The sequence below is a fragment of the Paraburkholderia sp. BR10141 genome, from assembly GCF_056155635.1.
This window is the reverse complement of record NZ_JBMIQH010000001.1, coordinates 221020-276603: the sequence shown is the minus strand read 5'-3', so window position 1 is coordinate 276603 and position 55584 is coordinate 221020. Positions and strand designations below refer to the sequence as shown.

General features: G+C 64.4%; 54 protein-coding genes and 1 pseudogene (2 of these 55 cut by a window edge). 24 read left to right on the top strand and 31 right to left on the bottom strand.

Annotated features, from left to right (window positions below; translation table 11 throughout):
* From ACOJB8_RS01325 to ACOJB8_RS01275, 11 genes are all read right to left on the bottom strand, one after another.
* Window positions 1–555: the 5' portion of an NAD(P)/FAD-dependent oxidoreductase gene (locus tag ACOJB8_RS01325; protein WP_342946820.1), read on the bottom strand. Its footprint begins 750 nt before the window's first position; the window shows 555 of its 1305 coding nt (coding positions 1–555); the start codon lies at window positions 553–555; its stop codon lies beyond the left edge, outside the window.
* Window positions 555–1847, bottom strand: a complete 1293-nt coding sequence (locus ACOJB8_RS01320) for an NAD(P)/FAD-dependent oxidoreductase (RefSeq protein ID WP_342946819.1) — start codon at window positions 1845–1847, stop codon at window positions 555–557. Before ACOJB8_RS01320 ends, ACOJB8_RS01325 begins: the two co-directional genes overlap by 1 nt.
* 62 nt (window positions 1848–1909) lie before the next feature.
* A complete protein-coding gene (locus ACOJB8_RS01315; RefSeq protein WP_342946818.1) occupies window positions 1910–3490 on the bottom strand; it encodes a DUF3138 family protein in 1581 nt (526 codons plus the stop codon).
* A gap of 113 nt (window positions 3491–3603) precedes the next feature.
* The gene (locus ACOJB8_RS01310; RefSeq protein ID WP_342946817.1) at window positions 3604–4518 is read right to left on the bottom strand and encodes an ABC transporter permease subunit; all 915 of its coding nucleotides are present in this window, start codon (window positions 4516–4518) and stop codon (window positions 3604–3606) included.
* Window positions 4515–5486 carry an ABC transporter permease subunit gene (locus ACOJB8_RS01305; RefSeq protein ID WP_342946816.1) on the bottom strand — a complete coding sequence of 324 codons (972 nt, stop codon included), beginning with the start codon at window positions 5484–5486 and terminating at the stop codon, window positions 4515–4517. Before ACOJB8_RS01305 ends, ACOJB8_RS01310 begins: the two co-directional genes overlap by 4 nt.
* A gap of 13 nt (window positions 5487–5499) precedes the next feature.
* Window positions 5500–6651, bottom strand: coding sequence for an ABC transporter ATP-binding protein (locus tag ACOJB8_RS01300; protein WP_428995941.1), 1152 nt, complete (start codon window positions 6649–6651; stop codon window positions 5500–5502).
* A 250-nt stretch (window positions 6652–6901) separates the two neighbouring features.
* Window positions 6902–8023 (bottom strand): polyamine ABC transporter substrate-binding protein, encoded by a 1122-nt coding sequence (locus ACOJB8_RS01295; RefSeq protein ID WP_069261590.1) that lies wholly within the window; start codon window positions 8021–8023, stop codon window positions 6902–6904.
* 75 nt (window positions 8024–8098) lie between these two features.
* The gene (locus tag ACOJB8_RS01290) at window positions 8099–9541 is read right to left on the bottom strand and encodes an aspartate aminotransferase family protein (RefSeq protein ID WP_342946815.1); all 1443 of its coding nucleotides are present in this window, start codon (window positions 9539–9541) and stop codon (window positions 8099–8101) included.
* A gap of 20 nt (window positions 9542–9561) precedes the next feature.
* Window positions 9562–10896 (bottom strand): glutamine synthetase family protein, encoded by a 1335-nt coding sequence (locus ACOJB8_RS01285; RefSeq protein ID WP_069261872.1) that lies wholly within the window; start codon window positions 10894–10896, stop codon window positions 9562–9564.
* Between the two features lie 31 nt (window positions 10897–10927).
* A complete protein-coding gene (locus ACOJB8_RS01280) occupies window positions 10928–11737 on the bottom strand; it encodes a gamma-glutamyl-gamma-aminobutyrate hydrolase family protein (protein ID WP_475010677.1) in 810 nt (269 codons plus the stop codon).
* Window positions 11738–12015: 278 nt separating this feature from the next.
* Window positions 12016–12240 (bottom strand): hypothetical protein, encoded by a 225-nt coding sequence (locus tag ACOJB8_RS01275; protein ID WP_236596917.1) that lies wholly within the window; start codon window positions 12238–12240, stop codon window positions 12016–12018.
* 427 nt (window positions 12241–12667) lie between these two features.
* Here ACOJB8_RS01275 and ACOJB8_RS01270 point away from each other — a divergent pair, with 427 nt between their 5' ends.
* Both ACOJB8_RS01270 and ACOJB8_RS01265 read left to right on the top strand, forming a co-directional pair.
* The gene (locus tag ACOJB8_RS01270) at window positions 12668–13237 is read left to right on the top strand and encodes a cupin domain-containing protein (protein WP_475010673.1); all 570 of its coding nucleotides are present in this window, start codon (window positions 12668–12670) and stop codon (window positions 13235–13237) included.
* Between the two features lie 80 nt (window positions 13238–13317).
* A complete protein-coding gene (locus tag ACOJB8_RS01265; RefSeq protein WP_069261594.1) occupies window positions 13318–14808 on the top strand; it encodes an aldehyde dehydrogenase in 1491 nt (496 codons plus the stop codon).
* Between the two features lie 19 nt (window positions 14809–14827).
* Here the strand turns inward: ACOJB8_RS01265 and ACOJB8_RS01260 are convergent, their stop codons facing one another.
* Complete coding sequence (locus tag ACOJB8_RS01260) at window positions 14828–15271, bottom strand: MarR family winged helix-turn-helix transcriptional regulator (protein WP_069261595.1); 444 nt, start codon at window positions 15269–15271, stop codon at window positions 14828–14830.
* A 229-nt stretch (window positions 15272–15500) separates the two neighbouring features.
* Here ACOJB8_RS01260 and ACOJB8_RS01255 point away from each other — a divergent pair, with 229 nt between their 5' ends.
* The 3 genes from ACOJB8_RS01255 to ACOJB8_RS01245 all read left to right on the top strand — a co-directional run bounded on the left by ACOJB8_RS01255 (window position 15501) and on the right by ACOJB8_RS01245 (window position 18266).
* Entirely contained in the window at window positions 15501–16988 is a 1488-nt protein-coding gene (locus ACOJB8_RS01255; RefSeq protein WP_342947165.1) for a DHA2 family efflux MFS transporter permease subunit, read from the top strand.
* A 69-nt stretch (window positions 16989–17057) separates the two neighbouring features.
* Window positions 17058–17999, top strand: coding sequence for an AEC family transporter (locus ACOJB8_RS01250; protein WP_342946813.1), 942 nt, complete (start codon window positions 17058–17060; stop codon window positions 17997–17999).
* Window positions 18000–18062: 63 nt separating this feature from the next.
* The gene (locus ACOJB8_RS01245) at window positions 18063–18266 is read left to right on the top strand and encodes a glycine zipper 2TM domain-containing protein (protein ID WP_069261598.1); all 204 of its coding nucleotides are present in this window, start codon (window positions 18063–18065) and stop codon (window positions 18264–18266) included.
* A 15-nt stretch (window positions 18267–18281) separates the two neighbouring features.
* On the opposite strand, the gene ACOJB8_RS01240 is transcribed toward ACOJB8_RS01245, so the two are convergent.
* From ACOJB8_RS01240 to ACOJB8_RS01230, 3 genes are all read right to left on the bottom strand, one after another.
* Window positions 18282–19127 (bottom strand): carbohydrate ABC transporter permease, encoded by an 846-nt coding sequence (locus ACOJB8_RS01240; RefSeq protein WP_069261599.1) that lies wholly within the window; start codon window positions 19125–19127, stop codon window positions 18282–18284.
* Window positions 19124–20029, bottom strand: a complete 906-nt coding sequence (locus ACOJB8_RS01235; protein WP_342946812.1) for a carbohydrate ABC transporter permease — start codon at window positions 20027–20029, stop codon at window positions 19124–19126. Before ACOJB8_RS01235 ends, ACOJB8_RS01240 begins: the two co-directional genes overlap by 4 nt.
* Window positions 20030–20213: 184 nt before the next feature.
* On the bottom strand, window positions 20214–21446 hold the full coding sequence (locus ACOJB8_RS01230; protein ID WP_342946811.1) for an ABC transporter substrate-binding protein: 1233 nt from the start codon (window positions 21444–21446) through the stop codon (window positions 20214–20216).
* Between the two features lie 289 nt (window positions 21447–21735).
* On the opposite strand from ACOJB8_RS01230, the gene ACOJB8_RS01225 reads away from it, so the two are divergent.
* The 3 genes from ACOJB8_RS01225 (at window position 21736) to ACOJB8_RS01215 (ending at window position 24629) form a co-directional block, all read left to right on the top strand.
* Window positions 21736–22518 carry an SDR family oxidoreductase gene (locus ACOJB8_RS01225; RefSeq protein ID WP_342946810.1) on the top strand — a complete coding sequence of 261 codons (783 nt, stop codon included), beginning with the start codon at window positions 21736–21738 and terminating at the stop codon, window positions 22516–22518.
* A 61-nt stretch (window positions 22519–22579) separates the two neighbouring features.
* Window positions 22580–23641, top strand: coding sequence for an ABC transporter ATP-binding protein (locus ACOJB8_RS01220; RefSeq protein ID WP_069261603.1), 1062 nt, complete (start codon window positions 22580–22582; stop codon window positions 23639–23641).
* 76 nt (window positions 23642–23717) lie between these two features.
* On the top strand, window positions 23718–24629 hold the full coding sequence (locus ACOJB8_RS01215; protein ID WP_069261604.1) for a MurR/RpiR family transcriptional regulator: 912 nt from the start codon (window positions 23718–23720) through the stop codon (window positions 24627–24629).
* Window positions 24630–24640: 11 nt separating this feature from the next.
* Here the strand turns inward: ACOJB8_RS01215 and ACOJB8_RS01210 are convergent, their stop codons facing one another.
* The 3 genes from ACOJB8_RS01210 to ACOJB8_RS01200 are packed head-to-tail and all read right to left on the bottom strand — an operon-like array spanning window position 24641 to window position 27880.
* On the bottom strand, window positions 24641–26092 hold the full coding sequence (locus ACOJB8_RS01210) for a cytochrome P450 (RefSeq protein ID WP_475010656.1): 1452 nt from the start codon (window positions 26090–26092) through the stop codon (window positions 24641–24643).
* A 49-nt stretch (window positions 26093–26141) separates the two neighbouring features.
* A complete protein-coding gene (locus ACOJB8_RS01205) occupies window positions 26142–26948 on the bottom strand; it encodes an IclR family transcriptional regulator (protein WP_475010944.1) in 807 nt (268 codons plus the stop codon).
* 59 nt (window positions 26949–27007) lie between these two features.
* The gene (locus ACOJB8_RS01200) at window positions 27008–27880 is read right to left on the bottom strand and encodes an IclR family transcriptional regulator (RefSeq protein WP_368606051.1); all 873 of its coding nucleotides are present in this window, start codon (window positions 27878–27880) and stop codon (window positions 27008–27010) included.
* A gap of 274 nt (window positions 27881–28154) precedes the next feature.
* Here ACOJB8_RS01200 and ACOJB8_RS01195 point away from each other — a divergent pair, with 274 nt between their 5' ends.
* The 6 genes from ACOJB8_RS01195 to ACOJB8_RS01170 all read left to right on the top strand — a co-directional run bounded on the left by ACOJB8_RS01195 (window position 28155) and on the right by ACOJB8_RS01170 (window position 34144).
* Window positions 28155–29114, top strand: a complete 960-nt coding sequence (locus tag ACOJB8_RS01195; protein ID WP_475010653.1) for an MBL fold metallo-hydrolase — start codon at window positions 28155–28157, stop codon at window positions 29112–29114.
* A 37-nt stretch (window positions 29115–29151) separates the two neighbouring features.
* A complete protein-coding gene (locus ACOJB8_RS01190; protein ID WP_475010650.1) occupies window positions 29152–30864 on the top strand; it encodes an FAD-dependent oxidoreductase in 1713 nt (570 codons plus the stop codon).
* A gap of 18 nt (window positions 30865–30882) precedes the next feature.
* Entirely contained in the window at window positions 30883–31113 is a 231-nt protein-coding gene (locus ACOJB8_RS01185) for a DUF2783 domain-containing protein (RefSeq protein ID WP_069261610.1), read from the top strand.
* Between the two features lie 317 nt (window positions 31114–31430).
* Window positions 31431–32657, top strand: a complete 1227-nt coding sequence (locus ACOJB8_RS01180) for a Crp/Fnr family transcriptional regulator (protein ID WP_475010647.1) — start codon at window positions 31431–31433, stop codon at window positions 32655–32657.
* Between the two features lie 14 nt (window positions 32658–32671).
* Complete coding sequence (locus tag ACOJB8_RS01175) at window positions 32672–33475, top strand: flagellar motor protein (protein WP_368682480.1); 804 nt, start codon at window positions 32672–32674, stop codon at window positions 33473–33475.
* A gap of 6 nt (window positions 33476–33481) precedes the next feature.
* Window positions 33482–34144 carry an OmpA/MotB family protein gene (locus tag ACOJB8_RS01170; protein ID WP_475010643.1) on the top strand — a complete coding sequence of 221 codons (663 nt, stop codon included), beginning with the start codon at window positions 33482–33484 and terminating at the stop codon, window positions 34142–34144.
* Window positions 34145–34183: 39 nt separating this feature from the next.
* Here the strand turns inward: ACOJB8_RS01170 and ACOJB8_RS01165 are convergent, their stop codons facing one another.
* On the bottom strand, window positions 34184–34666 hold the full coding sequence (locus ACOJB8_RS01165; RefSeq protein ID WP_028202732.1) for an Lrp/AsnC family transcriptional regulator: 483 nt from the start codon (window positions 34664–34666) through the stop codon (window positions 34184–34186).
* A gap of 403 nt (window positions 34667–35069) precedes the next feature.
* Here ACOJB8_RS01165 and ACOJB8_RS01160 point away from each other — a divergent pair, with 403 nt between their 5' ends.
* On the top strand, window positions 35070–35696 hold the full coding sequence (locus ACOJB8_RS01160; protein ID WP_475010640.1) for a LysE family translocator: 627 nt from the start codon (window positions 35070–35072) through the stop codon (window positions 35694–35696).
* A gap of 73 nt (window positions 35697–35769) precedes the next feature.
* Here the strand turns inward: ACOJB8_RS01160 and ACOJB8_RS01155 are convergent, their stop codons facing one another.
* Both ACOJB8_RS01155 and ACOJB8_RS01150 read right to left on the bottom strand, forming a co-directional pair.
* Entirely contained in the window at window positions 35770–36852 is a 1083-nt protein-coding gene (locus tag ACOJB8_RS01155; RefSeq protein ID WP_475010638.1) for a DUF2242 domain-containing protein, read from the bottom strand.
* 385 nt (window positions 36853–37237) lie between these two features.
* Window positions 37238–37381, bottom strand: a pseudogene (locus tag ACOJB8_RS01150) (branched-chain amino acid ABC transporter substrate-binding protein); the annotation flags it as partial.
* Between the two features lie 11 nt (window positions 37382–37392).
* Between ACOJB8_RS01150 and ACOJB8_RS01145 the strand changes: the two are divergent.
* Entirely contained in the window at window positions 37393–37728 is a 336-nt protein-coding gene (locus ACOJB8_RS01145) for an FCD domain-containing protein (RefSeq protein WP_475010943.1), read from the top strand.
* A gap of 96 nt (window positions 37729–37824) precedes the next feature.
* Here the strand turns inward: ACOJB8_RS01145 and ACOJB8_RS01140 are convergent, their stop codons facing one another.
* Entirely contained in the window at window positions 37825–39180 is a 1356-nt protein-coding gene (locus ACOJB8_RS01140) for an APC family permease (protein WP_342946802.1), read from the bottom strand.
* Window positions 39181–39303: 123 nt separating this feature from the next.
* Window positions 39304–40134: a carbon-nitrogen hydrolase family protein gene (locus ACOJB8_RS01135; protein WP_069261617.1), complete on the bottom strand. Its 831-nt coding sequence runs from the start codon at window positions 40132–40134 to the stop codon at window positions 39304–39306.
* Window positions 40135–40264: 130 nt separating this feature from the next.
* Between ACOJB8_RS01135 and ACOJB8_RS01130 the strand changes: the two genes are divergently transcribed.
* Window positions 40265–41119 (top strand): helix-turn-helix transcriptional regulator, encoded by an 855-nt coding sequence (locus ACOJB8_RS01130; RefSeq protein ID WP_069261618.1) that lies wholly within the window; start codon window positions 40265–40267, stop codon window positions 41117–41119.
* A gap of 26 nt (window positions 41120–41145) precedes the next feature.
* On the opposite strand, the gene ACOJB8_RS01125 is transcribed toward ACOJB8_RS01130, so the two are convergent.
* The 5 genes from ACOJB8_RS01125 to ACOJB8_RS01105 all read right to left on the bottom strand — a co-directional run bounded on the left by ACOJB8_RS01125 (window position 41146) and on the right by ACOJB8_RS01105 (window position 44022).
* Window positions 41146–41562, bottom strand: coding sequence for a rubredoxin (locus tag ACOJB8_RS01125; protein ID WP_475010631.1), 417 nt, complete (start codon window positions 41560–41562; stop codon window positions 41146–41148).
* A gap of 40 nt (window positions 41563–41602) precedes the next feature.
* Window positions 41603–41731 carry a hypothetical protein gene (locus ACOJB8_RS01120; protein ID WP_342946800.1) on the bottom strand — a complete coding sequence of 43 codons (129 nt, stop codon included), beginning with the start codon at window positions 41729–41731 and terminating at the stop codon, window positions 41603–41605.
* A gap of 266 nt (window positions 41732–41997) precedes the next feature.
* Window positions 41998–42555 (bottom strand): FUSC family protein, encoded by a 558-nt coding sequence (locus tag ACOJB8_RS01115; protein WP_069261619.1) that lies wholly within the window; start codon window positions 42553–42555, stop codon window positions 41998–42000.
* Between the two features lie 195 nt (window positions 42556–42750).
* Complete coding sequence (locus tag ACOJB8_RS01110; protein ID WP_042268447.1) at window positions 42751–43164, bottom strand: DoxX family protein; 414 nt, start codon at window positions 43162–43164, stop codon at window positions 42751–42753.
* A 132-nt stretch (window positions 43165–43296) separates the two neighbouring features.
* Window positions 43297–44022, bottom strand: a complete 726-nt coding sequence (locus ACOJB8_RS01105) for a pirin family protein (protein WP_342946799.1) — start codon at window positions 44020–44022, stop codon at window positions 43297–43299.
* Between the two features lie 167 nt (window positions 44023–44189).
* Between ACOJB8_RS01105 and ACOJB8_RS01100 the strand changes: the two genes are divergently transcribed.
* From ACOJB8_RS01100 to ACOJB8_RS01085, 4 genes are all read left to right on the top strand, one after another.
* Window positions 44190–45098, top strand: a complete 909-nt coding sequence (locus tag ACOJB8_RS01100) for a LysR family transcriptional regulator (RefSeq protein ID WP_069261875.1) — start codon at window positions 44190–44192, stop codon at window positions 45096–45098.
* A 312-nt stretch (window positions 45099–45410) separates the two neighbouring features.
* Window positions 45411–45974, top strand: a complete 564-nt coding sequence (ahpC, locus tag ACOJB8_RS01095; protein ID WP_475010622.1) for an alkyl hydroperoxide reductase subunit C — start codon at window positions 45411–45413, stop codon at window positions 45972–45974.
* A gap of 187 nt (window positions 45975–46161) precedes the next feature.
* Window positions 46162–47763: an alkyl hydroperoxide reductase subunit F gene (ahpF, locus tag ACOJB8_RS01090; protein ID WP_368682486.1), complete on the top strand. Its 1602-nt coding sequence runs from the start codon at window positions 46162–46164 to the stop codon at window positions 47761–47763.
* Window positions 47764–47953: 190 nt separating this feature from the next.
* Window positions 47954–48217, top strand: coding sequence for a cupin domain-containing protein (locus tag ACOJB8_RS01085; protein WP_069261623.1), 264 nt, complete (start codon window positions 47954–47956; stop codon window positions 48215–48217).
* Between the two features lie 181 nt (window positions 48218–48398).
* Here ACOJB8_RS01085 and ACOJB8_RS01080 read toward each other — a convergent pair whose 3' ends face one another.
* Complete coding sequence (locus tag ACOJB8_RS01080; RefSeq protein WP_475010616.1) at window positions 48399–49772, bottom strand: virulence factor family protein; 1374 nt, start codon at window positions 49770–49772, stop codon at window positions 48399–48401.
* The gene (gene mprF, locus ACOJB8_RS01075; protein WP_342946796.1) at window positions 49769–52378 is read right to left on the bottom strand and encodes a bifunctional lysylphosphatidylglycerol flippase/synthetase MprF; all 2610 of its coding nucleotides are present in this window, start codon (window positions 52376–52378) and stop codon (window positions 49769–49771) included. The genes ACOJB8_RS01080 and mprF overlap by 4 nt, the downstream gene beginning before the upstream one ends.
* Before the next feature lie 616 nt (window positions 52379–52994).
* Here mprF and ACOJB8_RS01070 point away from each other — a divergent pair.
* Window positions 52995–54158, top strand: a complete 1164-nt coding sequence (locus ACOJB8_RS01070) for a porin (RefSeq protein WP_342946795.1) — start codon at window positions 52995–52997, stop codon at window positions 54156–54158.
* Between the two features lie 114 nt (window positions 54159–54272).
* On the opposite strand, the gene ACOJB8_RS01065 is transcribed toward ACOJB8_RS01070, so the two are convergent.
* Window positions 54273–54710, bottom strand: a complete 438-nt coding sequence (locus ACOJB8_RS01065; protein ID WP_342946794.1) for a DUF2917 domain-containing protein — start codon at window positions 54708–54710, stop codon at window positions 54273–54275.
* Window positions 54711–55268: 558 nt separating this feature from the next.
* Between ACOJB8_RS01065 and ACOJB8_RS01060 the strand changes: the two genes are divergently transcribed.
* On the top strand, window positions 55269–55505 hold the full coding sequence (locus tag ACOJB8_RS01060) for a hypothetical protein (RefSeq protein ID WP_081771534.1): 237 nt from the start codon (window positions 55269–55271) through the stop codon (window positions 55503–55505).
* Window positions 55486–55584, top strand: the start of a protein-coding gene (locus ACOJB8_RS01055) for a GntR family transcriptional regulator (RefSeq protein ID WP_069261627.1). The gene runs 630 nt beyond the window's last position; only the first 99 of its 729 coding nucleotides appear in the window; its start codon is at window positions 55486–55488; its stop codon lies beyond the right edge, outside the window. Before ACOJB8_RS01060 ends, ACOJB8_RS01055 begins: the two co-directional genes overlap by 20 nt.

Here is a 55584-nt window from a genome sequence, read left to right as displayed (position 1 = left end):
ATCGTAGACCCCCGCGATATAACGCTGCGACGCCACCCGTGCGCGCGTGGCGTCGGTGTCGAGCCATTCGAGTCGATCGTAGCCCCAGCGCGTGCGAGCGGCGTCCATCCATGCGCGTAGATCGGGCACGCGCTTCGTTTTCGTCGCAACGGTCAGATAGCCCGGCGTGAAGTCGCAATCGATGCCATAGCGGGCGATGCGCTCGCGCACGAGGTTCACGCCCTCGATGGAGAGCGCCCACGCCGCGCGTATGCCTTGCGCGCCAAGCTGCTTTTCGAGCACTTCGTCTTTCGCGAAGCCCACGAGCGTCTGCCCGCCGTTGCGGCCCGAGGCGCCCCAGCCGGGACGATGGGCGTCGAGCACCACGACCGAAAGGCCGCGTGCGCGGCACTCCAGCGCGACCGAGAGTCCGGCGAAGCCCGCGCCGATCACACAGACGTCGGCGTCGAGCGTGCCTTCGAGCACGGGGTCGTCGTCGGCCGGGCGCGTGGCGGTGGCTTCGTAGTACGAGTGGCGGGCGAGGGCGTCCGCCTGGGCGTCGAGGTCGAGTGTCATCAAAGCAGGTCCTTCATCCGATACCACGCCATCGCGAGCACGAGGGCAGGGGTTCGCAGTGTAGCGCCGCCGGGGAAATCGCGGTGACGGATCTTGCCGAACAGGTCGAAGCGCGCGGCCTGGCCGTGGATCGCCTCGGCGATCAGCGTGCCTGCCAGTCCCGTGACGTTCACGCCGTGACCCGAGAAGCCCTGCGCGAAGTACACGGTGGACGAGAGGCGGCCGAAGTGCGGCGCGCGGTTCATTGTGATGTCCACGTAGCCGCCCCACGCGTAATCCACCTTTACGTCGGCGAGTTGCGGAAACGTCTTCAGCATGTCGCGACGCATGGCTTCGCCCAGATTGGGCGGTGCGAAGGTGGAATAGCTCACCTTGCCGCCCCAGAGCAGGCGCGTGTCCGCAGCGGGACGGAAGTAGTCGAGCACGAAGCGGCTGTCGCACACGGCAGCCTGGGCGGGCATCAGCGCATTCATGCGTTCGGCGCCGAGTTTTTCGGTGGCGATCACATAAGTGCCCACGGGCATGATCTTGCGCGCGAGCGCGGGAGCGAGATCGCCCAGATACGTATTGCATGCGAGCACGACGAACTTCGCGCGCACGCTGCCACGCGCGGTTTCGACCACATGCGCACCGTTTTCTTCGCGCAGTCGCGTGACAGGGCTGTTTTCGTACACGCGTACGCCCGCTTCGATCGCCGCACGCGCGAGCCCGAGTGTGTAGTTGAGCGGATGCAGATGCCCGCTATCGGGATCGTAGAGGCCGCCCGGATAGCGCGACGACGCGACGTAGCGTCCCACACCGTCGCCGTCTACATACTGGAACCGGTCGTAGCCGAAGCGCTGCGCCGCCTCGTCACGCCAGCGCTTGAGCGCATCCACGTCGCGCGCCTTGTTTGCGGCGGTGAAATAGCCCTCCGTGAGCGCGCAGTCGATGTTGTGCTGCTTGACGCGCCGCTTCACGATGTCGAGCGTCTCCAGGCCCATGTCCCAGATCTGCCGGACCTCCGCTTCGGGCATGAACTGCGCGAACGTGTCGATATCGCAGGCAAAACCGCCAATCAACTGCCCGCCGTTTCGCCCGCTTGCGGCCCACCCCACTCGCGAGGCTTCCACGAGCGCGACGCGGTGGCCGCGTTCGGCGAGATTCAGCGCGGCGGAAACACCTGTGAGGCCGGCGCCGACCACGCAGACATCGGCATCGAGCGCCTCTTCGAGCACCGGGTGCGCGGTGGTGTCGTTTGCGGTGGCCGCGTACCAGGACGGGGCATGAGGCTGATTGGCGAATTTGAGCATAGCGGAAAGCGAATCAGGAAACAGCGGGCGACAGCACGAGGCCGCCGCCCGCCGCGACTTCATCAGAACGAGTAGATGAACTGCGCGCCCAACAGGTCGTTGCTCTTGCTGTACGAGCCGTCGCTGTTCAGGAACACGCGCTGCGTGGCCCAGTCGTGGCGATATTCCACCTTCACCTGGATCTGCTGCGTCGGGAAGAACAGCAGGTCGAGCGCGACGTCCTGACGTGTTGCACCCTTGCACTCGAAGCCGAAGCCGCCGCCGGCCTTCGAGTTTGCCAGGCAGTCCGCACCAATGCCGAAGCCGTTGGCCGTATCCATGCCGTTCGAGTTGAGCACGATGCCGCCGCCACCACCGCCGTTCTTGCCGTTCGCGAGCAGGTCGTAGCGCGCCGTCACGCCCATGCGGCCCACCACCGGTGCGAAGAACTTGCGGTGCGCGAGCAGTGAGAAGCCGTACCACTGCGCGTTGCCGCCGTTGAATGCCGCGCGCTGCTGCTGGCCGTAATCGACTTCGGCGTTGTACTGGATGTCCGCGAGCGTGTAGCTTGCGTCCACTTCGCCGAAGAAGAAGTAGCCGCCCGAGCTCGATGCCTGGCCACCCACGCCGTACACGGCCTGACCCGTCGTCGAATCGAACGCGCTCGGCAGCGTCTGGCGGCCGATGTTGAACGAGCCGCCGATGTCGAGTGCGCTAGACCACGTGTAGTCGGCTCGCGCCGTGAACGTCGGGATCCTGTTGCTCGTGGTGATCGGGTCGCCCAGCGCGTTCTGGCCCGTCTGCACGACCGCGCCATTGGTGCGGTACTGCTCGTTGCCGATCATGAACTTGAACGCCCACTGGCTGCCGCTCGGTGTGTAGTTCCAGCCGATACCCACATAGCTGCCCGGATCGGAGAAGTCGTAGAGCAGGTTATGCGTGAGCGTGAGCATCTGGTTGGACTGCTGCACCTCGTAGCCGCCAAAACTCGGCATGAGACCGGCGACGAACGTGCCCGTGGCAGTCACCGGCACGGTAACGACTGCCGTGTTCAGGATGTTGTTGCCAATTTCGCCGTGCTCGTTCTGCAGCAGCGTGATGCCGTTGCCGCGGTTGGGCATGAGCGTGATTTCGGCCGAAGGCGCCATCGGGCCCACGCCGAAGGTCTTCTTGATGTCGAGATAGACATCGCCGAACGTGCTGTTGAAGTAGTTATACGAACCCGTGTGGTTCGCGAACAGGAACGACGAGGTGCCCGGTGCACGGTTGTAAATGTACGTCGGGTCGATGTAGCCGGTGATCGACAGGCCCGCGAGCGGACCGGTGTTGGCGGCGTCGGTGAGCGAATCGACCTTGAGCTGCTGGTTCGCGATCTGCTGCTTCATCGCATCGACCTGGTCGTTGGTCAGGTTCGCCTGCGCCTTGCCGTAGTCGGGCGAGCTGATGTCGACCGGCGCTGCTGCGGCTACGGGTGTCACCGGTGCTGCGGCTACCAGCTTGCCGCTGCTCTTCGACTGTGCCAGCTCGGTCTTCAGGGACTTGACCTCTTTTTGCAGGGCGTTGAGCTGCTCCTGCAGGGCCTTGATCTGTTCGCTGGTCGAGTCGGCAAAAGCGAGCCCTGGCAACGCCCCGGCCACCAGCAGACAGATTAACTTCTTCTTCATTGGAATTCTCCTTGTTGGTCGTTAATACAGATACTTCGGCGTGTGGCTGGGGCGCGGCGGGCGGCGCGCACCGCCACCCGCACGGGTCGCATAGGCTTCTTATGGATTGCTCGTCACGCCGCGCGCCGTCCGATCGGCGCACCCATCGCGCCGGCAGGGGCGGCGGCTGGCGTGCTGGCTTCGGCGGCATCAGGCTGGACGAAGGCGAGCTGCATGTCGCGCATGCGCTTCTTCTCGCGTGCGCTCATCAGCTGGTTCACGGCGATCACGCCGATCGTCACCGCGCTGATGAAGAGCGTGGCGAGCGCGTTCATCTCCGGGTTCAGGCCGAGACGTACGCGCGAGAACACGACGAGCGGCAGCGTGGTCGAGCCCGGTCCGGAAAGGAACGCGGACAGCACGAGGTCGTCGATCGAAAGCGTGAACGAGAGCAGCCAGCCCGAGAGCAGCGCCTGCGAGATGAGCGGCAGCGTGATGACGAAGAACACCTTGAGCGGCGTGGCGCCGAGATCGAGCGCGGCTTCCTCGAGCGACTTGTTCATCTCCTTCACGCGCGACTGCACGATGATCGCGACATACGACACGCACAGCATCACGTGGCCGATCCACATGGTCAGTACGCCACGTCCCTTTGGCCAGCCGAGCAACTGCTCCATTGCAACGAAGAGGAGCAGCAGCGAGATGCCTTGAATGACCTCGGGAATTACGAGCGGCGCGTTGATCATGCCCGCGAAGAACGCGAAGCCCCTGAAGCGGCCCATGCGGGCGAGCACGTAGCCGGCCCATGTGCCGATCGCGACAGAGGCGAACGCCGTCATCAGACCGATTTTCAGCGACAGCCACGCGGCGCTGAGCAGTTCGTCGTCCTGCAGCAGGGCGGCGTACCACTTCAGCGAGAAGCCCGACCAGACGGTGACAAGCTTGGACTCATTGAACGAATAAACGACGAGGCTGACGATCGGGATATACAGGAACAGCATGCCGAGCGTGAGCACCCCTGCGGAGAGTGCGCGATTGGGCTTGATCATTTGCGGTCCTCCAGTTCCTTGACCTGGTTGTGCTGGAAGAGAGCCATCGGCACGAGCAGCAGCAGCACCATCGCGACGGTGACGGCGGACGCCATAGGCCAGTCCATGTTGTTGAAGAACTCGTCCCACATCACGCGGCCGATCATGAGCGTGTCGGCGCCGCCGAGCAGTTCGGGAATCACGTACTCGCCCACGGCGGGAATGAACACGAGCAGGCTGCCCGCGATGATTCCGTTCTTCGAGAGCGGCAGCGTGATCCGCGTGAAGGCCACCCAGGGCTTCGCGCCCAGGTCGTAGGCGGCTTCGAGCAGCGTGAGGTCCATCTTCACGAGGTGCGCGTAGAGTGGCATCACCATGAAGGGCAGGTACGAATAGACCATGCCGATGTAGACGCCCGCGTCGCTGTGATAGAGACGCAGCGGAGAGTGGATCAGGCCGATGGCCATGAGCGCGTGGTTGAGCAGGCCGTCGTCCTTGAGAATGCCGATCCACGCGTACACGCGGATCAGGAACGAAGTCCAGAACGGCAGCATCACGGCCATCATGAGCAGGTTGCGTGTGGCCGGGTTCGAGCGCGCGATGTAGTAGGCGATGGGGTAGCCGATCAACAGGCAGAAGATCGTCGAGACTGCCGCCATCTTCAGCGAGCTGATGTACGTGGCGACGTACAGGCTGTCCTGCAGCAGGAACGCGTAGTGGCCCAGTTGCAGCGCGAAGTGCACCACGCCGTCCTTCATCTCGACGAGATTCGAGTAGGGCGGTACGGCCATCACCTGGTCGGCGAAGCTGATCTTCAGCACGAGCACGAACGGCAGCGCGAAGAACAGCGTGAGCCAGATGAACGGCACGCCGATCACGGCGGTGCGGCCCGAGGGCACGAAGCGCGAGAAGAAGCGCGCGAGCACGCCACGGCGAGCGTCTGCGGCGGCGCGGCCTGAGCCGGGCGTGGCGGGAATGGTGGTACTCATGATGGAGGTCTCCTTACTGCGTGAGCACGACGCCGCTGGCCGGCGACCAGGACACGTAGACATCGTCGTTCCAGGCGGGCGCGCCATCGTTCATGAGGTGCGAGCTGGAGAGGTTCGAGACGACCACCTTGCCGCCCGGCAGACGCACGTGATAAAGCGAATAGCTGCCCATGTAGGCGACATCCGTGACCACGCCGCGCGCCCAGTTGTGCGGCGTGCCGGGCTTCTCGCGCGTTACGCGCACGCGCTCCGGCCGCACCGAAATACCCACGGGCATGCCGAGCGGGCCGGTCACGCCGTGGCTCACGTACATGCGGGTTTCGAGGTCTTCGCTTTCCACGAAGATGTGATCGGGCTCGTCCTCGACGACCTTGCCTTCGAACAGGTTGGTCGAGCCGATGAACTCGGCCGAGAAGCGGCTGTTGGGGAATTCGTAGACTTCGCCGGGCGAGCCGATCTGGACGATGCGGCCTTCGCTCATCACGGCGAGGCGGTTGGCCATGGTCATCGCCTCTTCCTGATCGTGCGTGACCATCACACAGGTGACATCGACTTTCTCGATGATGTTCACGAGTTCGAGCTGGGTCTTCTGGCGGATCTTCTTGTCGAGCGCCGACATCGGTTCGTCGAGCAGCAGGAGCTTGGGGCGCTTCACGAGCGAGCGCGCAAGCGCCACGCGCTGCTGCTGGCCGCCCGAAAGCTGATGCGGTTTGCGCTTGGCGTAGCGGCCCATCTGCACTAGGTTGAGCGCGTCGGCCACGCGCTCGCGAATTTCGTTCTTCGGCACGCCTTCCTGCTTGAGGCCGAACGCGACGTTCGACTCCACGCTCATGTGCGGGAAGAGCGCATACGACTGGAACATCATGTTGACGGGGCGGCGGTACGGCGGCAGCGACGCGAGATCTTCGCCATCGACGAAGATGCGGCCCGACGTGGCCGTTTCGAGGCCCGCGAGCATGCGCAGCAGGGTGGACTTGCCGCAGCCCGAGCTGCCGAGCAGCGCAAAAAGCTCGTTCTTGGCGATGTTCAGGTTCACGTTGTCCACGGCAGTGCTATCGCCGAACTTCTTGACGACGTTTTCGATGCGCACGAACGCATCGTTCGTTGCCGGGGTCGCGTTGGCGCGCGAAGCTTCTGGGGCGTTGACTTTGGACGTCGAATTCATGATCTGACCTTGGTTCCTTTCTGATCGCAGTACACGTTTTTCAGGCGCGAGCCGGCCTGCACGGGGCGCTGACGCGACTCGCGATTAGTACTGCGAACGGAGCTCGGAAAAGGCTCGCGCGCGTCGTCAAAGCAGGGGGGCGGCGCTGCGCGGCCTGACTTCGGAATTGCGTACTTCAGGCGGAGAGGGGTCGAGCGATCCCTCTTCCGCGTCGTCTCCTTCTTGTTTCCTTCAGGGGGGAATCAACGCGTCAGTGGCCGGTCTTCAACTGGGCCCACAGACGGTTTTCAAGGCGCAGGATGTCGGCCGGCATCGGCTTCATCAGCGTCATCTTCTTGAGCACGTCTTCCGACGGGTACACCGTCGCGTCCTGCGCGACTGCCGGCGTGACGAACTGGCGTGCGGCCTTGTTCGCCGTCGGGTAGAACACTTCGTTGGTGATCTGCGCGTTGACCTTCGGATCCGAGATGTAGTTGATCCACTTCATCGCGTTTTCGGGGTGCGGTGCGTCCTTGGGTATGACCATCACGTCGAACCACAGCAGACCGCCTTCCTTCACGTTCGAGAATTTGACGTCGTACGAGCGCTTGGCTTCTTCGGCGCGGCGGTGCGCGATGCCGACGTCGCCCGACCATGCCACGGCAACGCAGATATCGTTGTTCACGAGGTCGTTGATATAGCCCGACGAATTGAACTGGGTGATATACGGGCGGACTTTCTTCAGCACTTCGAATGCGGCTTGATAGTCCGCGGGGTTCGTGCTGTTGGGGTCCTTGTGCATGTATTGCAGCGTCGCGGCGAACACGTCCACGGCCTGGTCGAGGAACGACACGCCGCAGCCCTTGAGCTTCGAGAGATTTTGCGGATCGAACACGAGCGCCCAGCTATCGACCGGCGCGTTCGGCCCGAGCGCCTTTTCCACGGCCTGCTTGTTGTAGCCGATGCCATCGGTGCCGAACGCCCAGGGCACGCCGTACTGGTTGCCCGGGTCCGCGTCTGAGATCATGTGCATGAGCACGGGATCGAGGTTCGCGAGGTTGGGGATCTTCGATTTGTCGAGCTTCTGGTAGACACCCGCCTGAATCTGCTTGGCCATGTAATTCGAGGTGGGCACGACGATGTCATAGCCCGAGCTGCCGGCCAGCAGCTTGGCCTGGAGCGTGTCGTCGCTGTCGTAGTTGTCGTATTTGACCTTGATGCCCGCTTCTTTTTCGAAGTTCGGGATCGTGTCTTTCGCAATGTAGTCGGACCAGTTGTAGACGTTCAGATCGCCGTCTGCCGCGTGCGCTGGCGCGCTGGGAATGGCCGTGAGGCCTGCACACGCTGCGAGGGCCGCGATCGCGACCGCATGACGAAGATGACTAACACTCATGTTGCTTTCCCCTGAAGATGAAGATCGGCGGGAGGCCCAGCACCCCGTTGCGCCGCCCGCCGTGGACAAGTCGCGTTAAGAAAGACCCAGTTGTTGCGCGGTTTGGTCGATGGCCTTCTTCGCCTTCGACACGATTTCATCGATTTCGCCGCGCGTGACGACGAGCGGCGGCGAGAGCAGCATGCGGTCGCCCGTGGCACGCATGATGAGGTTGCCGTTGAAGCAGAAGTCGCGGCACAGCGTGCCCACGTCGCCGCCATTCGCGAAGCGCTTGCGCGCCTTCGGATCTTCGGCGAGCTGCAGGCCCGCCACGAGACCCGCGCCCGAGATGTCGCCGATGATCGGATGATTGGCGAACGTCTCGCGCAGGCGTTGCTGGAAGTACGGGCCGGTGTCGTTCTTCACGCGCGTGACGATGCCTTCGTCGCGCAGCAGCTTGAGGTTCGCCACGGCCACGGCGGCGGCGACCGGATGCCCCGAGTACGTGAGGCCATGATTGAACTCGCCGTTCTCGATGAGCGCCTTCGCAATGCGGTCGTGAATGCCCACGGCGCCCATCGGCACGTAGCCGCTCGTGAGGCCCTTGGCCATCGTGATGAGGTCGGGCTCGAAGCCGAAGTGCTGATGCGCGAACCACTCGCCGGTGCGGCCGAAGCCACCGATGACTTCGTCGGCGCACAGCAGGATGTCGTACTTGCGGCAAATGCGCTGTATTTCCGGCCAGTAGGTCGAGGGCGGGAAGATTACCCCGCCCGCGCCCTGGAACGGCTCGCCGATGAAGGCGGCCACGTTCTCCGCGCCCACTTCGAGAATCTTCGCTTCGAGCTGCTGCGCACGCGCGAGGCCGAATTCCTCGGGCGACATGTTGCCTTGCGCTTCGCCATAGAAGTACGGCTGGTCGATGTGCACGATGTTCTCGACCTTCGAGGGCATCTGCTCGTGCATGTAACCCATGCCGCCCAGCGTGCCGCCCGCGATGGTCGAGCCGTGGTACGCATTCCGGCGCGAGATGACGACCTTCTTCGAGGACTTGCCTTGCGTGAGCCAGTACTGATGCACGATGCGCAGTACCGTGTCGTTGCCTTCGGAGCCGCTGTTGCAATAGAAGAAGTGGTTGAACGGCTCAGGCGAAAGCTGCGCGAGCAGCGCCGACAATTCGATGACCGGCGGGTGCGTGGTCTTGAAGAAGGTGTTGTAGAAGGGCAGTTCCAGCATTTGCTCGTAGGCGGCGTCGGCCAGTTCCTTGCGGCCATAGCCCACGTTCACGCACCAGAGCCCGGCCATGCCGTCGATGATCTGGTTGCCTTCCGAGTCCCACAGGTACACGCCTTTCGCCTTCACGATCACGCGGCTGCCCGTCTGGTTGAGCGAGCCCATATCCGAAAACGGGTGAATGTGATGCGCGGCGTCCAGCGCGCGGTACTCGCTCGTCGAGCGCGCCGTTCGGCTGGATTGCGCGCGTAGCGTCGTCGGCACTTCCTGCAGCGCGCTGGCCGGGGCGTCGATTCGATAGCTCATTGCTGTATCTCCTTTCGTTTTTACACGTGCAGCAGCAGGTGCTTGCGTTCCCACGAACTGATCACGCGGAAATAGGCTTCGTATTCGGTTTCCTTGAGCGCGAGGTAGGCGCGCACGAACTTCTCGCCGAGGATGTCCTTGAGCGGCTCGCACGAGCCCATCAGCGTGAGGCCTTCCTCGAGATTGCGCGGCAACTGGTAGGGCAGCGAGTAGCCGTCGCTCACGAGCGGTTCGGTGGGCTTGAGATGCTGCGTCATCCCCAGATAGCCCGCGGCCAGCGTGCCGGCGATCGCGAGGTACGGGTTGGTGTCGACGCCGGGAATGCGGTTTTCCACGCGGCGCGCAGCCGGCGACGAGTACGGCACGCGGAAGCCCACGGTACGGTTGTCGTAGCCCCATGCCACGTTGATCGGCGCGGCCATGAAACGCGAAAGGCGGCGATACGAGTTGATGTACGGCGCGAAGATCGGCATGAGCGCTGGCGTGTACTTCTGCATGCCAGCGATATACGCGTAGAACATGTCCGTGGGCTTGCCGTCCGAACCCGTGAAGAGGTTCTGACCGCTTTCCTCCGAAACGAGGCTCTGATGCACGTGCATAGCCGAGCCCGGTTCGTTCTCCATGGGCTTGGCCATGAACGTGGCGTACATGTGATGGCGCAGCGCGGCTTCACGCACCGTGCGCTTGAAAAGGAACACGCGGTCGGCAAGATTGAGCGGATCCCCGTGCAGGAAGTTGATCTCCATCTGCGCCGCGCCCACTTCGTGAATCAGCGTATCGACTTCGAGATCCTGAATATCGCAGTACTCGTAGATGTCTTCGAACAGCGGATCGAACTCGTTCACCGCTTCGATCGAATACGCCTGGCGGCCCGTTTCCGGACGGCCTGTACGGCCGATGGGCGGCGCGAGCGGAATATCCGGATCCTTGTTCATATCGACGAGATAGAACTCGAGTTCCGGCGCGATCACCGGCTTCCAGCCCTTCGCGGCATACAGGTCGAGCACGCGGCGCAGCACGCGGCGCGGCGAGATCTCGACAGGCGTGCCGTCGAAATGCACGCAGTCGTGAATCACTTGCGCGGTGGGATCGACAGCCCATGGAATGATGCGGATCGTCGAAGGGTCGGGCACACACACCATGTCGGGGTCGGTGACGCCGGTGAGGCTTCCGTCCTCGGGGTAGTCGCCCGTTACGGTCTGGATCATCACGGCTTGCGGCAGGCGCATCGCCTCGCCCGATTCGAACTTGCTGCGCGGGATGATCTTGCCGCGCGCAATCCCCGCCATGTCGGGGATGATGGCTTCGATTTCGGTGATGTGGTGCTTCTTCAGGAATTCGTCGATTTCATGCATGATCTTTCTCTCTGTTCTGTATGGGCCGGCATCAGGCGTGGGCGGCGCGCGGCGCATGCGCCACGTCGTGTCCGGCCCCGCCCGGTATTCGGGCCAGCATGTGGTTGCGGCAGGCTTCGCCGAACGTGCGGAAGATAGCGGTGGACAGCGCGTCGTCGGCGTACTTCCATTCGGGGTGCCACTGCACGCCAAGCGCAAAACCGGGTGCGTTCGCAACGCTCACGGCTTCGATAAGGCCGTCGGGTGCGAATGCCTCGGCCACGAGGCCCGCGCCCAGCCGTTCGATGCCCTGACCGTGCAGCGAATTCACGCGTGCTTCGCGCGCGCCGCCCGCAAGCTGTTGCAGCACACCGCCTTCCACGAGCTTCAACGCGTGCGCCGGACCGTATTGCGTGTCGAGCGGATCGTCCTTGTTCTCGCGATGGTCGTCGTAGCGCGCAACGTTGTGCACCTGCTGATGCAGCGTGCCGCCGAACACCACGTTCATCTCCTGGAAGCCGCGGCAGATCGCGAGCACCGGCACGCCGGCCTCGATCGCGGCGCGCAGGAGCGGCAGCGTGGTGGCGTCGCGAGCGGGGTCGTGCAGCGTGCCGCTCTCGCTTGCCGGGCCGCCATAACGATGCGGCTCGACGTTCGAATAGCTGCCGGTGAAAAGCAGTCCGTCCACGGCTTCGAGAATGTCTGCCGCAGTCTGCCGCTCGCCCAGGGCGGGCAGCACGAGTGCGAGCGCGCCTGCTCCATTCACAGCCGCGGCGATGTACTTCTCGCCGGCAACATGTGACGCGTGCGCTCCCATCATCGTGCGGTCGGCCGTGACGCCAACTAATGGTCTGGTTCGCATGACTAATGATTCGCTTGCTTGCCCGTGCGTAGTGTGTCGGCGCTACGGGCGTGACATGACCTTGCAGCCTTGCGGGACGCAAAACTACAAACCCTGTGTGCTCCGCGCAGCGGCGCTAACGGATGGCGCTGCGCGTGGAGATCATGTAGGCGGTTCGTTTCTTGCCGTTGTGAGGCGCAACGGTGTTCAGGCGTGCGCAGCCACATCGCGAAGGCGCGACAGGACACTTCGCGAACCAACGACGGCGAAGAAAACGAACAGCGCGGGAAGGAGAGGCGCTAGGGCAGAAGCGACGCGACTTCGTCCGTGTGGACGGCAATGAAGGCGCGTGCAGAGACCGAGTTGTGACGCCGAACAGAGCGGCGGGAAAGGATCGTGAAGACGGACAGGAACAGGCGAGAGGCAAGCCTGCCGCTACTGCCGTCGGCGATGGCGGTGCAGTCACTGCGAAGACACCTCGCATGACTACGATCCCACCTCACCAGAGGGCCACGGACTCTCACAATAACACTCGACTGGTTGCGTTGAAAAAGGCGTTTGGTTCAAGCATTCGAGGTCGTCAAATTCAGCGATGCATCAAACATTGAACGACATCGATGTATTGCTTTCCAAACTCAGCCGACTTGCTATGTTCCTCGCATAAAACGCGGTTTTTGCGTTGCAACGCGATAGAAACGATGCAGTGTTCGACCTGTAGTTCAGCATATACGAGTCAAAAAGGGCGTCAATTATTTTTTCAAGTTTTTGATGTCAGCACTTTCCCCGAGAGCCCTTTGAAATAGCTCGCTGTGCGAAATATCGGCTCCTGCACTTATATTTCGAATAACTTACAGGGGTTTGTACTGACGCAAAATAAAGCAAACTGATTAGAATATTCAACACGTCCACCGCGCCCTCTCCTCGCGCGTTCACTGCCAACGGTCCTTCATCGTGTCCGAGTCCGCCTCTGTATCATCCGAAGTCGCCACGCGTCTACGTTATGTCCGCAAACGCTATGGTTTGTCGCAGCGCGAGCTCGCCAAGCGCGCAGGCGTGACCAATGGCGCGATCTCGCTGATCGAGCAAAGTCGCGTCAGTCCCTCGGTGGGGTCGCTCAAGAAGCTGCTCGAATGCATACCAATGAGCCTCGCTGAATTCTTCACATTTGACCTGACCGAAGGGACAGAAGTCGTGTCGCGGCGCGGCGAAATGCCGAACCTCGGCAACGAATCGATCGAGTTCTATCTGGCCGGCGCGAACGTGAAGGACCGCAACATGGGCATCATGCGCGAGGTCTATCAGCCGCTGGCCGATACCGGCCCTGAAATGCTGGTGCATGCGGGGCATGAAGGGGGCGTGGTGGTCGCCGGACAACTCGAGCTGACCGTGGACGGCACGACCTGGCTGCTCGACCCCGGAGACAGCTACTATTTCGAAAGCCGCTTCCCGCACCGGTTTCGCAATCCCAGCGCGAACGAAGTCTGCGAAGTGGTGTCGGCGAACTCGCCGCCCACCTTCTGACTCCCTGATCGCGCGAACCCGTTTCACCTGACGCCGCGTTGCAGCGTGCAAGGTGGATCGCAAATCATTGAGGCATCCTGATGGAAAAGAAAACATTCGCTTACTGGCAGGACAGGGCCGCGACGCTTCCGATCGAAGGTCGCGCATTCATCGACGGCGCGTATCGCGATGCATATTCGGGCCGCACGTTCGATTGCGTGAGCCCGATCGACGGCCGCGTGCTCGCGAGCGTGGCCGATTGCGGCGCAGCCGATGTCGATGCCGCGGTCGGCGCTGCCCGCCGCGCGTTCGACGAAGGCGTCTGGGCTGGCCTGAATCCGCGTGCGCGCAAGGCCGTTCTGCTGCGCTGGGCCGCGCTCATGCGCGAGCATCTCGACGAACTCGCGCTGCTCGAAACGCTCGACGCAGGCAAGCCGATTGGCGACACGACGACCGTAGATGTGCCAGGCGCGGCTTATTGTGTGGAATGGTTCGCGGAGGCCATCGACAAGGTGGGTGGCGAAGTCGTGCCCGCCGATCATCATCTGGTGGGCCTCGTCACGCGCGAGCCCATTGGCGTGGTCGCCGCCGTCGTGCCGTGGAATTTCCCGATCCTGATGGCCTCGTGGAAGTTCGGGCCCGCGCTCGCGGCGGGCAACAGTGTCGTGCTCAAGCCTTCGGAGAAGTCGCCGCTCACGGCCATTCGCGTGGCGCAGCTTGCGCACGAGGCCGGCATTCCGGCCGGCGTATTCAACGTGCTGCCCGGTGGCGGGGAGCCCGGGAAGCTGCTCGGCCTGCATCGCGACGTGGACTGCATTGCGTTCACGGGCTCGACGAACGTGGGCAAGCAGATCATGCAGTACGCGGGGCAGTCGAATCTCAAGCGCGTGTGGCTGGAGCTTGGCGGCAAGTCGCCCAATATCGTGCTGCACGACTGCCCGGACCTCGACCGTGCGGCGAACGCGGCGGCGGGCGCGATCTTCTACAACATGGGTGAAATGTGTACGGCGGGATCGCGCCTGCTCGTCCATCACGAGATCAAGGACGTATTCCTCGCGAAGCTCGTCGAGGCGGCGAAGGCCTATAAGCCAGGCAATCCTCTCGATCCGGATGTGTCGATGGGCGCGATCATCGACAAGATTCAGCTGGAGCGGGTGCTGAGCTATATCGAAGCCGGTCGCAAGGACTCGAAGCTGCTGACAGGCGGTGAACGCGTGAATGCCGAGGGTGGGGGCTTCTACGTGCAGCCCACGGTGTTCGATACGCATCACGACACGAAGATCGCGCGCGAGGAAATCTTCGGGCCGGTGCTGTCGGTCATTACCTTCAGCACGATCGACGAAGCGGTGCGCATTGCCAACGACAGTGACTACGGGCTCGCGGCTGCGGTCTGGACCGCGAACCTCACGCACGCGCATGAAATTTCGCGCAGGCTCCGTGCGGGCACGGTGTGGGTGAACTGCTACGACGAAGGCGGGGACATGAACTTCCCGTTCGGCGGCTTCAAGGAATCCGGCAACGGTCGCGACAAGTCGTTGCACGCGCTCGAGAAGTACACGGAACTCAAGTCCACGCTCGTGCGGCTGCGATAACGCGAGTTATCGCTCGGAGTTACCGTTCCACCAGCGCGCCGAGATTGGCGCGCACCCGCTGAAGCATCGCGCCGAACTGCTCAGCTTCTTCAGGCGTGAAGCCCGCCAGGGCTTCCGCCTGGACTTCGTCACCTACGCGGCGCGCGCCCGTGAGCACGCCTTGTGCCCTGGGCGTCAGGCTAACCAGCAATTCGCGGCGGTCGTCCGGGTTGGGCGTGCGCACGACCCAGCCGCCTTCTTCCATGCGCTCGAGCAGCCGCCCCGCGGAAATGGGCGCCACTTCCAGCAGTTCGGCGAGGCGCGCCTGGTTCATGTCGCCGTAGTGCGCGAGGTACGCGATCATGCGGCACTGCGCGCGCGTGAGTTCGAGCGACGACTTCGCAAGCTCGTCGTAACGTTTGCCATAGAGCCGGCCCACGTCGACGACCAGGAAGCCAAAGCGCTTTTCGAGGTCGGTAGTCATCGCGCGATTATACGGGCGGGCGGCTCGCGCCTTCGCACGAGCGTCCCTGGCGATACCGATTGCGTCAGCAGGTGCGAGTCGTATAATAAGCAGGCTTATTAATTCGGCATGCTCCGCCCCCCAATCAAGATAGCCGCCAGACACCCGCACGATGACCGCAGTCATGCAGGACGGCACCGCCGCGCAGCATCGGGCGGAGCCGGTCAAGGAAGCCCCGCTCAATCGCGGCATGATCACGCTCTCGATCATGCTCGCCACGCTGATGCAAACGCTGGACAGCACGATCGCCAATGTCGCGCTGCCGCACATGCAGGGCACGCTGTCTGCCTCCCAGGACGAGATCACCTGGGTGCTCACCTCGTATATCGTCGCCGCCGCCATCGCCACGCCGCTCACGGGCTGGCTCGCCGACCGTTACGGCGTCAAGCGGCTCCTTGGCATGGCGATTGCCGGCTTCACCGTGGCCTCGGCGCTGTGCGGGCTTTCCGAAACGCTCGGCGAGATCGTCGCGTCGCGGCTGTTGCAGGGCGTGTTCGGCGCATCGCTCGTGCCGCTCTCGCAGTCCATTCTTCTCGACATCAATCCGCGCGAGCGCCAGGGGCAGGCCATGGCGGTCTGGGGCATGGGCGTGATGGTCGGTCCCGTGCTGGGGCCCACGCTGGGCGGCTGGCTCACGGATAGCTACAACTGGCGCTGGGTGTTCTTCATCAACGTGCCGGTGGGCCTGTTCGCGTTTTTCGGCGTCTCGACTTTCATGCCCGCGCGCGTGCCTGGCCGCACGCAGCGCTTCGACGTGTTCGGCTTCGCCACGCTCGCGCTTGCCATCGGCGCGTTGCAGGCCTTGCTCGACCGCGGCGAGCAGCTCGACTGGTTCGGCTCGCTGGAGATCCGCATCGAGGCGCTGGTGGCGGTCATTGCCTTCGCGTTCTTCGTCGTGCATACGGCCACCTCGGGGCCCGGCACGTTCTTTCGCTACCAGCTCCTCAAGGACCGCAACTTCGCTACGGGCACGCTCTTCATCTTCGTGATCGGCGCAGTGCTGTACGCCACGCGCGCGCTGCTGCCGCCCATGCTGCAGAACCTCATGGGCTATCCGGTCGCCACTACGGGGCTCGTGACCGCGCCGAGCGGCGCGGGCACCATGGTCGCCATGCTGATAGCCGGACGCATACTGAAACGCGTGGACGCGCGCATTATGCTGCTGTTCGGCTTTGTGGTCTCCGCCTACGCGCTCTGGCAGATGATGCAGTACACGCTCGTGCTTTCGCCCTCGGATATCGTGTGGCCGGGCGTGGTGCAGGGCTTTGGCCTCGGCTTCGTGTTCGTGCCGCTTTCCGCGCTGACGTTCTCGACGCTGACACCGCAACTGCGCGCGGACGGCACGGCCACCTATAGCTTGATGCGCAACATCGGTAGCAGTATCGGCATTTCGATCGTGCAGACCTTCGTCACGCGCGGCACGCAGATCGCGCATTCGGACCTCGCCGCGAACATCACGCCGTTCAATCCGGCGGTTCAGCAGATGCTCGAAAGCGGTTCGCGGTACGATCTCGCCGTGCTCAACCAGTCGATCACGCAGCAGGCCCAGATGATCGCGTATCTGAACGACTTCAAGATGATGTTCGTGGCGACGCTGCTCGTGATTCCGCTGCTCTTTCTGATCCGCACCGGCCCGAGTGCCGCCACCGTCGATACGAGTCACGCGGCGATGGATTAGCGAACCTGTTCGTCTTCCGTTTCACCCTGGCGCGCGGCACGTCCGCGCGCTTTGCATTCACGAATTCCGATGCTTTCTGCCGTTTCCATTCTCCTGCCGGTTTTCGGTCTCATTTTCGCGGGCTTCGCCTGCCGTCGCACGAATGTCCTCGGGCCCGCCGCGGCTTCCGAGCTGAACCGCTTTGTCGTGTGGCTCGCACTTCCGGCGCTGCTCTTCGATATCCTTGCGCACGCAACGTGGCACGAGCTCTATCAGCCGGCGTTCGTCGCCGCCTTCGGCCTTGCCGGTCTCGCCGTGTTCGTCGCCGTGGTGGGGGCGCGCGTGTTCCTCGGCCGCCCGCTCGCCGATGCGAGCATCGACGGGCTTGCCGCCGCGTATCCGAATACCGGTTACGTGGGTTTCCCGCTGTGCATGATCGCCTTCGGGCCGTCGAGCCTCACGCCCACGACCATCGCGACGATCCTCGTGGTCTGCGTGCTGTTCGCCATCGCCATCGTGTTGATCGAAACGGGACTGCAAAGCGAGCGGCGTCCGCACCGGCTCGCCATCAAGGTGGTGCGCTCGCTGCTGCGCAATCCGCTGCTGGTGGCGCCGGCGCTGGGGGCGGTCGTTTCGGCCGCGCATGTCACGTTGCCCGCTAGCGCGGAAACGTTTCTCAAGCTCCTGGGCGGCGCGGCGAGCCCGTGCGCGCTTGTGAGCCTCGGGCTGTTTCTCGCCGAGCGTCGCGCGAGCGGCGAGGCGCCGCGCGAGTCGTCGTGGTGGCTCACGCTCTGCAAGCTCGTCGGGCAGCCGCTGCTCACGTGGTGGCTGGCCGATCGCGTTTTCGGGCTGCCTGACCCGCTCGTGGAAATCGCGGTGTTGCTAGCGGCGCTGCCCACGGGCACCGGCCCGTTCATGCTCGCCGAGTACTACCGGCGCGAGGCGCACGTGACGTCGCGTACCATTTTGCATTCCACACTCGGTTCACTCGTCACGCTCACGCTGATCCTGCTGCATCTGCACCACGGCTGAAAGCCGGCGCGGCACGATGCTTGCTGGCATAAAAGCCAGGACCATCGATCAGGAGAATTGGCGATGAACTGGCTACGACGCTCGAGCGCCGCGCGCGCCTCACTCGTCATCACCGTCGTGCTCACCGCAGCGGGCACGGGAGCCTGCACGCTGGGCGGCGCCGCCGCGGGCGGCTACGTCGGCAACCGGGCCACCAACGGCAGCGCGGTCGGCACCGTGGGCGGCGCCGTGGCCGGCGGCGTGATCGGCCATGAACTGAGCAAGTAGGCGCGAGACTTCCTGTTACTTCACGGCGCCTAGTGCGAGTCCCTTCACCATATAGCGCTGCAGCCAGGCGAACACCACGGACACCGGCAGCGTGGCGGCGAGCGTGGCCGCCATGACGAGCTGCCATTCCACGGTGTACTTGCCGGCCACCATGTCGGTGACCTGCACCGTGAGCGTCTTGTTCTCGGGCGAGCGGATCAGCGTGTAGACCACGGCGAACTCATTCCACGCGCTGATGAACGTGAAGATTGCCGTGACCACCACGGCCGGCACCGCGAGCGGCAGGAACACGCGGAACACGGCACCCGTGCGGCTGCAGCCTTCGAGCCACGCCGATTCTTCGAGATCGCGCGGCACGGTCTGGAAATACGACGAGAGCATCCACACGGCAAACGCGATATTGAACGCCGCATAAGAGACGATCACGCCGATCTTCGAATCGACGAGATTGCCGTCGCCGTACGGAATCATCGCGGCGAGCCGGAACAGGCCGACCACGAGCAGGATCGGCGAGAGCATCTGCGTGACGAGCAGGAACTGGCGGTACAGGCCGCGCCCGCGGAACGGAAAGCGCGCGAGCGCATAGGCGGCCGGGAGGCTCACGGCGAGCGCGAGCGCGGTGGAAAGACAGCTCACCACGATGCTGTTGCGCAGCGCGACGCCGAAGTTCGCGGCCTGCCACATGTCGACGTAGTTCTGCCAGCGCCACTGCATCGGCAGCCAGCGCGCCGGATAGACGAACACTTCCGAAGCCGGCTTGAACGAGGTGAAGAACATCACCGCGAACGGGAACAGGACGGCCACGACGAGTGGCGAGAGCACGAGCCAGCACCAGATCGAGCGTTTGAGCTTGCGGTTCATGCCAGGTCTCCTTCGGCGCTGCCGCGTTTTGCCTGCAGGCGCAGGTAGACCACCGAAAAGGCGAACAGGATGACGAGCATGATGAGCGAGACGGCGGCCGCTTCGCCAGGTCGTCCTAACCGGAAGCCGAGTTCGTAAAGGTAAGTGACGAGAATATGCGTGCTGTCGTCGGGTCCGCCTTGCGTCATCACCCAGATGATCGGGAACGAGTTGAACACGTAGATCACGTTCAGCAGGACCGCCATGTTGATGAACGGCTTGAGCAGCGGCAGCGTGAGCTGGCGGAACTGTTGCCAGGCGCTCGCACCGTCAATGCGCGCGGCTTCGTAAATATCGCCCGGCACCGAGGAAAGGCCGCCCAGCAGGATCGTGGTCGTGAAGGGGATCGACACGAGTATGCCCACGCAGATTTCCACCGGGAACGCATACTCGGGCGTCGCGAGCCAGTGGATCGGCCCCGTAGTGAGGCCGAGGCGCTGCAGCGTGACATTGACCATGCCGTAGTCGTCGTTGAACGCCCAGCGCCAGACCACGGCCGTCATCGTGAGCGAGACGGACCACGGCAGCATGACGATCGTGCGCGCAATGCCGCGGCCGTAAAAGTCCTGATTGAGCACGAGCGCGACCGGCACGGAAATCCCCACCGTCCCCACCACGACGAAGAATGTCCAGATCAGCGTGTTCCTCAGGGCGCTCATGAACACCGGGTCGCCGAACACGTTATAGAAGTTCTGCAGGCCGCTGAAGTCGCGAATCTGCCCGAAGCGCGACACCTCGTGCAGCGACTGATACACGATGTTGAATATCGGATAGCTGATGATGAAGAGCGCGAGCACGAGACTCGGCACGATCAGGAGCCAGGGCGCGCGGGGCGCGGAAACGGCGCGGGGTAGTCGGCTCATGCGGGTTCGTGCGCGTGATCGGTCGGGGGCATCGCCGGCCGGTGCTGTGGCGGGCGAGGGCTTCAGGGGACCCGTAGTCATGTCGAATCGTCAGTGCTTCGAAACGTCGGTTCTCAGGCGCTCCGGCGCGCGCCGGAAACTTCAGGCGCGCGCCGGTGTTGCCATCAGGGCTTGTTTGCCAGACTTACTTGCCGAGCGACTTGTTCGCTTCGGTGGCCGCCTGGTTCAGCGCATCGGCGGGCTTGGCCTTGCCAAGGTAGACCGACTGCATCGCGTTGGTCACGGCCTTGGCGGTGTCTTCCCAGCCCGTCACGGTCGGCGCGAACTTCGCATGCGGCAGCAGCGCGATGAAGGCTTGCGTGTCCGGATTCTGGAAAGCCGGGTCGCTCGCTTCAGCCTTCGTGGTCGGCAGGAAGCCTTCCGTGCTCGTGAACTGCACGCGCGGTTCCTTCGTGAACAGGAAGTCGAGGAACTTCCAGGCGCTCTGCTTCACCTTGGAGTTCTTGAACATCATGATCGAGTCGGTCACCGCGTAGGTGGCGGGCGTCGTGGCTACCGGGATCGGGTCGATGCCGTACTTGATGTTCGGTGCTTCCTTCTGCAACTGCTTGGCGAGGAACGGCGCCGAGATCATCATCGCCACGCGGCCCTGCTTGAAGAGGTTCTGCACGTCTTCACGGCTGTAGCCCGTCACGCCCGGCTGCGTGAGACCTTCGTCGATCATGGACTTGTAGAGCGTTGCGGCCTTCACGCCAGCCGGCGAGTTGAATGCCGCCTTGCCGTCCTTGCCCACCACTTCGCCGCCGTGGGTCCACAACGCGTAGTAGAAATACACGTCGGTTTCAATTTCCTTGCCCTGCAGACCGAAGCCCGCGATGCCCTTCGCCTTGAGCTTCTTCGACGCGTCGATCACGTCATTCCACGTCTTCGGGCCTTGCGGATAGCCAACCGAAGCGAGCATGTCCTTGTTGTAGTACAGCGCGCGCGCCGAAGCGGCGATCGGCAGGCCGTAGGTCTTGCCGTTGATCTGACCAGGGGCCAGGAACGGACCGATGAAGCGGCCCTTGAAGTTCGCGTCCATGTGCGGGTCGAGCGGCTCGGCAATGTCGTCCTTCACGAAGTCGAGGAGCCACCGCGTGCCGATGATCGCGAGGTCGGCGTTCGCGCCGCCGGAGATGTCCGTTTGCAGCTTCTGTTGCAGCGAGTCCCAGTTCACGTCTTCGATCTTGATCGTGATGCCTGGATTGGCGGCCTCGAACTGCTTGGCCATTTTCTCGAAGTACGGCGCGGTGGCGTCGCTGTAGTGGGCGACGGTCACGCGGACCGTATCGGCGTGCGCCGCGGCGGTGATGCCGGCGAACGCTAGCGCGACGGCGAGCTTGCCGAGCATGGTGGTTGCACGTGCCTGAAACGACATTCTCTTTCTCCTAAGTGGTTGTTCCTGCTTATGTCGCCGCCGTGACCCGGCTGCTGGGTTGCGTTGTTTGAAAAAATCCTACAGGATGAAAAAAGCGTTGTCACCTGGTAAACTCGATATTGTTTCGAGCGCCGGAATTTGCATAACATGCTGTAAAACAGGGGAAATTCATGCGCTGCAGCAGCGGCGTGCGCTCGGTATAAACCCGCATACGGACCATTGTCCATATTCGTATGTAGGAAATTTTCAGGCTCTCCGGCAAGGCTGGCGAGCCGCACGGAGAGTCGACATGAGCCGGGTGGTGCTGGTGACGGGCGCGAGCGGCGGCATAGGCCGCGCGCTATGCAAACGGTTTCTGGAAGCGGGCGACACGGTGCTCGCGCTCGACCGCGACGCGGCGGGCGTGCAACAGCTCGCGGCCGAATTCGGCGAAGCGGGCGCGGCGCGCCTCGAACCGCTCGCCGCCGACGTGAGCGATCAAGCCGCCGTGACCGCAGCCGTGGCGCGCGGCGTGGCGGCGCGTGGCCCGGTCGACGTGGCCGTGGCGAACGCGGGCGGCGCGCTCGGCACGACGCTCGCGCATACCGACGCCGCGAGCTGGCGGCGCGACATCGACCTGAATCTGAACGGGACCTACTACACGGTCGAAGCCGTGCGCGCCTCGATGATCGAGCGCCGGCGCGGCGCGCTCGTGCTGATCGGCTCGGTGAACGGCCTGTCGGCGCTCGGCCACCCCGCGTATAGCGCGGCGAAGGCGGGCCTCGTGAGCTACACGAAGGCGCTCGCCATGGAGCTGGGCCCGCACGGCATACGCGCGAACATCGTTTGCCCCGGCACGGTGAAGACGCCCGCGTGGCGCGCGCGCATCGAGCAGCATCCAAAGATATTCGAAGAACTGAGCAAGTGGTATCCGCTAGGCGACGTGGCCACGCCCGAGGACATCGCCGACGCCGTGCAGTTTCTCGCCTCGCCGCAGGCGCGCGTGATCACGGGCGTGGCGCTGCCCGTGGACGCGGGCCTCATGGCGGGCAACCGGATGATGGCGAACGAGCTGACGCTCGATCCGTTCTGAGGCGCGCACGCGGCGAATTGATCTGAGCGACCTGACAAGACTTCACGCAAACGAGGACAGCATGGCAGCGGTACAACTGAACGGCATCTACAAGCGTTATGGCGACACCCAGGTCGTGCACGGCGTCGACCTCGACATCGAAGACGGCGAATTCGTCGTGCTCGTCGGTCCCTCGGGTTGCGGCAAGACCACGGTGATGCGCATGATCGCCGGCCTCGAAGACATCTCCGGCGGCGACCTCACCATCGGCGGCACGCGCGCGAACGCATTGCCGCCGCAGCAGCGCAATATCTCGATGGTGTTCCAGAGCTACGCGCTGTACCCACATCTGTCGGTGTACGACAACATCGCGTTCGGTCCGCGCATTCGCAAGGAGCGCGAGAATGGTTTCAAGCCGCGCATCGAAGCCGCCGCGAAAATGCTCAACCTGTCGAGCTACCTGGAGCGCTTGCCGCGCGCGCTCTCGGGCGGCCAGCGCCAGCGCGTCGCCATGGGGCGCGCCGTGGTGCGTGAGCCCGCGCTGTTCCTGTTCGACGAGCCGCTTTCGAACCTCGACGCCAAGCTGCGCGTGCAGATGCGCACCGAGATCAAGGCGCTGCACCAGCGTCTGCGCAACACGGTGGTGTACGTCACGCACGACCAGATCGAGGCGATGACGATGGCCGACCGCATCGTCGTGATGAACGCGGGGCGCATCGAACAGATCGGCCGCCCGCTCGACCTCTACGACAAACCGGGCAACCTGTTCGTGGCGAGCTTCCTCGGCTCGCCTTCGATGAACTTCGCCGAGGGCACGGTGATGAGCGACGCGCGCGGCACGGCGCTCGTGCTCGAAGACGGCGTGCGTATTGCGCTGCCGGAAGGCAAGGCCCAGGCGGGGGCGCGCGTGACGCTCGGCGTGCGGCCCGAGCACATCGAGGCGGGCGGCGACGTGCCATTCACCGTCGATGTGATCGAGCCGACTGGCGCGGAGACCCACTTGTACGGGAAAATAGGCGCGACCACATGGTGCGTCACCACGCGCGCGCGCCCGGACGTTTCTCCGGGCCAGCGCATGACGCTAGGTTTGCCTTTGGCGCACCTGCATCTGTTCGATACTGAAAGCGGCAAGCGGCTCGATTGAAGCGGAAGCACGCATCGAAACTGGATAGCGGGCCCTCATGTGAGCAGAACCTGGTATCTTCCACGGGAAAAACAGCTTGCCGGTCTCCAACCTGATCCATCACATCCGCAATGTCGCGGAGTCGCTGCGTCCCGCCGAGCGCAAGGTCGCGGAGATGGTGCTCGCCGACATCGACTTCGCCATGCGCGGGAGCATCACCGAACTCGCGTTGCGCGCGGACGTGTCCGAGCCCTCCGTCACGCGCTTTTGCCGCGCGGTGGGCGCGCACGGCCTGCGCGACTTCAAGATGCGGCTCGCGCAGAGCGCGGCGGGCAACGTGCCCTTCGCGCTCGCCACCGAGATGACGGGCGGCGAGGCAAGCGGCGCCGGGTGGGCCGGCGAAGTCGGCACCCTGCTCGACAAGGTGACGGAGTCGGTCGTGCAGGGCGTGACCCACGCGCGCGCTTCACTCGATACGGCGGTGTTCGAGGCTGCCGTCGCGGCGCTCTCCAGCGCGCGTCGCGTGTACTTTTTCGGCGTGGGCGCGGGTTCTGGGCTCGTTGCGCAAGACGCGGCGCTGCGCCTGCTACGGCTCGACATCGCCGCGAGCGCGTTCACGGATGCGCATCTGCAGCGCCTTTACGCGGCGCTGCTCGAACCTGGCGACGTGGCGTTCGCGATCTCCCAGTCGGGGCGCAGCGTGGAAGTGAACGAGAGCATTCAGATCGCCAAGGAGCGCGGCGCGACGACCATCGCGCTCACGAGTGCGGGTTCGCGTCTCGCGTGGGTGGTCGATATTCCACTCTTGCTGCGCGTGCCCGCCGCGAGCGATGCACACGCGCCCGCCGTGGTGCGCATCGCGCATCTCGCGGTGCTCGATGCGCTCGCGCTAGGCGTGTCGCTCGGGCTCGGGCCCAAGGCGCTTGCCAAGATGCGCGACGCGCAGGCGCGCAGCGATGGCGCGCCCGACGATGCTTCCACGGTCGGCACACCCGAAGACGGGCGTTGACGCGTTGAAGCTTACGCAGCCGCAGCGCCTTCGCGCGGCTTGAGCTTCACCGGCACCGTATCCGGCACCATCGTAAACGCCTGCACTTCCTGAATCTTTGCGGGATCGATCGCCAGTTCGATCGTGAACGACTTCATCAGCATCGAGAGCGCGAGGCGCATTTCCACCGTCGCGAGATGGCGGCCAGGGCACACGCGCGGCCCGGCGCCGAACTGCAGATACGCGCGCACGTCATGGGCTTTTCCATCGTCGGCTTCGCGTTCGCCGCGCCTCATCCAGCGCCACGGATCGTAGCGCAGCGGATCGGCGAAATGCTTCGCGTCGAGCATGGCGGGACGCGCGACGAAGAACATGCGCGTGCCCTTGGGCAACGCCACGTTGTCCACCACGACATCTTCGAGCGGCTCGAACGAATGCACCGACGCCACCGGACGCAGACGCGTGGCTTCGATACAGATCGCCTCGAAAATATCGAGGTCTTTCAACGTGGCGTAGTCGGGACAGACCGTCGAATTGCCGAGCACGCGTGAGGCTTCGTCGCCGAGATGCCGCTGCAAGGCCGGATCCGTGGCGAGGTAGGGCAGCGTCCACGCGATAGAGTCGGCGGTCGTGTCTTCGCCCGCGATCAGGAGCGTGAGCACGTTTGCGTGGATCTGCGCGTCGCTGATGGTCGTCTCACCGCCCGGCGCCTGCTGTTGCGAGAGCATCGCTTCGAGCAGATTGCGCGGCGCATCCGACGGCTCGTCGCGCATGCGGTCGCGGGCGCGCGCCATCATCGCGTTGACGTAGCGGTGCACTTCCTCGAGCGAGCGCTCGAGCTTGCGGTCCGCCGGCAGTTTGACATATCGCCAGTACGGAAAGAGCGCGTTGGTGCGCCTCATCACGCCCGGCAGGATGCGCTCCAGGTGCTCCTGAATCACGCCGTGATCGCGCTCGAGCGTGCGCGGATCTTCGCCGAACGCGAGCGCGCTCGTTACGTCCACGGTGTAGCGCTTGAGGTCGTCGGTCATCTCGACGGTTTCGCCGCGCTCGGCCGCGCGTTGCCAGCGGGTGTGAAGACGCTGCGTGATATCGGCCAGCGTGGGGTAGAACGCCTTGATGTTGGGTATCGAGAGCGCCTGCATCACGAGCTTGCGTTGCGGTTCCCACGCAACGCCTTCTGCCGAGAAAAGGCCGTTGAAGCCCATCTCCTCGAACACCGCTTCGATGGGCTGATAGCGGCGGAAGCGATGCGGACGCTCGCGCATGATCTGCTGGATCAATTCGGTATCGGTCCAGATCGTGATGGGGATGCCGCCCACCTGGAAGCGGTAGGGCGCGCCGAGTTCGGCGGCCCATTGCTCGAGGATCAAATGCAGACGCGGTGGCGAAAGCTGCAGCAGATTGCCGACGAGCGGCAGGCCGCGCGGGCAGGGCAGGTCGGCGATCTGGCGCAATGCTTGTCCGGTGGATGCCGTGCTCATGGGGTGGTTCTCATCATGTGGTCGTTTTTATATCGCGTGCGAAAGGCGCTCATAGCGGCGCGGCCGCCGCGCCTTCCATGTAACCGAAGCGCCGCGAGAGGCGTTCCGCGGCGGCGATCAGCAGTTGCGTTGCCGTGCCTTCGCGTGCGATGTCGAGGCTGCCGGAAGGGCCCATCACCGCGAGCACGAGGCACACGCCGCCGGTGTGGTCGAACACGGGCGCGGTCACGGTGCTGATGCCGGGAATGGGTTTGTCGAGCGCCGTGTCCACGCCCTCGGCGCGAATCGCGGCGAGCCGCGCGAGGTAGGCGGGCGTGGCGCCTTCGCGCGGCTTCGCGCCAGCGAGCCGCAGTTCGTCCTGGGCGAGGAAGGCTGCGCGCACATCGTCGTCGACCCATGCGGCGAACACGCGACCGATCGACGTGTTCACGAGCGACATCACCGTGCCGGGGCGCAGGCTCACGTGCAGCGGCAGCGCCGATTCTTCGAGGCGCACGACGGTCGGGCCGAGCGGCCCCGGCACCGCGAGCGCGACGCTCATCGCGGTGGCGGCGGCGAGGCCCACCAGCTCGGCATCGGCTTCGCGAACCGGCGAAAGACGCGCAAGGCCGATCAGGCCAAGTTCGAGACTGAGCGGTCCCGCTTCGTAGCGGCCAGCCGCGTCGCGCGCGAGCAGGCCGATCTTCTGCAGGCTCACGAGGTGCGGGAAAGCCTTGGCGGGCGCCATCCCCGCGGCGGCGGCGAGGTCGCGCAGCGGCAAGGGCGTGCCCGCCGCGACGAGCGCGGCGAGCAGCTCGCCCGTGACATCGAGTGACTGGATGCCGCGTTGCGGTTTGCCGGCGGCTTCGGCTGCCATGCCGGTTGCGGCGTCTTCGCCGGCGGCTTGCGTTGCGTCGTCGCGCGCAGGCCTGGAGCTTACTCGGGGCATGTCGGTGTCGATGAAAAAGCGGCGGCGGTGATTTCGGCAGCGGCGTCGCGCAGCGCGCGCACGACCGCGCCGTTCGCGCGCACGTCGATCACGCCGGTCGCGCCGATAGCGGTGAGGGTGAGGCTCAGTTCTTGTCCGGGGCCGAGCACGGGCACGCACACGCTGCTGACGCCGGGGCTGGGCGCGTCGATGGCGAGTTCGTAGCCGCGTGCACGGATGGCGTCGAGCGAGGCGAGGAAGGCGGCATCCGGCGTGCTTTCCGGGGGCGCGCCGGCGGCACTGGCCACGTGGCTGGTGCCGCGCCACACCGGCTGCGCGGTTTGCGTGGCCCATGCGGCTTCGAGCGCCTCGGGCGCGAGGAACGCACAGAACATGCGGCCCGTGGCCGTGGCCCGCAGCGACATCACCGTGCCGACGTGCAGGTTCACGTGCAGCGGCAGGCTCGCATGCTCGTAGCGCACGATAGTCGGCCCTTGCGGCCCGGCAATGCATAGCGCGACGCTGCAGTTGAGCGCCTGCGCGAGCGCGGCGGCGCGCGGCACGGCCTCGCGCAGCGCCGGTTGCTGCGCCAGATGCAGCAGGCCGAGGCGCAGCGCGAGCGGGCCGGGTTCATAGCGCCCCGAAAGCGCGTCGCGCTTGATGAGCCCGAGGCGCGTCAGGCTCACGAGATAGGCATGCGCCTGGCTCGACGGAATGTCGCCGCTCGCCGCGAGTTCGGTGGCGCCAAGCGGCGCGCGCGCGTCGGCGAGGGCGCGCAGCAGGCGTCCGCCTACTTCCACGCTCTGGATGCCGCGCTGCGTGCGGGCGGCCGTCGCGCTGCTTTCCGGCGCGGACGCAGCGCTTTCATTGCGACGTCTCATTGCGCTTTTCTCTGGCTGAAAAAGGGTCCATGTTAACTGAACGGCGGCAGGCGTACGGGCTGCAGCGTGCTTTGATCGGAAATTAGCATATAGCGATGTAATTCGCTATTGACAAATAAAAGCGGGAAGACCATGATGGCCTCACCCCGGCACAACAGCGGTCCAATTCAATTTCAAACGGGGCGAGACAACCCGGGCTGGCGCCCAACGCGCCCGGCCCGGACGCGCTTCGCCCCGCCCCGGCTTCAAGAGCCCCTCGATACGGAGACTCAACATGGCAAAGGCGTTCGCATCCCAGGCCGACCTCGAAGAAAAGAAGGTCACCTTCACGCAGCTCTCGGAAAACGCATACGCGTACACCACGGAAGGCGACCCCAACTCGGGCGTCATCATCGGCGACGACGGCGTGCTGATCGTCGACACCACGGCCACGCCCGCCATGGCGCAGGACCTCATCGCGAAGATTCGCACCGTCACCGACAAGCCCATCAAATACGTCGTGCTCTCGCACTATCACGCGGTGCGCGTCCTGGGCGCTTCGGCGTACTTCAAGGAAGGCGCGCAGCAGATCATCGCGAGCCGCGGCACGTATGAAATGATCGTCGAGCGCGGCGAAGCCGACATGAAGTCGGAAATCGAGCGCTTCCCGCGCCTGTTCGCGGGCGTCGAAACGGTGCCGGGCCTCACATGGCCCACGCTCGTGTTCGAGAAGGAAATCACGCTGTTCCTCGGCAAGCTCGAAGTGAAGATCGCGCACCTCGGCTCGGGTCACACGAAGGGCGACACGGTCGTATGGCTGCCGCAGCAGAAGGTGCTGTTCTCGGGCGACCTCGTCGAATACGACGCTGCGTGCTATTGCGGCGACGCTCAACTCGCCGAGTGGCCCGCCACGCTGGAAGCGCTGCGCTCGCTTGGCGCTGAAAAGCTCGTGCCGGGCCGCGGCCCCGCGCTGCTCAATCCTGCGGAAGTCGACAAGGGTCTCGATTACACGAAGGACTTCGTGACTACGCTGCTCGCGCAAGGCCGCGCCGCCGTGGCGCAGAAGCTCGACCTGAAAGGTGCGATGTCGCTCACGCGCGAGGCAATGGACCCGAAGTTCGGCCACGTGTTCATCTACGAGCATTGCCTGCCGTTCGATGTGACGCGCGCATATGACGAGGCGAGCGGCATTACGCATCCGCGCATCTGGACGGCACAGCGCGACAAGGAGATGTGGGACGCGCTGCAGGACTGAAGCGACAAACGTCTGGAATACGTGGCAGGAGACAAGAATGATCGACTATCAGACGCTGACCTTCGACTACGCGCGATGCAGCGAACAAACTCCGGACGCCGCCGTGTGCGTGCATCCGGTCGTGGTGGTCGGCGCGGGGCCAGTGGGTCTCGCGACGGCCATCGACCTCGCGCGGCAAGGTGTACCGGTGGTGCTCGTCGACGACGACTGCACGCTTTCCACGGGGTCGCGCGCCATCTGCTTTTCCAAGCGCTCGCTCGATATCTTCGACCGCCTCGGCTGCGGCGACCGCATGGTCGAAAAGGGCGTGAGCTGGAACGTCGGCAAGGTGTTCCGCAAGGACGAACTCGTCTACACGTTCAACCTGCTGCCCGAAAGCGGCCATCATCGGCCGGCTTTCGTGAATCTTCAGCAGTACTATGTGGAAGGCTACCTGCTCGAACGTGCGCAGGCGTTGCCGAACCTCGAAATCCGCTGGAAAAACAAGGTGACGGGCGTCGCGCAGCATGGCACGCCGGGCGCCGCCGATGCGCACGTCGCGCTCGAAATCGAAACGCCCGACGGCCCATACACGCTGCTCGCGCGCTACGTCGTGGCCGCCGACGGCTCGCGCAGCCCGCTGCGCAAACTGCTCGGCCTCGACAGCCACGGCCGCACCTTCAAGGACCGCTTCCTGATCGCCGACGTGAAGATGGAAGCGGACTTCCCCACCGAACGCTGGTTCTGGTTCGATCCGCCGTTCCATCCGAACCAGTCGGTGCTGCTGCATCGCCAGCCCGACAACGTCTGGCGCATCGACTTCCAGCTCGGCTGGGACGCCGACCCGGTGCTCGAAAAAACGCCCGAGCGCGTGATTCCGCGCGTGCGCGCGCTGCTCGGGCCCGACGTAAAGTTCGAGCTGGAGTGGGTGAGCATCTACACGTTCTCGTGCCTGCGCATGGACAGCTTCCGCCAGGGCAACGTGCTGTTCGCGGGCGACTCGGCGCATCTGGTTTCGCCGTTCGGCGCGCGCGGCGCGAATAGCGGCTTCCAGGACGGCGAGAACCTCGCATGGAAGCTCGCGATGGTGCTGGAGAACCACGCGCCCGACGCGCTGCTCGACACCTACGCGAGCGAGCGCGAATATGCAGCCGACGAAAACATCCGCAACTCCACGCGCTCGACCGACTTCATCACGCCCAAGAGCGCGGTGAGCCGCGTGTTCCGCGACGCCGTGCTCACGCTCGCCCGCGAGCATGCGTTTGCGCGGCAACTGGTGAACAGCGGCCGGCTTTCCGTGCCGGCGGTGTTGCGCGAATCGACCTTGAACACGCCCGACGAAGAGACGTTCGACGGACAGATGGAGCCAGGCGCTTCGTGCGCAGACGCGCCGGTGCAAAACGTAGCGGGCGGCGAAAGCTGGCTGCTCGCGCATCTGGGCGACCAGTTCGCCGGCCTCGTGTTCAGCCGCGCGGGCTCGGCGTTCGATACCGCGACGCTCGACACGCTGCAGGCGCTCTCGCGTTCCGCGGTGCCGCTCAAGTTCGTGGTGATGCTCGAAGGCAACGCGGCTGTGCCCGCGGGTCTGCCTGCATCGACCGCGGTGCTGCGCGACGTGCACGGGCTGGCGGCGCAGCGCTACTGCGCGCAGGACGGCGCGTTCTATCTGATTCGTCCGGACCAGCACGTGAGCGCGCGCTGGCGGCGCGCCGATGCGGCGCGCGTGCAGAGCGCGCTCAAGCGGGCGCTGTGCGTGCAAGGCACGGCATAGAGGAACGAGGAGGCAACCATGCTGAACACCCAACCGAATCTGGCAAGACCGGACGACTTTTATGAAGCGCTGATCGACATGCATCGCGATCTCGACGAGGCGCAGAGTCAATCTGTCAATGCGCAGCTGATCCTGCTGCTCGCGAACCACATCGGCGAGCACGAAACGCTGATGCAAGCGCTTCGCTTCGCGCGCGCAGGCGTGAGCGCGCCGGCGAGCAACGGCGACACGGGAAAACTTGCGGCGTGAAAGCCTGAAAGAGACCGATAGCGTTGACACATGCGGCCAGTGCGAACTGGCCGCATTCATTTGCCCCACCTAATTCATCGCCCATTTGCGGCACTTCTCGCGCAAGCAATCGTTTGCGTTTGCAAAGCGCGCATGACACCTCGGCGCACTGGCTCGCGCCACCGACTTTCGGCATGCTTTCCACGCGTGCCATCTATGCAAGCTGATTCAAGAACGCCTTGGGAAACGCCGTAAACGCGACACATAGCACTCACTTCGCAAACGCATAAGATAGTCAGACAAATGCGGGCGATGGAATCGTTTTCCGGGGATACAACTTGAATCGCAGCAGTCAAACATGGTCGCGTACGGCGGCGCCGGGCGAGGTCATTTATTCGGAAGGCTTTGCAGGCGAACGGTTGATCTTCGTGATCGCCGACGGCAAGGTCGAAATCTCCACCCGCTGCGACGACAAGAAAGTCGTGATGGCCACGCTCGGACGCGGCGAATTTTTCGGCGAGACTGCGCTGCTCAGCGCGGAACCGCGGCCGAACACGGCGAAGGCGCTTAGCTTTTGCCAGCTGACCGTCGTGCCGGCGACTCTCATCGAAGAGGAACTCGAACGCGTCACGCCGATGCTGCGCCATGTGGTGCGCACGCTCACGCGGCGCGTCAAGGCGAAGGACGATCTGCTCGCCACCTACACCCATGCGGACTTCATGCCGGGCGTACTGTCGTACGCGCATGTGCTCGCGCTGATTGCAGGGGCGAGCGATCGCGCCGAAGGCGGCGATACCTGGTCGCGACAGGGCGCGAGTGGTGCCGAAGTGAGCGTGCCGCTCGCCGACGTCGTGCAGAAATGCCGTGCCGTGGCCGGCCATTCTCGTCCGCATGTGATGGCCATGCTCCGGCGCATGGAGAAGCTCAATCTCGTCGCGATGCAAAGCGGGCAGGCCACGCATCTCGCCAACAATGCGGCAGCGGCAGAAGGCGCGTTGGGCCGCCAGGTGGTGACGTTCGACCCCGTACGCATCGTGGAGCGCGCGACGCAGGTCGCAGACAGCGATCTCGATGTGTCGATCAACAGCGAACTCGAACTGATCGAGCTGGGCGATCTCGAAGCGCTGATCGGCGTGGAGCGCAAGGTCATTCTCAACAAGCTCTCGCACGCCGAAATCGCCGATGAGGTCTTCGCGTTCCGCAAGTCGAAGGTGCTGAACTTCGTCGAGCAAAAGGGCGTGGCGTATTTCTCGAAGCGCACGGGGCGAGGCTCGGGCGAACTCAAGTCGCTCGACGATCTGTTGTTCGTCGATCAACGCACGCTGTTCGAAGCCGTGAGCGCACTCGATACCTACGATCTCGCGAAACTGCTCGCCTCGATCGAAGATCAGGCCGTATCCGAGCGCCTGCTCTCGGTAATGGCGGACGCACGCAAGAATGAAGTGTCGTGGGTCATGCGCCGCGACATCAAGATCGATCCCGTGGAAGTCGAAGATATCGAGCAGCGCCTGCTTGAAGCGGTGCGTGCACTCAAGTCGCCTGGCGGACGCCAGGCAGATCGCTGAGTTGGGAGACACGCATGGATCTGCTTACCCTGATCGGTATCGCCATTGGCGCGCTCGCTGTGGTCGCGGGCTTCTCGCTCGAAGGCGGCCATTTCGTCACGCTGCTCCAGCCCGAGGCGCTGGCCATCGTGCTGGGCGGCACGCTCGGCGCCGTGATGATCCAGAACACGTGGGCGCGCTTCTTCGACGCCATCAAGCATTTGCGCATGGCGTTCGTGAAAGCGCCGCGCGTCGATGAAGCGAGCCTCGCCGCCGTGCTGGAGTGGGGCGATCAGGCCAAGCTCAACGGACTGCTCGCATTCGAGTCGATGGACCGGCAGGGCATTCATCCGTTCGCGCGGCGCGGGCTCGAATTGCTTGCGAGCGGCGTTTCGACCGCCGTGCTCGAAGATGCGCTCCAGCGCGAACTCGAAGCCTCCGGGCGCAAGCACATGGCGGCGGCGCGCGTGTGGCAGCAGGCGGGCGGCTATGCGCCCACGTTTGGCATTCTCGGCTCGGTGCTCGGCCTCATTCAGGTCACGGGGCATCTGATCGAGCCTGCCGAACTCGGGCCCGGCATTGCCGTGGCCTTCATCGCCACGCTGTACGGACTTGCTTTCGCGAACCTCGTTTTTCTGCCGCTGTATGGCAAGATACGCGCGCATATCGAAAGCGAACTGCGCCTGCGCAAGCTCTATCTCGACGGCCTGCTCGCCATTTCGCGCAAGGAGTCGCCGCACACGATCGCCACGCGTCTCGCTGGCGAGGTGGGCGGCAAGAGCGGCGGTTTGCAGGGCGAAGCGAACGTATGGGCGCTGGACACCACGCACGCGAGCTGACCGCCCATGCTTTCCGATAAAGACTTGCCGCTCACGGCACAATTCGATCACGACGAGGACGAGAGCGGCGAATCGAGTTCCGGCCGCTGGCTCATTTCCTACGCGGACCTGATCACGACGCTGATGGTGCTGTTCCTCGCGCTCTACGCGATGCAGCTGGCGAAGCATAAGGAATCCGAAATACGATCGGCAGCGCAATCGACGAGCACGGCGGCAGCGGCCGTGAAAATGCCCGCCGTCGATCAGGCATTGCTCGCCGCGCTCGAAACGCTGCGCCAGCGCGGCGAAATCACGATCGTGCCGGCGGCGCGCGGCGTGGAGATCGGCATCAACGCGAAGATCCTGTTCAACGCGGGCGATGCCACGCTGCTGCCCGAATCGCTTGGCGTGCTGGGCCGTATCGCCGAGGTGTTGCGCGCGGCGCCGGCGGGCAACATCCTCGTGGAAGGGCACACCGACAGCACGCCGATCTCGAACGCGAAATTCGCGTCGAACTGGGAACTCTCATCGGCGCGTGCGGGCGCGGTGGTGCGCTATCTGGTCGAGCGCGGCATCGAACCTCACCGGCTCGCTGCGATTGGCCGCGCCGACAACTTCCCGCTCGTGGCAGGCAACGACCCCGCGAGCCGCGCGCTGAACCGGCGCGTGACGCTGATCGTGCAGCGCTGAAGCTCATGCCCTACGCGTGATCGCCAAAGCAAACGCGCGTCACACTTGCATGGACGGCACGTCCTTCATGCAGCGCAAGGCGAACATCGACCGGCTGTGGCGAATGCTCGAGATGCGATAGAGCTTCTCGCGCAGGAAGCGTTCGTAACCGGCGGTGCCATCGACCGCCACCTTGATCCAGTAGTCGTACTCGCCGGAGACGAGATAGGCCTCCAGCACTTCGGGCAGCGCCGCGAGTTCTGCGCCGAAGCGCGCGAGTGCGTCGTCTTCGTGACGGTCGAGCGTCACTTCCAGAATCACGATGTCGGCGTAGCCCAGCTTTTGCTGGTTCACGAGCGCGACATAGCCGTCGATATAGCCATCGGCTTCGAGCTGGCGCGTGCGGTTCCAGCACGCCGTGGTGGACATGCCCACTTGCTCGGCCAGTTCGGCGTTCGAAAGTCGGGCGTTCTTTTGCAGGGCGCTGAGGATCTTGCGGTCCTGGTTGTCGAGTGCTTTCGGCGGGCGTTCACGAGGGCTCATGGCGAAAAAGAATCTTGTCCAGGTTGTGGCCATTTTAACGGAAGAAGATTCCGTCAATTGGCCAATTCTGCCTGAAAACCGGAAGCCTGTACACGCTATTCCCCGGTATATTTTCCGCATGCCTTCTTGCCTGGCACGACCCACGCGGCCACCTCCCCGCAGTGGGAAGCGCCGTCGCAGCCACGAGCCGCGGCGGTCCGTCAGGGCCGTTCCCGTTGCATTCTGCGGCGGCTACCGGGCGTTGCGTGCGTTCACCGCGCTGCCAGCAATGTCCGGTCAGGCAGATGGCATGTGAAAACCGCGCTTTCGCGCGGTTTTTGTTGCCCGTTTTCGATACCCGTTTTTAATAACCCCGGCGACCCCGAGCGCCGTTCGTCATCCGTCTTCGCCAGCACGCCCCGCAATGTCGATCCAGCTGTATCTCTCTTTTCTCGCCGCCGCGCTCGTCCTTGTCTACACGCCCGGTCCCGTCAACGTGCTCACAATGAGCCAGGCGCTCCATGCCGGCTGGCGTCACGCGCTGCCCTGCGTCTGGGGCGGCACGCTCGCGGTGCTCCTCCAGCTCGCGGTGACGGCGCTGTGCCTCAATTCGCTGCTGCTCATTAGTGAGCATTCACTTACGGTCTTGCGATGGCTGGGCGCGGCCTACCTTGTCTGGCTGGGCGTCAAGCAGTGGCGCAGCCGCTCCTTGACGGGCACGGATGCCCCTGCCGAAGCCGATGGCGCGAGCCGTCGCGATTTGTTCTGGCGCGGATTCGCGACTTCCGGGCTCAACCCGAAGACCTTGCTGTTCTTCCCGTCGTTTTTCCCGCAGTTCATGAGCGCCGATGCGCCCTGGAGCGCCAATCGTCAGTATTTGCTACTGGCGGCGACGTTCGCGCTGCTGTTTGCGGGCGGCGTGGCTTCGATGGCGCTGTTTTCGCACCGGCTGCGCCACGTGCTGCAGCGGCCGAGGCGCATGCGCGCCGTGAATCGCCTGATGGGCAGCCTGCTCGTGGGTATGGGCGCGATGATGGCCGGCTTGCGCTGAGCGGCAGGCGGCGGATGGCTCGCGCGGGCGCGCGAACCGGCTGGCGTGACGCGGGTTTGGCGCGCGGCGATGCTTAAGGCGAGGTGGTCGATGCGGCCGGCGCTGCGGTCGGCATGGCCGCTGAGCGTGTTGCCGATTCCGCTGGCACGCTCTGGGTGCCGGAGATCGTCGAGGCCGAGGCGAGCGTTTGTGCCGTCGCTACGCTAGCCGGCGCCGCCACGGGCGTCGCGGCATTGTGAGTGGTCACACTCGTCGCGAGCGCCGCAGATTGCGGGTTTGCCGCAACCGGCGCCGGCACACCCATGATCGCCGCCGCGGTTGCGGCGCCGTGGTCGACCGGTGCGGATGCACCCGGCGCAGAAGCGGCAGGCGCGGGCGCCGCCGTGGCAGGCGCCGGCGTTGGCGCGGGCGCAGCCGGTGGCGCTGTCACAACCGGCGCGGCCGGCAGCGCGTTGCTGTGCAACACCGCCGCACCCGTCGCGGCAGCCGCAGCGGCGGCCGCCGGTGCGGCCGACCCCACCGTGGTCGCGGCGGGTGCGGCGCTTGCCGTGACCGGCTCGATCGGCGGCGGCAACGGCGAAATCTTGATCGCGCCGCCGCCCGGCACAGGCTCGCTGCGTGCCGAAGCGCTCAAATAGCGCCCCACCAGATCGAAGAAGCGCGAGTAAAACGGGCCCGACTGGATCGTCTCGCTCGAAATCTTGACCATCTCGTCGCTGTTCGAGCGAATCGGCAGCGAAACCGACCCCAGAATCGAGAGCCCCACGCTCGCCGAGGTATCGCTCTTCTTGAGCGCGTAGCCGTTCTGCACGGCGTTCACGTACACCATGCTCGTATTGCTCGCGTCGCCCGGCGTGCAGACCACGTGCACCTCCACGACGATGTGCTGATCCAACGTCGGCTGGAAGTTCTTCGTGGCGTCGACGGTGTCGTCGCGCGTCATCGTCGTCATGTAGCCCTGACTCAGCAGTGCGCGGCGCGACGATTCGCAGGCGTCAGTGCTCGCGTAGTTGAAGCTGCGCGAGAACTGGCTGGGCGCGGTGCTCAGCAGCTGATCTTCCTGGAACTTGGGCTTGGGCGAGGAGCACGCGCCGAGCGCAGCAGCCAGCGTCACCGTGATGACGGCGAGAGCGGCGCTGCGAAGCGGGACGGGCAAACGAGGGAAAACTTTTAAAAAACGGGACATATTCGGGGCAAACAGGGCAGCAATGCGGCATTGCATCGGACGGCATGCATTGTAGTTCGGTTCCGCTGCGCACGACCGAACGCTCGTTTTTTCGAGGCATTTCGAAAGCCGGACGAAGGCGTCTCGAAGCTTACATCCCACATGACAAAAAAAACGGGCTTCCGCCCAACGCGAAAGCCCGTATCGAGCCGGCGCCCGGGACAGCGAGCGGAGAAGAGAACCCGCTGGCGTGCGCCGCAGCCGGGTACCGCCGGCTGTTCTGTGCGCGATGCGCCAAATCGTCCGAGCCACACTTGGCGCCGCGCCCGCAACGCGGCGTGAGTGGGGGCTCACTTCATCGGTTCACTTCGTCGACTTACTTCGTGCCGACCGTCGTGAGCGGCTGCCACTTGCCGTTCACGACCTTGTAGACCGTCACGCCGCCGTATTTGAGGTCGCCGTACTGGTCGTAGGCCAGCTCGTTCGTGGTCACGCCCTTCATCTCCGTCGTTTTGAGCAGACATCGACGTGATGAAACGCATTCTCGCGGTGTACGACGCCGCTTCGTCGCCCGCGGAGTGGGCCGAATGCAACCGCCAGTTCCATCTCGCGCTGTGCGCGCCCGCGAATAACGCGCGGCTGCGCAAGATGATCGAGGAGTACTGCCTGAGCACGACGAATCGATATCCGCACCTGCGCATGTCGCTCGATACGCAGAAGAACGAGGTGCAAAGCGATCACTACGCGATCGTCGATGCCTGCAAACGGCGCGACGTGGATGAAGTGGTGGCGCTCATCGAGCGGCATATTCTCGACACCAGGCGCGAGGTGATGGCCGCGGCGCGGCTGGCTGGTCTGGATAGCTAAGCGTTTCTTCTCGCTGCGCAGAATGGAAAAACGGCGAGCGCCCATAAGGACGCTCGCCGTTTTTCTTGAAGCAGACTTGCGTGTGCAGCGCTGCGCTTACACCGCCATTTCGGGCGGCGCCTGGCGGAAGCACCGCGTGATCCAGCCGAGGTACACGAGGCCGAGCACGAACCAGATCACGCCGAGCACGATGGCGGTCTTTTCGAGGCTGCACAGCAGCCAGATGTCGGTCACGGCGCCGATCAGCGGGAACACCAGACCGCCGAGCAACCCAAAGCCACGCGTGCCCGCCGCGCCGCTGAAGTACTGGCGGATCACGCACAGATTCACCGAAGTGAACGCGAGGAACGCGCCGAAGTTGATGAACGAGGTGGACGTGGCCACGTCGAGCTTCAGCGCGATCAAACCGACGATACCGGCAATCGCGATGTTGATCGCAGGCGTGCGAAAGCGCGGGTGGATGTAGCCGAAAATCGACTTCGGCAGCACTTCATCGCGGCCCATCGCGTAGAGCAGACGCCCCACGCTGGCCTGCGCCGAGATGCCCGAGGCGAACTGCGCCAGGATCAGGCCCGCGAGGAAAATCGTCACGAAGATATCGCCGCCCACTTTGCGAGCGATTTCGAACGCGGCCGAATCGGGGTCCTTGAACACGGCGCCCGGGTGCGCGAGCTGCAGCGTGTACGCGGCGATCACGAAGATCGCGCCGCCCACCAGCGCGATCAGCACGATGGCGCGCGGGATGGTCTTTTCGGGCTCGATGGTTTCCTCGGTGAGCGTGGAAACGGCGTCGAAGCCGAGGTACGAATACGCGGCGATCGCGGCGCCCGCCATCGTGGCCGAGAGCGGCACGTGCGGCTGGAAGAACGGCTGCGCCGTGATGAGCCCGCCCGGGCCTGCGGCCGCGGAGGCGTAGTGCAAACACAGGACAACGAACATTGCTGCGATGCCGAGCTGCACGATCATCAGCACGATGTTGAAACGCGCGGCAAGTTCGATGCCGATGACGTTCAGCACACTCGTGAGCACGATGAACGCGACGATCCAGATCCACGTGGGCACGCTCGGAAACGCCGCGCCAAGATACGCCGCGCCGATCAGCCAGATCACCATCGGCAGGAAGAAGTAATCGAGCAGTGTGGCCCAGCCGATCATGAAGCCCAGGTGCGAATTGAAGCTCTTGCGCGTGTACGTGTAGGCCGAACCCGCCACCGGGAAAAGACGCGCGAGCTTGCCGTAGCTGAGCGCCGTGAAGACGATTGCGACTAGCGCGATGAGATACGCGAGGGCGGCGGTGTCCTGGCTCGCGCCTGCGAGCACGCCGTAGGTGCCGTAGACGATCAGCGGCGCCATATAGGCGAGGCCGAACAGGAGCACGGACGGCAGGCCGAGCGTGCGCTTCAGGTGAGGTTCTTGAGTGCCGCGTTCATGCGACGGCGAGGCAGGCTTCATGATGCAGTTGTCTCCTGGGTGCTGCGGTTCTGGCAGGCATGGGCGAGCCTGGCGAGCCGCGCAGGGCGGCTTGCCGGATCGCTGGTTGCCGGGCTTGTTACCGGGTATTAGTGCTACGCGTCTTTAACGCGTGCGCGGGCGGATGTTGAGCGAGCGACGGCCTTGCGCGTCGTTCTCGTCCGCAAGATTGAGCGCAATGCGTGCGTCGTGCAGATAGCTGTAGTGTTCGCGGCTTTGCGCGAGCAGCGCGCGATCCACTTTCGCGTGCAGCACCGCGTCTTCGTTCTTCAACTCGCAGAGCACGTCGCCGAACGGGCTCACGAGCGCTGTTTCGCCGGGGAACGTGAGGTTGTCGTCGCCGTCGCCGGTGCGGTTCACGAGCGCGGCGAACATCTGGTTCTCCATTGCGCGCGCAACGATCGCGCGGCGATGCACGGGGCCGAACGGATCCATATTGCCGTTCGTGACGACGAGCATTTCCGCGCCGAGCGAGGCCACGGCGCGCGCCGTTTCGGGAAACTCGATGTCGTAGCAAATCAGGAGACCCACGGTCATGCCCTTGAATTCGCACACCTCGAAGCGGTCGCCGGGCGTGAATACGCCCACGTCCGTGGCCCACAGATGCGTCTTGCGGTAGCGCAGCGCGATGTCGCCGCGTTCGTCGATCAGCACCGTCGTGTTGTAGAAGCGGTCGCCGTCGCGCTCGGCAAGGCCGACCGCCACGCCGATCTTCGCGGCGCGAGCGGCGTCACGGACTTTGCTCAAAGACGGACCTTCGAGCGATTCGGCTACGTCGCGCACGTTTTCGCGGGTGGGAAAGCCCGTGAGCGTGGCTTCGGGGAAGACGATGAGATCGCTGCCTTCATGGCTTTTGGCCATAGCGTCGAGTACGCGGGCGAGGTTGGGAGCGACTGCGCCGTCCACGATCGGGATCTGCGCGAGTTCGAGTTGCATGCCTGTCTCCTTCCTTATGTATTACGTAAAGCACCGCGTGGGCGTCTGGAGCCGCTATTATCTCCACGTTATTTTTGTCGAGAAATTACCCTGCAGGGGTACCCTGATCGGAGGACCCATGGAGCCCCTCATGGAACTGGACTGGCAGGACCGTGCGTTCCATCACCATATCGCGACGCTGATCGACGCCCTCGACGGCCCCGACTTCTGGACCCGCATGACGCGTGTGATCGAGCGCTTCGTCGCGTTCGACAACTGGGTTGCGCTCGTCTTCCGGCGCGATCGCGCGCCGCTCGTATGCGCCGAGTCGCCCATGCCCGACGGCACCGTGGATCTCTTGTTCCGCGCGTATCTGGAGGGGATGTACCTGCTCGATCCGTTCTATCTGAACGCCAGCGAAAAGCCGCGCGCAGGACTCGTCACGCTGGCCGAAGTCGCGCCCGATAATTTCCGCATGACGGATTACTATCAGCGCTACTTCAAGAGCAACATCATCGGCGACGAAGTGCAGTTCAACGTGCCTCTCGACGAAGCGCGCACGCTGATTTTCTCGCTAGGCGCAAAGCACCATTACACGGAGCGCGATATTGCGTTGTTCGCGATGTTCGCGCCGTGGGTGATCGCGCTCATGAAGCAGCGGCTTGCGTATGAGACGTTTGCCGAGGGTGTTGCCGAGGCAGTCGCGTCTGACGTATCTGAAGCCGACAGCGCGGCGCAGCAGGGGCAGTTGAGCGAGGCGGGCTTTGCGAGCCGCATCGAGGCGGTCACGCAGCAAAGCGGACGCGTGCCGCTCACCGCGCGCGAGATCGAAGTGGTGCGTTTGAGCCTGAGCGGTTTTTCCACGCGCGCGATTGCGGAGCGGCTCGCCATTTCGTTCGAGACCGTGCGCGCGCACAAGAAGCATATTTACGCGAAGCTCGGCGTGAGTTCGCAGTCGGAGTTGTTTGCGCTTTTCTACGAGCCGCTCGGGCGCGCGGGCGTATGAGCGCCGCGCGCCTTTGAATGGGCGCGTCAGAACTCGACGAGCGCGAAGTCTTCCTTGCCCACGTCGCAGAGCGGGCAGCGCCAGTCGTCGGGCACATCGGCCCAGCGGGTGCCGGGAGCGAGGCCGTCGTCGGGGGCGCCTGCCGCTTCGTCATACACCCAGCCGCAGATCACACAGACCCATTGCTTGAGCCCGTCGTCGGCGCTGGCCGCAGCCGTCGAGGCGCTTGAGGAGGCCTCGGGCGTGGCGCCTTCGGGCGGGGTGTCGAGCGCGACGACGAGCGGCGCTGCGGTGCTGTCGCGTTCAGCGAGCTTGCTTTGCAGCGTGGCGAGCAGCGCGGCGGCTTCGTCGGCGGTGAGGTCGATCCAGTACGGGTCGCCTGCGCCGTCATTCAGGCGTTCAGGAGAGAACTGGATTTCGAGGGCGACGCCTTTCTTGTACATAAGCGAAAACGGTTGGCTTGATGCCCCGGACGCGCTGCGCTTACAGGAAGTAGCGGAACAGCAGCGAGGCCGCGATGCCGCCAGCGCCGATCAGCGCGAGCATTTGCAGGAGCGTGATGGACTTGCTGGACTTGGCGTTCGAAGCCGCGGGACGGGTGGTGGTGTTCATAGGGTGAATTTGCGGCGGCGTGGGTTGCGATTTCGATTGCGCCCCGAAAAGTCGCCATCATCGGCATGACGGCGGCAGAGCGCGGCGGGGGAGTTTCGCACGATTTCGCATCGGCGGGGGCATTTGCGGGGCGACTGTGCGCACGCGCCGCAGATTTCGTCCCCGGCAACCTGCGCCGCACAGCGGCATCGATTATCGCCGCTAATCTGGGCCGGATTCCTGAGCGCGCGGAGATGGTTTATTTCGCAGGCGTTGAGAGAAGCGGCTCACAACTGCAGCCAGCGCCGTTCGACATACGAGAACAGCCAGCTGACCGGCACCGCGCACGCCATGCCGATGGCGACCTGCGCCACGCGAAAGAGCGCGACGTCCCACACTGGTCCGTTAATGGGCACGAGCAGCACGATCGTGGTGGTGATCGCGCCCAGTCGCGCGGCGGTGCTCACGCTCAGGCACCAGCAGCCGATGATCACCACGCTCACGGCGACGAGGTAGGCCGCGAGATTTTCCGGGCCGAACGCCGCCGTCGCGAGCCCCACCGCGCCGCCCGCAATCGCGCCGATGAACTGGTCGCGCGACTGCGCAAGCGTATCGGCGTAATCGTGCTGGGTGACGGCAATCGCCGTGATCGCGGCCCAGAACGCTTGTTCGGTGTGGAGCGCGCGGCCGATGCTGTATGCAAGGCCTGCCGCGCACACGGCGCGCATCGCCATGAGCGTGCCTTGCGCGGCGCGACTCTTGAGCGGCAGGCGCTTGAGCGTGCCCAGCGCCGATTGCTGGAGCGAAGTCAGATAGGCGTAGAGGTTGTCTTGAGGGTCGTGCATTGCGCGTGATCGGTCGTAAGGAGAACGTGAGGCTGGGCGGGCGCGTTGCCAAGCATATCAAGCCGTGTTTGCAATATGCGGATCGTCGGGCAGGCGATGCATGCGCAACGGCGTCGCCGCGTGGCGCAGGAGCGAGACAAAAAAAGGCGCGATGCCAACTGGCATCGCGCCTTTCTACAGCCAAAAAACCGTGCGTTACTTCCTGTCGATCGAGATCGCGCCCGGACCCGTTACCGCGAGTGCGAGCAGGCCGCCGGCGATGCTGATGTTCTTGTAGAAGTTGATCATGTTCGCCATTTGATCGGCGCCCGTCATGGTCCAGAAGTGATGGCCGATGAAGGCCGTCGCAACGGTATAGATCGCGAGCAGCACGGCGAGCGGCCGCGTGTAGAAACCCACGAGCAGCAGGATGCCGACCGCGAACTCCATGATCACGGCGATGACGGCCGACAGCATCGGCACGGGCGCGCCCACGTGCGCCATGTAGTCGACCGTGCCCGAAAAGCCGGTGATCTTGGACCAGCCGAACAGGATGAACAGGGAAGTCAGCAGAATGCGTGAGACCAGCAGCACGACGTCGTTGCCCGGCCCGAACAGGTTGTATCGCATGGTTTTCTCCGAATAAGTTTTAAGCAGTTCACTACGTATCAGTTCGCGCTTTGCCGGGCGGCGGCCCACTTTGAGTGAATGGACCGCCGCGCGCCGGTCTGCGCAAGCATAACCTCAGGCGCAACGCCGAAGTCAGGACCAGAGCTCCGACACTTCGATATTACGCAGATCGAACACGAGGACCTCTGCATCGTGTCCGTCGCTGAAGCTCAACTCGCGCTCGGCGCGGATGCGCGCGCCGTCGCCCTCGCCCAGTTCCACGCCGTTCAGCTTCACGCTGCCGCGCGCCACGTGAACGTAAGCGTAGCGGTCGGCGCCCACTTCGATCTTCGCCGTTTCCGCGCCGTCGAGGCGGCCTGCATAGACGCGTGTGTCCTGGCGCAGCAGCAGCGAGTCGTCGGCGCCGTCCGGCGAGAGGATCAGGCGGAACTTGCCGCGCTTTTCCTCATCGGCGATGTTCTTCTGCTGGTAGCGCGGTTGCGCACCCTTCACGTTCGGTGCAATCCAGATCTGCAGGAAGTGCACCCCTTCGTCGGCCGAGTGGTTGAACTCGCTGTGCGCGACACCGGTGCCGGCGCTCATCAGCTGCACGTCGCCGGGAACGATCACCGAACCCGTGCCCATCGAGTCCTTGTGCTCCAGCGCGCCTTCCAGCACGTACGAGAAGATTTCCATGTCGCGGTGCGGGTGCTTGCCGAAGCCGCGCGCCGGGGCCACGCGGTCGTCGTTGATCACGAGCAGGTCCGAGAAGCCCACTTGCTTCGGATCGTAGTAGTTGGCAAACGAAAACGTGTGACGCGAGCTGAGCCAGCCATGTTCACCGCGGCCGCGTTGGTCTGCCTTGCGAAGTTCGATCATTTTCGTCTCTCCTGTCGGGCCGAGTTGGCGCTTTAGCGCCTTACCCTGGCCCCATTGGGTTGATGGGATTCGCTTGATTGGTTGCGATGGAAGAATTTTAGGTCAATCAAATCGACTGGAATCACCGTAAAATACGACTCACTGTCACGATGAAGTGGACAATCGGAATGCAACTCGACGACATGCGGATCTTCGTGACCACCGTGGATGCGGGCAATTTCACGGCGGCGGCCCATCGGCTGCGGCTTTCCAAGCAGTTCGTGAGCCGGCGCGTGGCGGCGCTGGAGGGCGATCTGGGCGCGCGCCTGCTGGTGCGCAACACGCGCAAACTGGCGGTCACGGACCTCGGCCAGGACTTCTACGAGCGCGCGAAGCGCATCCTTTCGGACGTCTCGGAGGCCGAGCAGGCCATGTCGGACCGGCGCAGCGAGCCGCGCGGCTTGCTGAAAGTGAGCGCGCCGATGTCGTTCGGCATGGCGCACCTCTCGCCGCTCGTCGCCGAATTTTTGCGTGAGCATCCGGACGTGCGCTTCGACATGGATCTGAGCGACCGCACCGTCGACGTGATCGGCGAGGGTTTCGACATGGCGCTGCGGATCGGCCGGCTGGCGGATTCCACGCTGGTCGCGCAAAAGCTCATCGACGTGCGCATGATCGCCTGCTGCAGTCCCGGCTACCGGCGCCGCCGGCGCGCGCCCCAAACGCCTGCCGATCTCGCGCAGCACGCCTGCCTGCCGTACGGGCAGCAGGGCCGCGCGCCGTGGGAATTCATCGTTGATGGCGTGCGCACGCCTTTCGACGTGCATGGGCCGCTGCGCGCGAACAACGGCGAAGTGATCCGCGACGCGGCCATTGCCGGGCTCGGCATCTGCTACCTCCCGGACTTCATCGTGGCGGGATCGGTTGATGCGGGGCTGCTGGTGGAGGTGCTGGAGCCGTTCATGCCGCCGCCCAACGCGCTCCATGCGCTGTACCCGCAGCATCGTGAAGCTTCCGTGACGATCCGCGCATTCACGCAATACCTGCGCGAGCGGCTCGCGGCGCGTGCGGCAACCGCGCGTGGCGGGGCGCTTTGACGCAGCAAGCGTGCGGCCCTTGCAGAAGGGCCGTTGCGCCTGCATCTAACGCATAAAGCTTCGTGAACGCAACATGACAGCGCGGCCGCGTGAGGCGCCTTGTCGCAGTTTCGTTGTATGCTCACCGCCCCGAGGGTTGCTCGGGCTGCGCGATGCGGGCGCGGAATCCCATACTGGCGGGCTTTGACGGACGCTATGGGGTCCGATAGGCAGGGTTAATACCCGCGATCAAAGCAACCAATTTTTCAAACGGACGCGGTTCCCGTAATCTTCGTCCATACCTTTTCCCAACCCAGAGCGAGGAAACAACGCATGTCTCTCATCAACACGCAAGTCAAGCCGTTCAAGGCAACCGCATACCACAACGGTAAGTTCGTTCCGGTCTCTGAGGAAAACCTCAAGGGCAAGTGGTCGGTCGTCGTGTTCTACCCGGCCGACTTCACTTTCGTGTGCCCGACCGAACTCGGCGACCTGGCTGACCAGTACGCGGAATTCCAGAAGCTGGGCGTCGAAGTCTACGGTGTGTCGACCGACACGCACTTCACGCACAAGGCATGGCACGACACGTCGGAGACGATCGCCAAGATCCAGTACCCGCTGGTCGGCGACCCGACGGGCGCAATCACGCGCAACTTCGACGTCATGATCGAAGAAGAAGGTCTGGCACTGCGCGGCACGTTCGTGATCAACCCGGAAGGCGAGATCAAGCTGTGCGAAATCCATGACAACGGCATCGGCCGTGACGCCAAGGAACTGCTGCGCAAGGTGCAAGCCGCTCAGTACGTGGCAGCACACCCGGGTGAAGTCTGCCCCGCCAAGTGGACGCCGGGCGCTGAAACGCTTAAGCCGTCGCTCGACCTCGTCGGCAAGATCTAAGCGTCGCTGTTCAAATGCGATCGCCCTGATCGCATGACGCCCAAGTCTCACTAGCTGTATCCCCGGGCCGCGCCCACTCGGCCGCGGTCCGGGTGCCTGTTCGCCTCTTGACGCCATAAGCGGAACGGCGAAATTGCCAGGCAATACTTAGAATTCCCCCGCTTCTTCTCTAGCCGGAAAAAAAGCCATGCTCGACGCCAACCTCAAAGATCAACTCAAAAGCTACCTCGAAAAAGTCACGCAGTCGATCGAGATCGTTGCGTACCTGGACGATGGCGAGAAGTCGCAAGAACTGCAGCAATTGCTGCAGGACATCGCATCGCTCTCGAATCGCATCTCCTACGAGGCACGCCGTGGCGCCGCAGCCGGCGACGCGCGTACCCCTTCGTTCGATATCAAGCGCGCGAACTCCGACGTGAAGGTCACGTTCGCGGGCATTCCGATGGGCCACGAATTCACGTCGCTCGTGCTGGCGCTGCTGCAGGTGGGCGGCCACCCGGTCAAGCTCGAGAACGACACCATCGAACAGGTGAAGGCGCTCGACGGCGCGTTCTCGTTCGAAGTCTATATGTCGCTGTCGTGCCAGAACTGCCCGGAAGTCGTGCAGTCGATCAACGCGATGGCTTCGCTCAACCCGAACGTGCAGATCGTCACGATCGACGGCGCGCTGTATCAGGACGAAGTCGAGAAGCGCCAGATCATGGCCGTGCCGACCATCTACCTGAACGGCGAAGTGTTCGGCCAGGGCCGCATGGGCGTGGAAGAGATTCTCGCGAAGCTCGATACCGGCGCATCGTCGCGTGCTGCCGAGAAGCTGAACCAGAAGGATGTTTTCGACATGCTCATCGTCGGCGGCGGCCCCGCTGGCGCTGCGGCTGCGATCTACGCGGCGCGCAAGGGCATCAAGACCGGCGTGCTCGCCGAGCGCTTCGGCGGCCAGGTGCTCGACACGATGGCCATCGAGAACTTCGTCTCGGTCACGGAAACGGAAGGGCCGAAGTTCGCCACGGCGCTGGAGCAGCACGTGCGCGCCTATGACGTCGACATCATGAATCTGCAACGCGCCGAAGCGCTCGTGCCCTCGGGCAACGGCTTCGAAGTGCGTACGCAAAGCGGCGCGACGCTGCGTGCGAAGAGCGTGGTGCTCGCCACCGGTGCCCGCTGGCGCAATGTCGACGTGCCGGGCGAGCAGCAGTACAAGAACAAGGGCGTGGCCTACTGCCCGCACTGCGACGGCCCGCTCTTCAAGGGCAAGCGCGTGGCGGTGATCGGCGGCGGTAACTCGGGCGTGGAAGCGGCAATCGACCTGGCCGGTATCGTGAGCCATGTCACGTTGCTCGAATTCGGCGCGCAACTGCGTGCGGACGAAGTGCTGCAACGCAAGCTGCGCAGCCTGCCGAACGTCACGGTGCACGTGAACGCGCAAACCACGGAGATTTCCGGCGACGGCCAGAAGGTCACGGGTCTCGCTTTTCTCGAACGCACGTCGGGCGAGAAGCGTCATCTCGAACTCGAAGGCGTGTTCGTGCAGATCGGCCTCGTGCCGAACACCGAGTTCCTCAAGGGCACGGTGGCGCTGTCGAAGCACGGCGAGATCGAAGTGGACGCCAAGGGCCAGACGTCGGTGCCGGGCGTGTTCGCCGCGGGCGACGTGACGACCGTGCCGTTCAAGCAGATCGTGATCGCCGTGGGCGAAGGCGCGAAGGCATCGCTGGGCGCATTCGACTACCTGATCCGCTCCTCCGTGGAGCAGGAAGAGGATGCTAAGGCGGCGCCCGTGGTCGCCTAAGCAAAGGGTTGTAGCAGTCTCTCTTTACGCCGGCTCACGCCGGCGTTTTTTTATGGTTTCGCGCAAGAAGACGGCTCAGTCCTGGACGAGCGGGCTGCCTTTTACAGAATATGTGAAATTAAATGAACAGCGTCTCGGTGTGCGTGCCAAACTGGCTGCTGGTCGGCACCGTCGATCGAGGAGACGAAACATGCAGCGCGAAACATTCATCCGCAGCCTGGCCGAGGAGGGCTTTCCCGAGCCCGTTGTCGTGACGCGCGAAGCCGGCGTCATGGAGGTCCATTCGCATCCGTTCGAAGCGAAGGCGCTGGTCATCGAGGGCGAACTGCACATCCGCGTAGGCGACGAAGAGCGACACTACAAGGTCGGCGACGTATTTCATCTCGCTGCCAACCTGCCGCACGCCGAGCGCTATGGGCCGCAGGGCGTGCAGTACCTGGTGGGGAGGAAGTGAGGGGGAGGCGCCTATGCCGCGAGGGGCCGAAGCTCCGTACGGATTCAACGGGTCGATGCAGCACACTACACCCTGCGTGAGCAGCCGAGGTGTTGCAAATGAAACAGCGACCGAGGATCCATTGCTCCGATAGCCAGCGAAGACTAACGTGGGAGCGCTGGCGCTAAGGCGACTCGCTCCCTCACCCCCGCGCCGCGATTTCCTTCTTCCACCCCGCGATGATCTTCCCCGCGAGCGCATTGTAGTCGCCGTCGAAGTGGTGATCGCCGTTCGTCTTCACGACGTCGATGCCGGTATTCGCGAGCGCCGGGCACAGCGTGTCTTTCTCGCCCGCGCCATACACACATTGCACGATCGAAGGTGGCACCTTCGCGAGTTCCGGGCGCACCTGCAGTGCCTTGTCGCTGGCGGGCATGCCGAGCCAGCCCGTCACGCGAATCTGGAAGTCGGCGTCGGGCGCGAAGCCGAGCAGCGACATGTACGAAACCTTCGCGCGCAACGTGTCGGGCAGACGGTTGTAGGCGAACGGCATCACGTCCGCGCCAAACGAGTAGCCCACGAGCGCGATGTGCTGCGCATGCCAGCGCGAGCCGTAAGTCTTCAGCACGCGGGCGAGATCGTGGCTCGTTTGCTCGGGCGTCCTTTCGCTCCAGAAGTAGCGCAGCGCGTCCCAGCCGATCACCGAAATGCCCTGCTTTTGCAGCGCTTCTGCAATCGTCTTGTCGAGATCGCGCCAGCCGCCGTCGCCCGAGATCACCACCGCGAGCATGTCGGTGGGGTGCGCCGCGGGCAGTTCGACGAGCGGCAGGTCCGACACGTCCTCTTCACTTTCCGTCACGACGCGCAGGTGATTCGATGTGAGGGCAACGATCTTGTCGGCGTCGGCAACGCTGGGGGCGAAGGCGCGCGGAGCGCCGGAAGTGGCTGCGTGCACATCTTTCGTCGTCACACCCTGCTCGAAGAAGCCGGGCAGGCCATTGCCGCGCGAGAGCGTGGGGTCGGCCGGGCAGGGCGCGAAGCGCGCGTCGAGCTTTGCGGCCGGATCGAGCGACACGGCGCCCGCCATCGTGTTCGCGGGCGCCTGCGAGAGCATGCGCTGTGCGATGAGCGCACCTTCGCCGCTGCCGATCGCGATCGGCGCGTAGTACTCGCTGGAGCCTAGCTGGCGTTCGAGTTGGTGGCTCAGCGCTTCGGCGTCGCTGTAGAGCTTGTGGCAGGTCTCGTTCTTCACGGCGGCGAGGTTCTGCGCATAGCGCTCCATATCCACGCCCACGACGAGCGCGCCATGCTGCGCGAGCGCGTCGGCGCGCGTCTGGTCGGCGGCGCTCCAGTGCTTGTCCGCCGAGAACAGCACGGTGAAGCCGCGCATGGCGACACTCGGTTTCGTCACCGCGACTTCGCCGTAACGGCCGCCCGAAACGTGCATGGTCGCGGCGGAGGCGGGCGTCGAGACGGGCGTCGAAGCCGCGTTGGCGTGAACCGCGCAAAACGCCAGCGCAGCGGCGCCCGCTGCCGTGCCTGCAATGCGCGGCAGCCTGGGAATACGGAATGTCATGAGCGCCAGCCTCCTGCCAGCAGCGATAGATCAGCGAGAGTGATGAACACGCTGATCGAGCCCGAAGCGGCCAGATAGCGTGGTTCCCAGCGCGGCGCGAACTTGTTCTTGAAGCCGCGCAGCCCCCGGAAGTTATAGAAGCGGCCGCCGAAGCGCCAGATGAAACCCGCGAGCCGGTGCCAGGACGACGCGAGCGGCGAAGGGCCCATGCCCGAGAGCGGCGCCATGCCGAGCGAGAGCGACTGGTAGCCTGCGGCCTTCAGATGCAGCGCGAGCTGCGTGAACAGATATTCCATCGCGTAGGGCGAGGCGCCCGGCATATGGCGCATGACGCCCACCGTCGCGTCGGTGTTCAGGTCGGTCGTCATGAAGGTGACGAAGGCGAGCGGCTCGCCGTTCTGACGGATGAGCAAGACGGACTGCGCGGCGAGATAGTCGTCGTCGAACGCGGCCACCGAGAAGCTTTTCTCGCGCGCTTCGCGGTCCTGCAGCCACGCGTCGGAGATCGCGCGCAGCACCGGCAGGCTCGCGCCCATCTGCGTGGGCTCGATATGTTCGATCGAAAAGCCGTCGCGTTCGCCGCGCTTGAGCGCGTAGCGCAGATGCGCGCGCTGCGGACCCTTGAGGTCAAATTCCTGCAGCATCACGCGCGCTTCCTCGCCGAGCTTCATCAGCGTGAGGCCGGCGTCGAGATAGAGCGGCAGCGCGTCGGCGCGCACCTGGTAGAACGCCGCGCGGCCGTTGTGTGCGTGCGCGAGCGTGACGAATTCGCGGATCAGCGCGGGCCACTCTTCGCGCGGGCCAACCGGATCGTGCAGCGCCGCCCACGTGCGGCCGCGCTTCGCGTACATCAGGAAAGCCTTGCGCGAGGTGGAGAAGAGGAAGCTCTTGTCGCCCATCAGCGCGAGGCCCGCGTCGCTGCGTTCCTGCGCGCGCACGATACGCGCGGCTTCTTCGAGGTCTTCGCTCGGGGGCATCACGAAGCGGCCGGCGGCGGGGCGCAGCAATTGCCACAGTGCGAGCGCGGCGGCGAACACGCCGGCGCCGAGCGTGGCGCGCAGCGCGCGCGGCGCGCGGCTGTGGAAGGCGAATTGCCACCAGAGGCTTTGCGAGTACTGCACATCGCGGAACGCGAACAGCAGCACCCACACGGCGAGCGCGATCACGCAGCCGACCGAGGCGAGCCAGGCCGGCGTGAATCGCTCGCTGAACATCGACGAGTGGCGATTGAAGCGCTTGCGCGTACCAAGCAGCAGCACGATCAGCACGCACAGCACGCCCGCTTCGACGAAGGCGAGGCCCTTGGCGAGCGAGAGCGCGAGGTTGGCCACGGCGATCACGAGCGCGAGCCACCAGGCGGCGTCCAGACGCCGCAGCAGACCGCGCGCGACGAACAGGAGCAACACGCCGAAGAGGCTGCCCATCAGCTGCGAGCTTTCGAGCACCCAGAGCGGCACGATGGTTTGGAGCAGCGCGATGCGCTTGGAGAACGCGGGTGTGGCGCCCGAGATCACGAGCATGCTGCCGGTCACGAACGTCACGATGGCGAGGAAGAGCGGCGCGAGTTGCGAGACGCCATCGGCGCCGCGCTTCGCAAAGCGGGCGCCGAGCGGTGTCTTGAGCGCGCGGCCCTCGAATACGGCGAGCACCGCGGCGGCGAGCGCGAGCGGCGCGCCGAAGTAGATCGCGCGATAGGCGAGCAGCGCGGCAAGCACCTTCGAGGTCGGCACGCTCGGCCCGAGCGCGTAGACCATCGCGGCTTCGAACACGCCGATGCCGCCGGGCGTGTGGCCGATCAGGCCGAGCAGCATGGCGGCGCAATACACGGTGAGGAAGTCGGTGAAGCCGAGAAGCGCATGCGGCATGACCGACCAGAGCGCGAGCCCGGCGCCGACCACGTCGAGCGCGGCCAGCAGCAGCTGCGCGACGAGGTCGCGCCGCGCCGGCACCGAAAAGCGCAGCCATGCGCGGCCGAACGGCTCGATCTCGCGCGCGCTTGCGGGGCAAACGATGACCATCACCGCGCCGCAGCCGAGCACCACGCCGCCGATCAGGCGCAGTTCGTCGGGCGAGAGGTGCAGCAGACCGGAGAGCGTGCTTGCGGCGCCCACCATGCCGAGCGCGGTCATGAACACGAGTGCGAGGGCGAGCGTGACGCTCGTGAACACCGTCATGCGGCCGATCTGCGCGGCGGTGACGCCCGCGCCGCCGTACACGCGGCAACGCACGGCGCCGCCCGTGAGCGCGCCGAAGCCGGTCACGTTGCCGAGCGCCGAGCCGGCGATCGCGCCGGCCCACAACGCGCCGCGCGAGACGCGCGCGCCCAGGTAGCGCAGGCCCACGGCGTCGCGACCGACCAGCGCGACGAAGCTCACGGCCGTGGCGGCGAGGGCGCCGACCCATTGCGCGGGCGTGAGCGTCCAGAGCTGGCGGATCACCGAGTGGTAGTCGACCGTGCGAGAGAGGTGCTGGAACACGACCAGCAGCAGCGCGCAGATACCGAGCGCGAACACCGGCGCGACAAAGCGCTGCAGGTGCAGGGCACCGGCACGGCGGCGCAGCGCCCCGAGGGCGCGCGCCGCGCGCGAAGAATGCGATTGGGACATGGATCGGTCTGGTGGCTCTCTGCGATGTCGCCGTATCGACTGTTACAGCTTCCCCGGCGGTGACATCGTGTTTATTCGCGTTTTGCGCTTACGTTCTTTCGAGGCCGGGTCTCGCGCATCACGCGCGCGAACCGGAAATTCGAGCCGAATCGTAATCGTTCGGAAAGGACTAGTTAAGCTCAGCAAACGCATGGGACTACCCGCCGGTTGACGCCCCGGTGCAAGAAACCGCTATTGGGTGCAGATCAATTCGACGCGATGACGCGTCGTAACTAGTGGATTTAATTAGGGAATAATCTTTTTGCGATTGATGTTTGTGGGGCCTGGCTAGCAGGCGGCCAGAACGGCAAGGTAATCGTTAACTTGTGAGTAATGGGGGGGCGCAGATCGCGTGCTGAAACGCGCGCCGAGTGGGCTGGTTCGCCGAAAGCCTTGCGTGGCGGGCGTTGCAGGCACTCCTGGTTGGCAGCCGGAGATGATGTTTTGGGTGTTAACCAGGCACTTTCTGAAATCGCTGTCACTAATTCGAGACAGCTCGTTTAATCCTTTTACAATGCTCGAAGGGCGAGTTAGTCTGCTTTGGTCAAGAGTTGTTTTACCGTGCCGGGAGAATGACGTGAAAAGACTAGCCTTGACTTCCCTTTCACTGGCCGCGCTCGGGGTTGCTGGCACGGCTCAGGCACAGACTAGCGTGACGCTGTACGGCACCATCGACACCTCGATTACCTACGTCAATCACGCCGACGGCAGCAAGAACCTCTGGACGCTCGGCAACAGCAGCTTCGGCAATCTCTCCGGCTCGCGATGGGGTTTGAAGGGCGCTGAAGATCTCGGTGGCGGCCTCAAGGCGATCTTCCAGTTGGAAAGCGGCTTCAACCCGTCCACAGGCGCGCTTGCGCAGGGCGGCAGGCTGTTCGGCCGACAGGCATACGTGGGCTTGACGGCCGAGCAGTACGGGTCGCTCACGCTCGGGCGGCAGTATGACCCGCTCATCGACCTCGTGCAGGGCATCACGGCCGACAACTATTTCGGCTCCGTGTTCGCAACGCCCGGCGACGTCGATAACTACGACAACAGCTTCCGCGTGAACAACGCCGTCAAGTACACCACGCCCGTATGGAGCGGCCTCCAGGCTGCGGCGATGTACTCGTTTGGTGGCATCGCGGGTTCGACAGGCGCCGAGCAGTCGTACTCGGCGGCGGTCAACTACACCAACGGTCCGCTCGCGCTGGCAGGCGGCTACTTCTACGCGGCGAACAGCCAGGCCGTCAACGGCATTCGCACCGGCGGCTGGACGAGCACCTCGGACGGCACCTTCGACGGCCCGATCAACTCCGGCTACGCTACGGCACATTCGCTCACCATTGCGCGCGCGGCGGCGCAGTACCAGCTCGGCCAGTTCACCTTCGGCCTCGGCTACAGCAACGCGCGCTACTCGCCCGATGCGAGTTCGGTGTTCCGCGAGACGCAAAAGTACAACACCGGCCAGGGCTTCATGAACTATCAGCTGAACCCGGCGCTGCTGCTTGGCATTGGCTACAGCTACACGCACGCCAACGGCGATACGTCGGCGAATTACAACCAGGTGTCGCTCGGCGCGGATTACAGCCTCTCGAAGCGCACGGACCTTTACATGACGGCGGCCTGGCAGCATGCGAGCGGCGATACCGGCAACGGCACGGGCGGCTCGATGCCGGCCGAGGCTTCGGTCGGCTCGTACGGTTACTCGGGCACCTCGAACCAGACCATCGTGAACTTCGGGCTGCGGCACAAGTTCTGAGCGACGGCCTCGATCGACAACGCCGGATGCGCCAACCGGGCGGCGCATCCGGCGTTTTGGCGTGTGCGGCCCTGGGTTCGGCTCAAGGCGCGTCAAGCGTCAGGGCATCGCGCGTCACGCCTCGCGGGAACGCCGGAGCGTGAGCAGCGCAAGCCAGGCGGCGAGGCGCTCCATACCGCGCCGCACGCCCGCGAACGGCGGCTGCCATGCGCTCGTGATGCTCACGCGTGCCGGCAAGGCGGCCTCAGTGCTGAGCCAGATACGTTCGCCACGCTCGAGCCGAAGCGTCTCGCCCGGTTGCACCCAGTGGTCGTAGGGCGAGCGGGCGCGCGTGACCCATACCTGGGCTACCTGAACACGCAGCGTGGCTGATGCGCTCACGCGCCAGGTGACAGTGCGCATGGGCGGCACGGCGAAGTGGACCGACTGGACGGGCAACGGATCGTCGAGACGGTCGGTTGCGTCCGCAACGGCGTGCGGCGCGGATTGTGGGGCGGGCTGTAAAGCGGGTTGCGAAGCGGTCAGTGAAGCTGCCTGAAAAGCGTCATCCATCGTTTTCTCCAGTTTTTGGAGCCGACGGACGGAGCGCTGTCACCCAGAAAAACAAAAAGCCCCGTCGATGCCGGCGGGGCTTGTGATTTGCGTGACGACAGACTGCTAGTACGCACACCATCCCCGTGGGTTACCCGTATGGGTTTTCCACGGATGATTCATCGTGTTTGCGATGACGAGGCGGGTGGAGGACGTGTGCATGGCTTGAGTGTGCGGGGTGCCTTGCAGCGCTGTCAACCGGAAATGCTTAAATGGGCTTTGGCAGCCGCAGTTTGTGTTGCGTGCGAGTCTCGTTCGCACCTTTGCATGACGCGATCGTGCCCTTCGATGGCATATCCTCTTGCGGGCAGCACCGTTTTCTCACTAGGATTGGTTGTTTTTTATGGATATCCGTCGAACCGTCCCACAATGTGGGGGCGTCCTCCCTGATACGCCTCGCGGCATCGATGTGTTGTGTGGAAACGACTGCATCTGATATATCACATACAGAATATTGATTTTTGTGGCGACGCAACATATGATTGAGTTATTCGATTACTCAATCATGCGGAGCTTCAAATGGATTTCGTTTCTCTCGCACTGTTCGGTGCAGCGGTCGTGGGTCTGGGTGCAGCTGCTACGGTCATGATCGCCAGGTGGCTGCCGCAGTCCGCCATTGAGCAGGCTGCGCAGCATGGCCGGTACGCTGGTTTGGGCGAAGCACCGCGCGCCAGGGCCGTTCGTCGTGCACAATTCGGTCCGCGAATCCGTCCGCAGGTCGGAAAAGAGGTAATCAATGTCGTCAGAACAAACTGAAGTTGTAGCAAGCCGGGAAGCGGCGCCGCTCAAGCTGGCGCTGCAGCCCATCAACGCCACACTGAGCCTGCGCGATCAG

Bases quoted from the DNA above. Each gene is read 5' to 3' on its own strand.
- ACOJB8_RS01305 (WP_342946816.1), bottom strand. From the start codon at position 5,486: ATGAGTACCACCATTCCCGCCACGCCCGGCTCAGGCCGCGCCGCCGCA.
- ACOJB8_RS01205 (WP_475010944.1), bottom strand. From the start codon at position 26,948: ATGGCAGCCGAAGCCGCCGGCAAACCGCAACGCGGCATCCAGTCACTC.
- ACOJB8_RS01065 (WP_342946794.1), bottom strand. From the start codon at position 54,710: ATGGATGACGCTTTTCAGGCAGCTTCACTGACCGCTTCGCAACCCGCT.
- ACOJB8_RS01160 (WP_475010640.1), top strand. From the start codon at position 35,070: ATGTCGATCCAGCTGTATCTCTCTTTTCTCGCCGCCGCGCTCGTCCTT.
- ACOJB8_RS01315 (WP_342946818.1), bottom strand. From the start codon at position 3,490: ATGAAGAAGAAGTTAATCTGTCTGCTGGTGGCCGGGGCGTTGCCAGGG.
- ACOJB8_RS01105 (WP_342946799.1), bottom strand. From the start codon at position 44,022: ATGATCGAACTTCGCAAGGCAGACCAACGCGGCCGCGGTGAACATGGC.
- ACOJB8_RS01310 (WP_342946817.1), bottom strand. From the start codon at position 4,518: ATGATCAAGCCCAATCGCGCACTCTCCGCAGGGGTGCTCACGCTCGGC.
- ACOJB8_RS01140 (WP_342946802.1), bottom strand. From the start codon at position 39,180: ATGAAGCCTGCCTCGCCGTCGCATGAACGCGGCACTCAAGAACCTCAC.
- ACOJB8_RS01115 (WP_069261619.1), bottom strand. From the start codon at position 42,555: ATGCACGACCCTCAAGACAACCTCTACGCCTATCTGACTTCGCTCCAG.
- ACOJB8_RS01110 (WP_042268447.1), bottom strand. From the start codon at position 43,164: ATGCGATACAACCTGTTCGGGCCGGGCAACGACGTCGTGCTGCTGGTC.
- ACOJB8_RS01240 (WP_069261599.1), bottom strand. From the start codon at position 19,127: ATGAACCGCAAGCTCAAACGCTCGATCTGGTGCTGGCTCGTGCTCTCG.
- ACOJB8_RS01200 (WP_368606051.1), bottom strand. From the start codon at position 27,880: ATGAGACGTCGCAATGAAAGCGCTGCGTCCGCGCCGGAAAGCAGCGCG.
- ACOJB8_RS01165 (WP_028202732.1), bottom strand. From the start codon at position 34,666: ATGAGCCCTCGTGAACGCCCGCCGAAAGCACTCGACAACCAGGACCGC.
- ACOJB8_RS01130 (WP_069261618.1), top strand. From the start codon at position 40,265: ATGGAACTGGACTGGCAGGACCGTGCGTTCCATCACCATATCGCGACG.
- ACOJB8_RS01080 (WP_475010616.1), bottom strand. From the start codon at position 49,772: ATGACATTCCGTATTCCCAGGCTGCCGCGCATTGCAGGCACGGCAGCG.
- ACOJB8_RS01300 (WP_428995941.1), bottom strand. From the start codon at position 6,651: ATGAATTCGACGTCCAAAGTCAACGCCCCAGAAGCTTCGCGCGCCAAC.
- ACOJB8_RS01210 (WP_475010656.1), bottom strand. From the start codon at position 26,092: ATGAGCACGGCATCCACCGGACAAGCATTGCGCCAGATCGCCGACCTG.
- ACOJB8_RS01290 (WP_342946815.1), bottom strand. From the start codon at position 9,541: ATGAGCTATCGAATCGACGCCCCGGCCAGCGCGCTGCAGGAAGTGCCG.
- ACOJB8_RS01295 (WP_069261590.1), bottom strand. From the start codon at position 8,023: ATGAGTGTTAGTCATCTTCGTCATGCGGTCGCGATCGCGGCCCTCGCA.
- ACOJB8_RS01190 (WP_475010650.1), top strand. From the start codon at position 29,152: ATGATCGACTATCAGACGCTGACCTTCGACTACGCGCGATGCAGCGAA.
- ACOJB8_RS01320 (WP_342946819.1), bottom strand. From the start codon at position 1,847: ATGCTCAAATTCGCCAATCAGCCTCATGCCCCGTCCTGGTACGCGGCC.
- ACOJB8_RS01255 (WP_342947165.1), top strand. From the start codon at position 15,501: ATGATCACGCTCTCGATCATGCTCGCCACGCTGATGCAAACGCTGGAC.
- ACOJB8_RS01230 (WP_342946811.1), bottom strand. From the start codon at position 21,446: ATGTCGTTTCAGGCACGTGCAACCACCATGCTCGGCAAGCTCGCCGTC.
- ACOJB8_RS01125 (WP_475010631.1), bottom strand. From the start codon at position 41,562: ATGTACAAGAAAGGCGTCGCCCTCGAAATCCAGTTCTCTCCTGAACGC.
- ACOJB8_RS01235 (WP_342946812.1), bottom strand. From the start codon at position 20,029: ATGAGCCGACTACCCCGCGCCGTTTCCGCGCCCCGCGCGCCCTGGCTC.
- ACOJB8_RS01120 (WP_342946800.1), bottom strand. From the start codon at position 41,731: ATGAACACCACCACCCGTCCCGCGGCTTCGAACGCCAAGTCCAGCAAG.
- ACOJB8_RS01265 (WP_069261594.1), top strand. From the start codon at position 13,318: ATGGAAAAGAAAACATTCGCTTACTGGCAGGACAGGGCCGCGACGCTT.
- ACOJB8_RS01220 (WP_069261603.1), top strand. From the start codon at position 22,580: ATGGCAGCGGTACAACTGAACGGCATCTACAAGCGTTATGGCGACACC.
- ACOJB8_RS01195 (WP_475010653.1), top strand. From the start codon at position 28,155: ATGGCAAAGGCGTTCGCATCCCAGGCCGACCTCGAAGAAAAGAAGGTC.
- mprF (WP_342946796.1), bottom strand. From the start codon at position 52,378: ATGTCCCAATCGCATTCTTCGCGCGCGGCGCGCGCCCTCGGGGCGCTG.
- ACOJB8_RS01175 (WP_368682480.1), top strand. From the start codon at position 32,672: ATGGATCTGCTTACCCTGATCGGTATCGCCATTGGCGCGCTCGCTGTG.
- ACOJB8_RS01285 (WP_069261872.1), bottom strand. From the start codon at position 10,896: ATGCATGAAATCGACGAATTCCTGAAGAAGCACCACATCACCGAAATC.
- ACOJB8_RS01135 (WP_069261617.1), bottom strand. From the start codon at position 40,134: ATGCAACTCGAACTCGCGCAGATCCCGATCGTGGACGGCGCAGTCGCT.
- ACOJB8_RS01225 (WP_342946810.1), top strand. From the start codon at position 21,736: ATGAGCCGGGTGGTGCTGGTGACGGGCGCGAGCGGCGGCATAGGCCGC.
- ACOJB8_RS01245 (WP_069261598.1), top strand. From the start codon at position 18,063: ATGAACTGGCTACGACGCTCGAGCGCCGCGCGCGCCTCACTCGTCATC.
- ACOJB8_RS01260 (WP_069261595.1), bottom strand. From the start codon at position 15,271: ATGACTACCGACCTCGAAAAGCGCTTTGGCTTCCTGGTCGTCGACGTG.
- ACOJB8_RS01185 (WP_069261610.1), top strand. From the start codon at position 30,883: ATGCTGAACACCCAACCGAATCTGGCAAGACCGGACGACTTTTATGAA.
- ACOJB8_RS01170 (WP_475010643.1), top strand. From the start codon at position 33,482: ATGCTTTCCGATAAAGACTTGCCGCTCACGGCACAATTCGATCACGAC.
- ACOJB8_RS01145 (WP_475010943.1), top strand. From the start codon at position 37,393: ATGAAACGCATTCTCGCGGTGTACGACGCCGCTTCGTCGCCCGCGGAG.
- ACOJB8_RS01250 (WP_342946813.1), top strand. From the start codon at position 17,058: ATGCTTTCTGCCGTTTCCATTCTCCTGCCGGTTTTCGGTCTCATTTTC.
- ACOJB8_RS01280 (WP_475010677.1), bottom strand. From the start codon at position 11,737: ATGCGAACCAGACCATTAGTTGGCGTCACGGCCGACCGCACGATGATG.
- ahpF (WP_368682486.1), top strand. From the start codon at position 46,162: ATGCTCGACGCCAACCTCAAAGATCAACTCAAAAGCTACCTCGAAAAA.
- ahpC (WP_475010622.1), top strand. From the start codon at position 45,411: ATGTCTCTCATCAACACGCAAGTCAAGCCGTTCAAGGCAACCGCATAC.
- ACOJB8_RS01085 (WP_069261623.1), top strand. From the start codon at position 47,954: ATGCAGCGCGAAACATTCATCCGCAGCCTGGCCGAGGAGGGCTTTCCC.
- ACOJB8_RS01060 (WP_081771534.1), top strand. From the start codon at position 55,269: ATGGATTTCGTTTCTCTCGCACTGTTCGGTGCAGCGGTCGTGGGTCTG.
- ACOJB8_RS01100 (WP_069261875.1), top strand. From the start codon at position 44,190: ATGCAACTCGACGACATGCGGATCTTCGTGACCACCGTGGATGCGGGC.